At 60.2% G+C, this 57671-nt stretch carries 52 protein-coding genes (2 of these 52 running past the window's edge); 29 read left to right on the forward strand and 23 right to left on the reverse strand.

Going from position 1 to position 57671, the window contains the following annotated elements:
- A protein-coding gene (gene sbcB, locus BVK86_RS05505) for an exodeoxyribonuclease I (protein ID WP_075945468.1) crosses the window boundary here: on the reverse strand, positions 1–496 show its beginning. It extends 935 nt beyond the left edge of the window; 496 of the gene's 1431 nt are visible here — the first part of the coding sequence; the start codon lies at positions 494–496; its stop codon lies off the left edge, out of view.
- A 185-nt stretch (positions 497–681) separates the two neighbouring features.
- Here sbcB and BVK86_RS05510 point away from each other — a divergent pair, with 185 nt between their 5' ends.
- From BVK86_RS05510 to BVK86_RS05535, 6 genes are read left to right on the forward strand one after another with little or no spacing between them, the layout of a single operon-like run.
- Positions 682–1407 carry an RDD family protein gene (locus BVK86_RS05510; protein ID WP_075945469.1) on the forward strand — a complete coding sequence of 242 codons (726 nt, stop codon included), beginning with the start codon at positions 682–684 and terminating at the stop codon, positions 1405–1407.
- The gene (locus tag BVK86_RS05515) at positions 1404–2381 is read left to right on the forward strand and encodes a stage II sporulation protein M (RefSeq protein WP_075945725.1); all 978 of its coding nucleotides are present in this window, start codon (positions 1404–1406) and stop codon (positions 2379–2381) included. Before BVK86_RS05510 ends, BVK86_RS05515 begins: the two co-directional genes overlap by 4 nt.
- On the forward strand, positions 2368–3912 hold the full coding sequence (locus BVK86_RS05520; RefSeq protein WP_075945470.1) for a DUF4129 domain-containing protein: 1545 nt from the start codon (positions 2368–2370) through the stop codon (positions 3910–3912). Before BVK86_RS05515 ends, BVK86_RS05520 begins: the two co-directional genes overlap by 14 nt.
- Positions 3913–3932: 20 nt before the next feature.
- Complete coding sequence (locus BVK86_RS05525) at positions 3933–5075, forward strand: DUF4350 domain-containing protein (protein WP_408002987.1); 1143 nt, start codon at positions 3933–3935, stop codon at positions 5073–5075.
- Positions 5072–6073 (forward strand): AAA family ATPase, encoded by a 1002-nt coding sequence (locus BVK86_RS05530; protein ID WP_075945472.1) that lies wholly within the window; start codon positions 5072–5074, stop codon positions 6071–6073. Before BVK86_RS05525 ends, BVK86_RS05530 begins: the two co-directional genes overlap by 4 nt.
- A 43-nt stretch (positions 6074–6116) precedes the next feature.
- Positions 6117–7448: a DUF58 domain-containing protein gene (locus tag BVK86_RS05535; protein WP_075945473.1), complete on the forward strand. Its 1332-nt coding sequence runs from the start codon at positions 6117–6119 to the stop codon at positions 7446–7448.
- A 293-nt stretch (positions 7449–7741) separates the two neighbouring features.
- Here the strand turns inward: BVK86_RS05535 and BVK86_RS29230 are convergent, their stop codons facing one another.
- The 3 genes from BVK86_RS29230 to BVK86_RS05545 all read right to left on the reverse strand — a co-directional run bounded on the left by BVK86_RS29230 (position 7742) and on the right by BVK86_RS05545 (position 9473).
- Entirely contained in the window at positions 7742–8254 is a 513-nt protein-coding gene (locus BVK86_RS29230) for a hypothetical protein (protein ID WP_139315752.1), read from the reverse strand.
- A 237-nt stretch (positions 8255–8491) separates the two neighbouring features.
- A complete protein-coding gene (locus BVK86_RS05540; protein WP_075945474.1) occupies positions 8492–8851 on the reverse strand; it encodes a PilZ domain-containing protein in 360 nt (119 codons plus the stop codon).
- Between the two features lie 247 nt (positions 8852–9098).
- Complete coding sequence (locus BVK86_RS05545; RefSeq protein WP_075945475.1) at positions 9099–9473, reverse strand: tetratricopeptide repeat protein; 375 nt, start codon at positions 9471–9473, stop codon at positions 9099–9101.
- A gap of 180 nt (positions 9474–9653) precedes the next feature.
- Between BVK86_RS05545 and pyk the strand changes: the two genes are divergently transcribed.
- On the forward strand, positions 9654–11105 hold the full coding sequence (pyk, locus tag BVK86_RS05550) for a pyruvate kinase (RefSeq protein WP_075945476.1): 1452 nt from the start codon (positions 9654–9656) through the stop codon (positions 11103–11105).
- Positions 11106–11296: 191 nt separating this feature from the next.
- Here the strand turns inward: pyk and BVK86_RS05555 are convergent, their stop codons facing one another.
- Both BVK86_RS05555 and BVK86_RS05560 read right to left on the reverse strand, forming a co-directional pair.
- Positions 11297–12232, reverse strand: coding sequence for an iron-sulfur-binding ferredoxin reductase (locus BVK86_RS05555; protein WP_075945477.1), 936 nt, complete (start codon positions 12230–12232; stop codon positions 11297–11299).
- A complete protein-coding gene (locus tag BVK86_RS05560; RefSeq protein WP_075945478.1) occupies positions 12225–13331 on the reverse strand; it encodes a GGDEF domain-containing protein in 1107 nt (368 codons plus the stop codon). Before BVK86_RS05560 ends, BVK86_RS05555 begins: the two co-directional genes overlap by 8 nt.
- A gap of 362 nt (positions 13332–13693) precedes the next feature.
- Between BVK86_RS05560 and BVK86_RS05565 the strand changes: the two genes are divergently transcribed.
- From BVK86_RS05565 to BVK86_RS05590, 6 genes are all read left to right on the forward strand, one after another.
- Positions 13694–15217, forward strand: a complete 1524-nt coding sequence (locus BVK86_RS05565; RefSeq protein WP_008061943.1) for a fumarate hydratase — start codon at positions 13694–13696, stop codon at positions 15215–15217.
- Between the two features lie 155 nt (positions 15218–15372).
- Positions 15373–17139 carry a sensor histidine kinase gene (locus tag BVK86_RS05570; protein WP_075945726.1) on the forward strand — a complete coding sequence of 589 codons (1767 nt, stop codon included), beginning with the start codon at positions 15373–15375 and terminating at the stop codon, positions 17137–17139.
- On the forward strand, positions 17133–18458 hold the full coding sequence (locus BVK86_RS05575; RefSeq protein ID WP_075945479.1) for a sigma-54-dependent transcriptional regulator: 1326 nt from the start codon (positions 17133–17135) through the stop codon (positions 18456–18458). Before BVK86_RS05570 ends, BVK86_RS05575 begins: the two co-directional genes overlap by 7 nt.
- Before the next feature lie 182 nt (positions 18459–18640).
- Positions 18641–19960 carry an MFS transporter gene (locus BVK86_RS05580; RefSeq protein WP_075945480.1) on the forward strand — a complete coding sequence of 440 codons (1320 nt, stop codon included), beginning with the start codon at positions 18641–18643 and terminating at the stop codon, positions 19958–19960.
- A 317-nt stretch (positions 19961–20277) separates the two neighbouring features.
- Positions 20278–20571 carry a hypothetical protein gene (locus BVK86_RS05585; protein WP_075945481.1) on the forward strand — a complete coding sequence of 98 codons (294 nt, stop codon included), beginning with the start codon at positions 20278–20280 and terminating at the stop codon, positions 20569–20571.
- 198 nt (positions 20572–20769) lie between these two features.
- Positions 20770–21399 (forward strand): flavin reductase family protein, encoded by a 630-nt coding sequence (locus BVK86_RS05590; protein ID WP_075945482.1) that lies wholly within the window; start codon positions 20770–20772, stop codon positions 21397–21399.
- Here the strand turns inward: BVK86_RS05590 and BVK86_RS05595 are convergent, their stop codons facing one another.
- Both BVK86_RS05595 and BVK86_RS05600 read right to left on the reverse strand, forming a co-directional pair.
- The gene (locus tag BVK86_RS05595) at positions 21400–21630 is read right to left on the reverse strand and encodes a hypothetical protein (RefSeq protein ID WP_075945483.1); all 231 of its coding nucleotides are present in this window, start codon (positions 21628–21630) and stop codon (positions 21400–21402) included. It abuts the gene before it with no gap.
- Between the two features lie 41 nt (positions 21631–21671).
- Positions 21672–22025 (reverse strand): putative quinol monooxygenase, encoded by a 354-nt coding sequence (locus tag BVK86_RS05600; protein WP_075945484.1) that lies wholly within the window; start codon positions 22023–22025, stop codon positions 21672–21674.
- 339 nt (positions 22026–22364) lie between these two features.
- Between BVK86_RS05600 and BVK86_RS05605 the strand changes: the two genes are divergently transcribed.
- Positions 22365–23294 (forward strand): AraC family transcriptional regulator, encoded by a 930-nt coding sequence (locus BVK86_RS05605; RefSeq protein WP_075945485.1) that lies wholly within the window; start codon positions 22365–22367, stop codon positions 23292–23294.
- A 151-nt stretch (positions 23295–23445) separates the two neighbouring features.
- On the opposite strand, the gene BVK86_RS05610 is transcribed toward BVK86_RS05605, so the two are convergent.
- The 6 genes from BVK86_RS05610 to BVK86_RS05635 form a co-directional block, all read right to left on the reverse strand.
- A complete protein-coding gene (locus tag BVK86_RS05610; protein ID WP_075945486.1) occupies positions 23446–24501 on the reverse strand; it encodes an ABC transporter ATP-binding protein in 1056 nt (351 codons plus the stop codon).
- Positions 24502–24516: 15 nt separating this feature from the next.
- Positions 24517–25365, reverse strand: coding sequence for an ABC transporter permease (locus tag BVK86_RS05615; RefSeq protein ID WP_075945487.1), 849 nt, complete (start codon positions 25363–25365; stop codon positions 24517–24519).
- A complete protein-coding gene (locus BVK86_RS05620) occupies positions 25362–26270 on the reverse strand; it encodes an ABC transporter permease (protein ID WP_075945488.1) in 909 nt (302 codons plus the stop codon). Before BVK86_RS05620 ends, BVK86_RS05615 begins: the two co-directional genes overlap by 4 nt.
- 194 nt (positions 26271–26464) lie before the next feature.
- Entirely contained in the window at positions 26465–27568 is a 1104-nt protein-coding gene (locus tag BVK86_RS05625; RefSeq protein ID WP_075945489.1) for an extracellular solute-binding protein, read from the reverse strand.
- 217 nt (positions 27569–27785) lie between these two features.
- Positions 27786–29234 (reverse strand): aldehyde dehydrogenase family protein, encoded by a 1449-nt coding sequence (locus BVK86_RS05630; RefSeq protein ID WP_075945490.1) that lies wholly within the window; start codon positions 29232–29234, stop codon positions 27786–27788.
- The gene (locus BVK86_RS05635; protein ID WP_075945491.1) at positions 29231–30868 is read right to left on the reverse strand and encodes a 5-guanidino-2-oxopentanoate decarboxylase; all 1638 of its coding nucleotides are present in this window, start codon (positions 30866–30868) and stop codon (positions 29231–29233) included. Before BVK86_RS05635 ends, BVK86_RS05630 begins: the two co-directional genes overlap by 4 nt.
- Before the next feature lie 161 nt (positions 30869–31029).
- Between BVK86_RS05635 and BVK86_RS05640 the strand changes: the two genes are divergently transcribed.
- Positions 31030–31911 carry a LysR substrate-binding domain-containing protein gene (locus tag BVK86_RS05640; protein WP_075945492.1) on the forward strand — a complete coding sequence of 294 codons (882 nt, stop codon included), beginning with the start codon at positions 31030–31032 and terminating at the stop codon, positions 31909–31911.
- A 37-nt stretch (positions 31912–31948) separates the two neighbouring features.
- Here the strand turns inward: BVK86_RS05640 and BVK86_RS05645 are convergent, their stop codons facing one another.
- A complete protein-coding gene (locus BVK86_RS05645; RefSeq protein ID WP_075945493.1) occupies positions 31949–32824 on the reverse strand; it encodes an MBL fold metallo-hydrolase in 876 nt (291 codons plus the stop codon).
- A gap of 138 nt (positions 32825–32962) precedes the next feature.
- Here BVK86_RS05645 and BVK86_RS05650 point away from each other — a divergent pair, with 138 nt between their 5' ends.
- Both BVK86_RS05650 and BVK86_RS29775 read left to right on the forward strand, forming a co-directional pair.
- On the forward strand, positions 32963–33868 hold the full coding sequence (locus BVK86_RS05650; RefSeq protein ID WP_208609343.1) for a LysR family transcriptional regulator: 906 nt from the start codon (positions 32963–32965) through the stop codon (positions 33866–33868).
- A 139-nt stretch (positions 33869–34007) separates the two neighbouring features.
- Positions 34008–34184 carry a hypothetical protein gene (locus BVK86_RS29775; RefSeq protein WP_167371496.1) on the forward strand — a complete coding sequence of 59 codons (177 nt, stop codon included), beginning with the start codon at positions 34008–34010 and terminating at the stop codon, positions 34182–34184.
- An 8-nt stretch (positions 34185–34192) separates the two neighbouring features.
- Here the strand turns inward: BVK86_RS29775 and BVK86_RS05655 are convergent, their stop codons facing one another.
- A complete protein-coding gene (locus BVK86_RS05655; RefSeq protein ID WP_075945495.1) occupies positions 34193–35089 on the reverse strand; it encodes a helix-turn-helix domain-containing protein in 897 nt (298 codons plus the stop codon).
- Positions 35090–35279: 190 nt separating this feature from the next.
- Here BVK86_RS05655 and pobA point away from each other — a divergent pair, with 190 nt between their 5' ends.
- Positions 35280–36464, forward strand: a complete 1185-nt coding sequence (gene pobA, locus BVK86_RS05660) for a 4-hydroxybenzoate 3-monooxygenase (protein ID WP_408002986.1) — start codon at positions 35280–35282, stop codon at positions 36462–36464.
- Positions 36465–36543: 79 nt separating this feature from the next.
- Positions 36544–38061 carry an MDR family MFS transporter gene (locus BVK86_RS05665; protein ID WP_075945497.1) on the forward strand — a complete coding sequence of 506 codons (1518 nt, stop codon included), beginning with the start codon at positions 36544–36546 and terminating at the stop codon, positions 38059–38061.
- Between the two features lie 134 nt (positions 38062–38195).
- Here the strand turns inward: BVK86_RS05665 and BVK86_RS05670 are convergent, their stop codons facing one another.
- The 4 genes from BVK86_RS05670 to BVK86_RS05685 all read right to left on the reverse strand — a co-directional run bounded on the left by BVK86_RS05670 (position 38196) and on the right by BVK86_RS05685 (position 42135).
- Positions 38196–39044, reverse strand: coding sequence for a cache domain-containing protein (locus BVK86_RS05670; RefSeq protein ID WP_075945498.1), 849 nt, complete (start codon positions 39042–39044; stop codon positions 38196–38198).
- Between the two features lie 123 nt (positions 39045–39167).
- The gene (locus tag BVK86_RS05675; protein ID WP_075945499.1) at positions 39168–40040 is read right to left on the reverse strand and encodes an ATPase; all 873 of its coding nucleotides are present in this window, start codon (positions 40038–40040) and stop codon (positions 39168–39170) included.
- 106 nt (positions 40041–40146) lie between these two features.
- Positions 40147–41139 carry an NAD-dependent epimerase/dehydratase family protein gene (locus BVK86_RS05680; RefSeq protein WP_075945500.1) on the reverse strand — a complete coding sequence of 331 codons (993 nt, stop codon included), beginning with the start codon at positions 41137–41139 and terminating at the stop codon, positions 40147–40149.
- Between the two features lie 96 nt (positions 41140–41235).
- Complete coding sequence (locus tag BVK86_RS05685) at positions 41236–42135, reverse strand: LysR family transcriptional regulator ArgP (protein WP_075945501.1); 900 nt, start codon at positions 42133–42135, stop codon at positions 41236–41238.
- Positions 42136–42231: 96 nt separating this feature from the next.
- On the opposite strand from BVK86_RS05685, the gene BVK86_RS05690 reads away from it, so the two are divergent.
- The 10 genes from BVK86_RS05690 to BVK86_RS05735 all read left to right on the forward strand — a co-directional run bounded on the left by BVK86_RS05690 (position 42232) and on the right by BVK86_RS05735 (position 56184).
- Complete coding sequence (locus BVK86_RS05690) at positions 42232–42633, forward strand: ACT domain-containing protein (protein WP_075945502.1); 402 nt, start codon at positions 42232–42234, stop codon at positions 42631–42633.
- A 5-nt stretch (positions 42634–42638) separates the two neighbouring features.
- On the forward strand, positions 42639–43241 hold the full coding sequence (locus BVK86_RS05695; protein ID WP_075945503.1) for a LysE/ArgO family amino acid transporter: 603 nt from the start codon (positions 42639–42641) through the stop codon (positions 43239–43241).
- Positions 43242–43418: 177 nt separating this feature from the next.
- Complete coding sequence (locus tag BVK86_RS05700; protein WP_007918933.1) at positions 43419–44015, forward strand: superoxide dismutase; 597 nt, start codon at positions 43419–43421, stop codon at positions 44013–44015.
- Between the two features lie 374 nt (positions 44016–44389).
- Positions 44390–46441 (forward strand): putative bifunctional diguanylate cyclase/phosphodiesterase, encoded by a 2052-nt coding sequence (locus BVK86_RS05705; protein ID WP_075945504.1) that lies wholly within the window; start codon positions 44390–44392, stop codon positions 46439–46441.
- Positions 46442–46608: 167 nt separating this feature from the next.
- Entirely contained in the window at positions 46609–47961 is a 1353-nt protein-coding gene (locus BVK86_RS05710; protein WP_075945505.1) for an imelysin family protein, read from the forward strand.
- A 268-nt stretch (positions 47962–48229) separates the two neighbouring features.
- Positions 48230–49657, forward strand: a complete 1428-nt coding sequence (locus BVK86_RS05715) for a di-heme oxidoreductase family protein (RefSeq protein WP_075945506.1) — start codon at positions 48230–48232, stop codon at positions 49655–49657.
- A gap of 27 nt (positions 49658–49684) precedes the next feature.
- Positions 49685–50749: an imelysin family protein gene (locus tag BVK86_RS05720; RefSeq protein ID WP_075945507.1), complete on the forward strand. Its 1065-nt coding sequence runs from the start codon at positions 49685–49687 to the stop codon at positions 50747–50749.
- Positions 50750–50763: 14 nt separating this feature from the next.
- A complete protein-coding gene (locus tag BVK86_RS05725; protein WP_075945508.1) occupies positions 50764–51861 on the forward strand; it encodes a DUF1513 domain-containing protein in 1098 nt (365 codons plus the stop codon).
- A 120-nt stretch (positions 51862–51981) separates the two neighbouring features.
- A complete protein-coding gene (locus BVK86_RS05730; RefSeq protein WP_075945509.1) occupies positions 51982–53130 on the forward strand; it encodes an efflux RND transporter periplasmic adaptor subunit in 1149 nt (382 codons plus the stop codon).
- 15 nt (positions 53131–53145) lie between these two features.
- Positions 53146–56184 carry a multidrug efflux RND transporter permease subunit gene (locus BVK86_RS05735; protein WP_075945510.1) on the forward strand — a complete coding sequence of 1013 codons (3039 nt, stop codon included), beginning with the start codon at positions 53146–53148 and terminating at the stop codon, positions 56182–56184.
- Positions 56185–56333: 149 nt separating this feature from the next.
- Here the strand turns inward: BVK86_RS05735 and BVK86_RS05740 are convergent, their stop codons facing one another.
- The 3 genes in view from BVK86_RS05740 to BVK86_RS05750 are tightly spaced (at most 4 nt apart) and all read right to left on the reverse strand, a layout consistent with a single transcriptional unit that may run on beyond the window.
- Entirely contained in the window at positions 56334–56558 is a 225-nt protein-coding gene (locus tag BVK86_RS05740) for a hypothetical protein (protein WP_075945511.1), read from the reverse strand.
- A gap of 2 nt (positions 56559–56560) precedes the next feature.
- Positions 56561–57274: a lipopolysaccharide kinase InaA family protein gene (locus tag BVK86_RS05745; RefSeq protein WP_075945512.1), complete on the reverse strand. Its 714-nt coding sequence runs from the start codon at positions 57272–57274 to the stop codon at positions 56561–56563.
- 4 nt (positions 57275–57278) lie between these two features.
- Positions 57279–57671, reverse strand: the 3' portion of a protein-coding gene (locus tag BVK86_RS05750; RefSeq protein ID WP_075945513.1) for a class I SAM-dependent methyltransferase. 276 nt of this gene lie beyond the right edge of the window; only the last 393 of its 669 coding nucleotides appear in the window; its start codon lies beyond the right edge, outside the window; the stop codon is at positions 57279–57281.

A 57671-nucleotide genomic window follows, 5' to 3' on the forward strand; every position in this document is an offset into this window, starting at 1 on the left:
TGGCGGCGGTCAGGCGTTCAAGCTTGAGCGTCACCCGCCCCTCGTCGTCTGTCGGCCAAACGATACCGTCGGGACGCAAGGCATACGCGGCACGGACCACGTCGATCAGATCCCAGCGGCTGTTGCCGCCCTGCCACTCCCGCGCGTACGGGTCGAAAAAATTGCGGTACAGGCTGTAGCGGGTCATCTCGTCGTCAAAACGCAAGGTGTTGTACCCCGCGCCACATGTGCCCGGCGCTGCCAGTTGGGCATGCACCCGGGTCATGAAGTCGGCTTCGCTCAAACCTCGCTCGGCCAGATCCGCAGGGGTAATGCCGGTGATCGCACAGGCTGCCGGATGCGGCAGGATGTCGTCACTGGGCTGGCAATAGAGGTTGACCGGCTCGTCTATTTCATTGAGATCGAAGTCAGTACGCAGCCCCGCCATTTGCAGGGGGCGGTCGCAACGGGGGTTGATGCCCGTCGTTTCATAGTCGTACCAGAAGATGGAGGTCACAGGCGTTTCCTGAACTGAAGATCGACGAAGTCTAGGCGCTCACGTCCCGCTCCGGCCAGCAATCTTGTGATTCAAACATCTGCGGTTACTCAAACCGCACGACATAGTTATGTCGTTTTCCCCGGTGAGGCTGCTAGCATCGGGGAACGAGACAATCCCGATCAGGCCACATCATCAGGTTGCCCATGCTCGAGACCACAGCACTGCCAAGGAAAGCGACGCTGTCCCCGCCACTGGATACGCGGTATCAAGTTGAAACGCCTGAAGGCATCGACTTGCCTCTGCGACCCGCCGGGCTGATGGTGCGTGCGCTGGCGTTCTCCATCGACCTGGCTTTGCGCGGGTTGATCCTCGGCCTGCTGTTCATTGTCCTGGCGATGCTCGGAAAACTCGGCGCCGGATTGGGCTCGCTGCTGATCTTCGGCGTGAGCTGGTGGTACATGGTGCTGTTCGAAGTCCTCAACCAGGGTCGCTCACCGGGCAAGCAATGGATGGGCCTGCAAGTGGTGCAGGACGATGGCACACCGGTTGGCTGGTCCGCGTCGCTGTTGCGTAACCTGCTGCGGTTTGTCGATTTGCTGCCTTTCGGCTACTTCCTCGGGGCCATCAGTTGCCTTCAGCATCCCGGCTTCAAACGCCTCGGCGATGTGGCGGCCGGCACGCTGGTGATCTACCGCGAACAGCCGCTCACTCGCCCACAACTGCCGCCCGCCGAACCCCGTCGCCCGGCATTTGCCCTGAGCCTGAGTGAACAACGCGCCATCCTCGGATTCGCCGAACGCCAGGGCGAACTCTCCGCGGCCAGGGTCAATGAACTCGCCTCGATTCTTGCGCAACCGCTGCAGGTTCCAGCGCCACACGCCGTGGCCGAGCTCAATGGCATCGCCCGCGGCTTGTTGGGTCCGGCATGAAGCAAAGCCTTTTCGAACATCGGCACATGGCCGAATGGGAGCAGTTTTCCCTCACCCTGCAACGACTGGAGCGGGACCGCAAGGCCACCGGCGTCGGTGAATTCCCGGCGGACTATCGTCGTCTCTGCCAGCATCTGGCGCTGGCTCGGGAGCGCGGCTACAGCAGTTTCCTGATCGATTCGTTGCAGCAACAGGTCCTGCGCGGGCATCAACAACTGTATCGCCATCGCAGCCGGCTGGGCGCCAATGTGCTGGCTTTCATCCTCGCCGGCTTCCCCCGTCTGGTGCGCGAACAGTGGCGCTTCGTGCTCGCCGCCAGCCTGATGTTTTTCGCCAGCCTGATCGGCATGGCGCTGCTGGTGTATCTGTTCCCGGACCTGGTCTACAACCTGATCCCGGCCGAGCAGGTCAGCGAGATACAAAGCATGTACGACCCAAACGCCGGACACCTGGGGCGCTCGGCGGAACGCGCGGCCAGTGAAGACTGGGTGATGTTCGGCTACTACATCATGCACAACATCGGCATCGCCTTTCAGACCTTTGCCAGCGGTTTGCTGTTTGGCTTGGGCAGCGCGTTTTTCCTGTTCTTCAACGGCCTGATGATCGGTGCCGTGGCCGGGCATCTGACGCACATCGGTTTTGGCCAGACCTTCTGGTCATTCGTGATTGGCCACGGTGCCTTCGAATTGACCGCCATTGCCCTCGCCGGGGCGGCCGGCCTGCAGCTGGGTTGGGCATTGATCGCGCCGGGGCGCCTGCCCCGCTCTGAAGCCCTGCGCCTGGCCGCTCGCAAGAGCGTGCAGTTGATTTGCGGGGTCATGCTGCTCCTGCTGATTGCAGCCTTCATCGAGGCCTACTGGTCGTCGATGACGGCTCCAGCGCCCATGATCAAATACCTGGTCGGCGCCGCGCTGTGGCTGTTGGTCGCGGGTTACTTGCTGTTTGCCGGACGGGTCCGCCATGCGCCTGAGTGACGCCAGTGTGGTGATCCGCCCACGCCCGACCTGGGAAGCCATGGACCTCGGCGTCCTGTTGAGCCAGCGCCATCGACGCTTGCTGATGACCAGTTGGGCAATCATCACCTTGCCGGTTTTTGTCCTGTTGAGCGGGTTGCTGTGGGAGTCGCCATCCGTTGCCGTGTTCATTTTCTGGTGGCTGAAACCGGCCTTCGAACGCTTGCCGCTGTACATCCTGTCCAAAGCCCTGTTTGGCGAAACCCCCACACTGAAACAGGCCCTTTGCCAATGGCCGCGGCTGCTCAAGCCGCAATTGCTGGCCAGCCTGACCTGGCGACGCTTGAGCATGAGCCGCAGCTTCCTGCTGCCGGTGGTGCAACTCGAAGGCCTGGGCGGCGAGGCGCGTCAACAGCGCATACAGGTATTGTTGCAGCGCGATTCCGGCGCGGCGCGGTGGCTGACATTGATTGGCGCGCACCTGGAAACTGCGCTGTGGATCGGTTTGATGGTGCTGTTCTATCTGCTGTTGCCACAACAGGTCGCGCTGGACTGGAGCTGGCAATCGCTGGTCGCGGCAGCCACCCAGGACTGGATCTGGCTGGAGCATCTGACCAATGCCTTCTACGTCCTGGTGTTGGTGCTGTGGGAACCGATTTATGTGGCGTGCGGCTTCAGCCTCTATCTCAACCGCCGCACCGTGCTCGAAGCCTGGGACATCGAGCTGGTGTTCCGCCGCATGCGCCAGCGCTTGAGCGGCAGCGCCGTTGCGGTCTTGCTGGCCGCGACCCTGTTGATACCGAGCGGACACGATGCCTGGGCCGCCGATGTGGTGGCCAGCCCCGACAGCCCGCGTTTGCTGGAACAACCACTGACCAGCCAGGCGTCCCGGGACAGCATCAAGGCAATCCTTGACCAGCCACCCTTCAAGAACAAGGAAACGGTGGTCCGTTATCGATTTGGCGAGGGCAAGGACACAGCCGAAAACCCGGATGACGACAACACGCCACAGTGGCTCAAGGCGTTGTTCCGGCTGTTCGACAGCCAGCGTTTTGGCGCACTGGCCACGCTGATCGAAGCCTTGCTGTGGGGCGTCGTGATCGTCGCCATCGGCTTGTTGACCTGGTACTACCGCGACCTGTTGCAGGCGTTTGTCAGCCGCCGCCCGAGCCCTGGCAAAAAGGCCTTGCGATCGCTGCCGCAACAGGCGTTCGGCCTGGATCTGGGCCCCGAGACCTTGCCCGCCGACATCGCCACCAGCGTCGAAAGCCTTTGGCAGAGCCATCCGCGAGAAGCGTTGGGCTTGCTCTATCGCGCCCTGCTGAGCCACCTCCTGCACGATTTCGACATCGATCTGAAAGCCGCCGACACCGAGGGCCAGGTGCTGGAGCGCGTCGAACAACTTCAACAACCAGCCCTGCTGGCCTTCAGTAAAAAACTGACCGGGCATTGGCAGAACATGGCCTACGGGCATCGCCTGCCCGCCGCGCATTTGCAGCGTGAGTTGTGTGACGGCTGGCGTGCGCTGTTCGGCCCTGGAGCGCCGCATTGAATCGGCGCAACGGGCTGATCATGCTCGGCATGCTCGTCACCGTGTTGCTGGTCGCGCTGGGCGTGTACCTGTATTTCAAGGCAACGCCCTACCCGGCAGAAATCGATCACGGCCCTTCGCCCGAGGCGCAGGCCAATCCTTACCTCGCCGCCGAGCACTACCTGCGCAAACAGGGCCTGATTGTCAGCCACGCCAACGGCATCGATGTTCTACCGAGCCTGGAGCCGCATCAGCACAGCCTGTTGCTGCTGGGCGATCGCTACACCATGAGCCCACGGCAGATTGATCAATTGATGAACTGGACCCGGGCCGGAGGACGCCTGTTGTTCGTCGCCCAATCGCTGTGGGATGAGAGGGCCGGGCAAAGCAATGACTTGTTGCTCGACCGGGTCCAACTGCACCAGTCGCTGAGCAAAGACCTCAAGGATCCGCCGCCCGATAGCGACCAAGATCCCTATCCACAACTGACCAAGCTGTACCTGGAAAACGAAGACGCCCCGGCCTATGCCAGCTTCGACACTGCATTCCATCTCGAAGACCCGAAGAATCTCGCCCAGGCCTGGGCCAACAGTGGCAAGGCCACGCACATGATGCAGCTCAACCACGGACTCGGCTCGATCATTGTGGTGACCGATGCCGACCTGTGGAAAACCCCGGCGATCGATCAATATGACAACGCGTGGCTGCTTTGGTACCTGACCGCCGATACCGAGGTGACGTTGCTGTTCAACACTGCTCACGACAGTCTGTGGACATTGTTGCTGCGCTATTTCCCCCAGGCGCTGGTTGCCTTGCTGGCGCTGATTGGCCTGGGTCTCTGGCATGCCGGTGTGCGCCACGGTCCAATGCTGGAACCGCTGCCCAAGGCCCGCCGACAATTGCTCGAACATCTTCGCGCCAGTGCCGATTTCATGCTGCGGCGCAATGGGCAGCAGAGCCTGTTGCAAGCGCTGCAACAAGACATTCTGCGCCGTGTTCGACGGCGCCATCCCGGCTATGACCAACTCGGTGTTGCCGAACAATGGCTGGTGCTGTCACGCCTGACCGGCCAGCCTACGCGCGCGATCAGCCAGGCCATGAGCCCACGGACGAAGCAGCGACTGTCCAGCGCTGAATTCAGCCGCCAGGTCGCCCACCTGCAAACCTTGAGGAATGCGTTATGAGTGAACCGATCGAACCCGATGCACCCAGCCACGCCGAGCAACAACGGCAACGCGCCAGCCAGTTGGCTCAGGCCATACGCGTCGAACTGCAAAAAGCCGTGATCGGCCAGGACAGCGTCATCGACGATGTGCTCACGGCATTGATTGCCGGTGGGCATGTGTTGCTCGAAGGTGTACCGGGGCTGGGCAAGACTTTGCTGGTGCGCGCGTTGGCACGCTGCTTCGCTGGCGAATTCGCGCGCATCCAGTTCACCCCGGACCTGATGCCCAGCGACGTCACCGGGCACGCGGTGTACGACCTGCAGACCGAGCAATTCAAACTGCGCAAAGGGCCGCTGTTCACCAACCTGCTGCTGGCCGACGAGATCAACCGCGCCCCGGCGAAAACCCAGGCGGCCTTGCTCGAAGCCATGCAGGAACGGCAAGTCACCCTTGAAGGTCGCGCCCTGCCGATCGCGCAGCCATTCATGGTGTTGGCCACGCAAAACCCGATCGAACAGGAAGGCACTTATCCGTTGCCGGAAGCCGAACTGGATCGCTTCATGCTCAAGGTGCGCATGGACTACCCCGACGCCGAGCAGGAGCTGGACATGGTCCGCCAGGTCAGCCGCTCGACCCGCGCCGACATGCTCGATGTGCAACCGTTGCGCACGGTGTTGCAGGCCAAGGACATGCTGGCCTTGCAACGCATCGCCAGCGACCTGCCACTGGACGATCAGGTGCTCGATTACGCCGTGCGCCTGGCCCGCACCACCCGCAGCTGGCCGGGCCTGACCCTCGGTGCCGGGCCCAGGGCCTCGATTGCCCTGGTGCGCTGCGCCAGGGCACGGGCTTTGTTGCGCGGTGGTGAGTTCGTGATTCCGGATGACATTAAAGGCTGCGCACTGGCGGTGCTGCGCCATCGCGTGCGCATTGCGGCGGAGCTGGATATCGAAGGGCTGGAGGTTGATCAGGTGCTGCGGCAATTGCTCGATCAAGTTCCGGCGCCGCGCTTGTGAATACCATTCGCGATCTCTTGATCAGGCAACCTGGTGCAACGTCATGAAACCGACGCGCCTGCTGTTGCTCTGGCTCACCCTGCTGCTGGCCATCGGCATCGTGCTGGGCGCCTTGCAGGCAATGGGCATCGACGTTGCACCGAGCCTGTTGCGAATCAACTGGGGTTTGCTCCTGGCGCTGTTGGCATTGGCTGCGCTCGACATCGTGCGGCTCAAACGCCTGCCGTCACCAAGCATCACCCGGCGCCTTTCCGGTAGCCTGGCACTGGGCCGGTGGAGCGAGGCCACGCTGGAGGTCGAGCATGATTTTTCTCAACCATTGCACATCCAGCTCTTTGATCATGTGCCGGACGGCTTGAGCTTCGAAAACCTGCCACTGACGGTGGAAATGCAGCCGGGCCAGCGCAGCGTGATCAACTATCGCCTGCGCCCGCTCAATCGCGGTCACTTCAGTTTCGAACGCTGCGAAGTCAACCTGCCCGGTCCATTGCGCTTGTGGACTGACAAACGCCTGTTGAATGTGACTGACCACATCCGCGTCTACCCCGACTTCGCCCGCCTGTACGGCGGTGAGTTGCAGGCTGTGGATAACTGGCTCAGCCAGCTTGGCGTGCGCCAACACCAACGACGCGGCCAGGGGCTGGAGTTTCATCAGCTACGGGAGTTTCGCGAGGGTGACAGCCTGCGGCAGATCGACTGGAAAGCCACCGCCCGTCAACGTACGCCGATTGCCCGGGAGTATCAGGACGAACGCGACCAGCAGATCATCTTCATGCTCGACTGCGGCCGACGCATGCGCAGTCAGGACGACGAACTGGCGCACTTCGATCATGCACTCAATGCCTGTCTGCTGCTGAGCTACGTCGCGTTGCGCCAGGGCGATGCGGTCGGTCTGTGCACCTTTGCCAGCGATCAACCGCGCTACCTCGCGCCGGTGAAAGGCGCCGGGCAACTCAATGCCTTGCTCAATACGGTCTACGACCTCGACAGCAGCCAACGCAGCGCCGATTATCAGGCCGCCGTCACCGAACTACTGACCCGACAGAAACGTCGGGCACTGGTGGTGCTGGTGACCAACCTGCGCGATGAGGACGATGAAGAACTGCTCACAGCGGTCAAGCGCCTGGGCAAGCAACATCGAGTGCTGGTCGCCAGTTTGAGGGAAGGAATACTCGACAACCTGAGAACGGCTCCGGTGCAAACCTTGCCCGAAGCCCTGGCCTACTGCGGCACGGTGGCTTACCTGAATGCCCGGGCTGCACTCCATGAGCGGTTGAGCGCGCATGGCGTCTTGATGCTGGATACTCTTCCCAGTGAAATGGGCGTGGAATTATTGTCGCATTATCTGAAATGGAAAAAAACGGATCACTTTTAGGGATTATATTATTTTCACCGACTAATCTTTCTCGAATAACAGCCGCACCACGACACCCGAGTAACGCTAAATATACGCACCAACATTAATAAAAAATTCAGACACCTTTAAAAAATTCAAAAAGCAATCAACAACAAAGACGGCAGCACATATCGACTGGAAACGCGATGAATACAACCGCATTCCACAATAGAAATTGCTGCCATCGACATCAAGATCGCAAATCAATCATCAAGAGGGCCAAACCTAATGGATAGAACTTATAGATAAGCTATCGACAAACTGCGGTTGCGTCATCCCCGACGAATGATTTCCTCCCATTGCCCCCAGTGATCAGCCTCGCTGGTGTCATTATTAGTGCCATCATAATGAACGCCAATTCGAAAGCTCGCGCCTAGCGATACCGAATAACCGACACTTGCCTCCCTTTGATAAGGGTACCACCCACCATTCTGTATCAATGAATCGGGTGAGTTCACACGAACGGTGCTACCGCTACGAACTTCAAAATTTATATTTGCCCTATTCCATTCCTTCCCTACCGGCCGTGTAGTCAACATATACTGCATGGTTCTGATGTATAGTCGAGTTCCATTCAACTTGAACTGATATTCAATTTCCCCAGTCAACTCTGGAACACGAATATGCCGATGATAGTAAATGGAAGTCGGCACACCATCCCAAAAAGCATCATCCACTGTGCTATCACCTGCGACAACAATGACTTCTCCATTTTCGATATTAGCATCCACACTCATTTCACCACCTCCACAAAAAATGCCCGATAAATACTGCGAATCAAACATAACTGAACCAATCAACGAATGACCACTGTCATAAATGACAGGTAGCAATATCAAAACGAAATAAAAAAACTAATTTATTGCTCATGTTACTCAACAGCACCACCCTCCAGACTCTCCGCAGATTGGAGCTCTACAGGGCGTAATGGGCGAAATGCTAGGATATCCGGCAATATCAATTGGGTGAGTGCATTGGAGTATTCGGGCGGAGAGGCCGCTCGATGAGCGACCCCTTACCTTTCATGCAGACGCCGGCAACGGCTGAAAGCTGAAGTATCGCCTCAACGCTTCCACCAGGTGCCCATACTCCGGCGGGGGACGCTGCAGGCTGAAACCGGCGTCGTAGTGGTGTGGCGTTGCGTCTTCGTGGCACCACAGACAACACGCCCGCAGGTCAATGACCTGTTGGCAGCGGTCACCGACGGGAATCTTCAGGCGCAAATCGAAGTCAGCACCGATCATCATCGGCAACTGACTGATAAGCATCAGCCCGTCTTCGGAGACATTGCCCAGAAATCCAATGGGCTTGTCTGTAATACTGTTGAACACTTTTAGAAAATACGGCAGTTGATGCCGTTCGATCCGGCGGTCAGTGAACATGCTGAATTCGCTACGCAAGGCCCTTAAGCAAGGCCGCACTAATGTTTCGGAACAGGTCTGATTGCTGTTGCCAGCAAGGCAAAGCGACCTGCTCTCCCCGATCCCGGTGCGACAGTCCGCGAAACCGCTGCCGCTTACTCCTGCCGATCACAGGTGTTACGTCGGTTTAGAGGCAGGACTCTAAAACCGGTTTATTCGACTATAGCTCACCGCCGCCGGTCGGCCAGCTATTGGATGACGGCTGCAATCAGAACTGAGTCGGACGTACTGCCGCTGCACTGCGTGTCGGGTAGTGGCCCAGGCTCTGCAAGGTTTCCAGACGGGCGCGGGCGCGGTAGGCGTATTCGCTCTGCGGATACGAAGCGATGATGAACTGGTAAGTCTGGGCGGCGTCGATGAACATCTTCTGCCGTTCCAGGCACTGGCCGCGCATCATCGAGACTTCCGGCCACACGTAAGGGCGCGCCCGGCTATCGCGCTCGACCTTGGACAATTCGAGCATCACCTGCTCGCAATTGCCCCGGTCATAGGCGCTGTAGGCATTGTTCAAATGATGGTTCATCGCAAAACGAACGCACCCCGTGGCACTGAGGGCAAGGGCGGCAATGAGCATGAATCGCATGGGGGATCTCCTGTCTTGAACGCTGTATCGACCCCCGGGCGGAAATCTTCAGGCTCAGGTGCAAAGTTGTCAGGTTCGATATAGGTTCAATAAAGAAAGCATTAAGTAGTGCAAACGAACAATGACTACAACTTCGGACCATAGTAGCCTCACTCAGCGCTTGAACTCAGGAGTCTTTGCATGTCCGTCCGTCGTACCAAAATCGTCGCTACCCTAGGCCCGGCCAGTAACTCGCCGGAAGTTCTCGAACAGCTGATTCTGGCTGGCCTGGACGTCGCCCGCCTGAACTTCTCCCACGGCACCCCCGACGAGCACAAGGCTCGCGCGAAGCTGGTGCGTGACCTGGCCGCCAAGCACGGTCGCTTCGTCGCCCTGCTGGGTGACCTGCAAGGCCCGAAAATCCGTATCGCCAAATTCGCCAACAAGAAAATCGAGCTGAAGATCGGTGATCAATTCACCTTCTCCACCAGCCATCCTCTGACCGAGGGCAACCAGCAAGTGGTCGGCATCGACTACCCGGACCTGGTCAAGGACTGCGGCGTGGGCGACGAACTGCTGCTCGACGATGGCCGCGTGGTCATGCGCGTCGATACCGCCACGGCTACCGAGCTGAACTGCACCGTGACCATCGGCGGTCCGCTGTCCGATCACAAAGGCATCAACCGTCGCGGTGGCGGCCTGACCGCTCCGGCCCTGACTGAAAAAGACAAGGCCGACATCAAGCTTGCTGCGGAAATGGAAGTCGACTACCTCGCGGTGTCTTTCCCGCGTGACGCCGCCGACATGGAATACGCCCGTCAACTGCGCGACGAAGCCGGCGGTACGGCCTGGCTGGTGGCGAAGATCGAACGCGCCGAAGCGGTGGCCGACGACGAAACCCTCGACGGCCTGATCAAGGCATCCGACGCCGTGATGGTGGCCCGCGGTGACCTGGGCGTGGAAATCGGCGACGCCGAACTGGTGGGCATTCAGAAGAAAATCATTCTGCACGCACGCCGACACAACAAGGCTGTGATCGTCGCGACCCAGATGATGGAGTCGATGATCCAGAACCCGATGCCGACTCGCGCTGAAGTGTCCGACGTGGCCAACGCCGTGCTCGACTACACCGACGCCGTGATGCTTTCTGCGGAAAGTGCTGCCGGCCTGTACCCACTGGAAGCCGTGCAGGCCATGGCGCGCATCTGCGTCGGCGCCGAAAAGCACCCGACCAGCAAGACCTCCAGCCACCGCATCGGCAAGGAATTCACTCGTTGCGACGAGAGCATTGCCCTGGCGACCATGTACACCGCCAACCACTTCCCCGGTGTGAAGGCGATCATCGCCCTGACCGAAAGTGGCTACACGCCGTTGATCATGTCGCGTATCCGTTCGTCGGTGCCGATCTACGCATTCACGCCACACCGCGAAGCCCAGGCCCGGGCGGCGATGTTCCGTGGCGTGTACACCATCCCGTTCGACCCGGCTTCGCTGGCGGCGAATGAAGTCAGCCAGAAGGCGATCGACGAGTTGGTCAAACGCGGCGTCGTGGAAAAAGGCGACTGGGTTATCCTGACCAAGGGCGACAGCTACCACACCACCGGTGGCACCAATGGCATGAAAATCCTGCACGTTGGCGATCCGATGGTCTGATTGAACGACCGCTGAAAAACAAAAGCCCCGCCATGTGAATGGCGGGGCTTTTTGTTTTCTGATCCAGTAGAGGCCTGGCCTGATCCGGCCAGGCGGCTGTACATGGCGCGGGTCAGGGCGCTTCTCTTGTCGGTGAGCGCTGTGCACTCAAGCGCGAGCAGGTTCGCTCGCCACAACAGCAGCTTGAGCGCTCAACCACGGGGCAGGAACACATCGGCCAGCAGTTGATTGCGGGGCAGTCCAGCCAGGTAAAGACGCCGGGCAAAGGCGTCGACGCTGTCAGGGGCTCCGCAGAGTAAGGCCAGGGTTTGCCGGGAAATCAGCCGCAGTTGCGCCAAAGCCGCGGGCAGCTCGGCGGGGGTCCAGAGCTCGATGCTCAGGTTCGCACGGCTGGCCGCCATGGCTTGCAAGGGTTTGGCCAGATAATGCTCGTCGTCATCATGGGCCAGGTGAATGACGCGGATCTGGCCTTGGTGATCCTGACGCAAAGCCTCACGCAACACACCGAACAACGGCGCCAGTCCGGTGCCGGCGGCCATCAGCCACAACGGTCGAGCGTGCCAGTCGGGATCGTAATGCAACGCCCCGCCACGCAACTCGCCGAGACGCAGCGGATCGCCGATCTTCAACTGGCGGGCCGCATCACTGAACTCACCCGGCTGGCGACAATCTAGGTGGAACTCGAGAAAACGGTCATCCTCGGGCAGGCTGGCCAGGGAATAAGGCCGCGCCACGTTCCCCGCCCACAACACCAGGTGCTGGCCGGCGCCATAGCGCAACGGCCGTTGGGGGGTCAAGCGCAAGCGCAACACACTGGGGCTCAACCAGTCGACCGCCGCGACCTCGGCGGGCCGGCCATCCTGCTGCGGGTCGAAAGTGTGCACCTGCAAGTCTTCGACCACCTGACACTGGCACGCCAGACGCCAGCCTTGCTGGCGTTGCTCCGCGCTCAAGGCATCGGGGCGGCTGTCGCTCGGCAGTCCTTGCACGCACTGCACCAGGCACGCATGACAACTGCCGGCGCGACAGCTATAGGGCACTGCCACGCCGTTCTGATTCAGTGCATCCAGCAGATTGCTGCCTGTAACAACCGGCCATTGGCGGTCACCGACGCGTAAGTCAGGCATCGACGTTTTCCCACGCCGCCGCGCAACGGTTACGACCGTCGCGTTTGGCCCGATAAAGCGCCTGATCGGCTCGCTGCAAGGCGTCGTCGAGGTCGTCGCCGAGCTCCAGCAACGTCATGCCAGCCGACAGGCTGAGACCACCAACATTCAGGCCAAGCAATTGGACATCGGTAAACGCAACGCGCAGCCGTTCACAGCAAGCGGTCAAACTGTCGGCATCGCAATCGGGCAACAGCACCACGAACTCTTCGCCGCCATAGCGGGCCAGAACGTCGCCGTCGCGCAAGCAGGCGGTGGCCACGCCGGCAAAGGCTTGCAGCACCTGATCGCCCGCGGCATGGCCATGCAGATCGTTGATCCGTTTGAAGTGATCCAGGTCGATCAGTGCCAGGCCATGCATGACGCCGGCGTCCAAGGTGTTGAGTTCACGGGAGGCCAGGCGCAGGAAATGCCGGCGGTTGAACAGGCCGGTCAGTTCATCGGTGGCAACGAGGTCTTCGAGCTGGCGCATCATCCCGCGCAGCGTGTCCTGATGCGCCTGCAAGGCGAAGCGTCGCTGGCGCATACGGTGTCGCGAAGCCTGGACATAACCGGCATACAGCACCAGCCAGACGAGCACGATCAACAGCACGCACACCTGCAACGCCGACAACGCCGGGTTGGCCAGCCGGAAGTGGTAGCCCTCCCACAGCGTGATGGCGCTGAAACTGAAGAACACCAGCATGGCACAGCGCAGAAATGAGCGACGGGACAAGTGAAACAGTCCGAACAGCAGGATCAGCACATAAAAAACCAGGAACGCGCCACGGGCGTCGTCCAGATGGGCGATCAACCAGGTTTGCCAGCCCAGCCCCAACAGCACTTGAACCTCAGTGAGGCTGGGATCGGCGAAACGCAGGTTGCAGCCGCTATAAAACACCGCGAACAACGTGGCCTGGCTGATCACCACCAATGCGCTGCCGATGGCGACGCTGGTCAGCGATTGCTGATAGTGACCGGTAAAAAACGCCAGCCACAACAACAGCAAAGCCAAGGCATAGGTGCCGGCTGCGAGGGCAAAACGTTTGAGCAACAGTCGCTGGATGGCGTTATGGGTCAATCGTTGACTCACCGAATGAAGGAGACTGACAGAGCGTCCTACTCTACAGGCCGTGTGCCACTTTAGTGGCGTGGCCGATAAATGACCATTCAATTTTCGGACCGGATAACTGGCGTCAAATACATGACTGGCCTCTCACTGCAGGTGCAACCTTCGGCAACGCCTGCAAGGAAGCGTTCGATATGCGACCAACGATTGACCGCCGACGCGTGTGCCCTTGAACGAGGCGCGGTATACTGCCGCGCCTTTTTAGCGTCGCGCCAGCAGCCCCGGCGTGCCTTGAAAGGTGCTTGCAACCGACCGATGCACCCAAGCTGCAGGCACCTTATTGAATGTTCCCGTCTTTTAGAGGAGCGCGACTCATGACCGTGATCAAGCAAGACGACCTGATTCAGAGCGTTGCCGACGCCCTGCAGTTCATTTCTTATTACCACCCCGTGGATTTCATCCAGGCGATGCACGAGGCCTACCTGCGCGAAGAATCGCCAGCGGCCCGCGATTCGATGGCTCAGATCCTGATCAACTCGCGCATGTGCGCTACCGGCCACCGCCCGATCTGCCAGGACACCGGCATCGTGACCGTGTTTGTCCGCGTGGGCATGGACGTGCGCTGGGATGGCGCCACCATGGGCCTGGACGACATGATCAACGAAGGCGTTCGTCGCGCCTACAACCTGCCGGAAAACGTCCTGCGTGCTTCGATCCTCGCCGACCCGGCGGGTGCTCGTAAAAACACCAAAGACAACACCCCGGCCGTGATCCACTACTCCATCGTTCCGGGTAACACCGTGGAAGTGGATGTGGCGGCCAAAGGCGGCGGTTCCGAGAACAAGTCGAAAATGGCCATGCTCAACCCGTCCGACTCGATCGTCGACTGGGTGCTCAAGACCGTTCCGACCATGGGCGCCGGCTGGTGCCCACCGGGCATGCTCGGCATCGGCATCGGCGGCACCGCCGAGAAAGCCGCCGTGATGGCCAAGGAAGTGTTGATGGAATCCATCGACATCCACGAACTGAAAGCCCGTGGCCCACAGAACCGCATCGAAGAAATGCGTCTGGAGCTGTTCGAGAAGGTCAACCAGTTGGGTATCGGCGCCCAGGGCCTCGGTGGCCTGACCACCGTGCTCGACGTGAAGATCATGGATTACCCGACCCACGCCGCTTCGCTGCCGGTGTGCATGATCCCGAACTGCGCCGCCACCCGTCACGCGCACTTCGTGCTCGACGGTTCCGGCCCGGCCTCGCTGGAAGCGCCACCGCTGGATGCCTACCCGGAAATCGTCTGGGAAGCAGGCCCATCGGCCCGCCGCGTCAACCTCGACACCCTGACCCCGGAAGAAGTGCAGAGCTGGAAGCCCGGCGAAACCGTCCTGCTCAACGGCAAGATGCTCACCGGTCGCGACGCTGCGCACAAACGCATGGTCGAGATGCTGAACAAGGGCGAAACCCTGCCGGTGGACCTCAAGGGCCGCTTCATCTATTACGTCGGCCCGGTTGATCCGGTGCGCGAAGAAGTGGTTGGCCCGGCGGGCCCGACCACCGCGACGCGGATGGACAAATTCACCCGTCAGATCCTCGAGCAAACCGGCCTGTTGGGCATGATCGGCAAATCCGAGCGCGGCCCGACCGCCATCGACGCGATCAAGGACCACAAAGCCGTTTACCTGATGGCAGTTGGCGGCGCGGCTTATCTGGTGGCGCAAGCGATCAAGAAATCCCGCGTGGTGGCTTTCGCCGAACTGGGGATGGAAGCGATCTACGAGTTCGACGTGAAAGACATGCCTGTGACCGTTGCGGTCGACAGCAAGGGCGAGTCGGTACACATCACCGGTCCTGCCATCTGGCAGCAAAAGATCAGTGAAAGCCTGGCGGTGGAAGTGCAGTAAGCGCTTCGACTGACCGAAAAAGGCGACGGGGATTACCCTCTGTCGCCTTTTTTATTGCCTACGCACGCCCCTCTTGCAAAGTGAGCCGGCTCGCGCCTGCAAGGGGCGACCCATGTTAATGTGCGCCCCCACCGTTTCCTTGTGTAATGCCCAGCATGTTCGAGTTATCCCGCCCCTTGCGCCTGACGGTCTATACCGTTGTCATCATTGCTGGCGCCACGCTCGTTGCCACCTTGGCCATGCGCCACACCGTGCGCCAATCCATGGTCGAAGACGCGGCCCGGGCCAATCAGCAACTGGCGCTGTACGCCACCTCCCTGCACACCCTGATCGAGCGCTACCGCGCCCTGCCCTCGGTGCTGGCGCTGGACCCGCAATTGCGCGACGCGCTCAAAGGCCCGGTAGGCCCCGAGCAACAGGATCTGCTGAACCGCAAACTGGAAAAGATCAACGGCGCCGCCGATTCATCGACCCTGGAACTGCTCGACCGCACCGGCCTCGCCGTGGCAGCCAGCAACTGGCGTTTGCCCAGCAGTTACGTTGGCCACAATTACGGTTTCCGCCCCTACTTCAGCCAGACCCGCACCCAAGGCACCGGGCGTTTTTATGCCGTGGGCGTGACCAGTGGCATACCGGGCTACTTCCTCTCCAGTGCCGTGACCAACGACGACGGCCAGTTTCTCGGCGCCATGGTGGTGAAACTGGAGTTTCCCGAGCTGGAACGCGAATGGCGTCAGGGCAGCGACACGCTGCTGGTCAGCGACGCCCGCGGGATTATCTTCATCGCCAACCAACCGGGCTGGCGCTATCGTCATTTGCAGCCGCTGAGCGCCAGCGATCACGCCGAACTCAAGGCGACCCGGCAGTACGACAAGCAGCCGCTGACGCCGCTGGAACACCAACCGCTGCGCCATTTCGACGACAACAGCGCCCTGACCCGGGTCAATGGCCCGGACGGCCGTGCCGATTACCTGTGGGAATCGCTGCCGCTCGCCGCCGAAGGCTGGACATTGCACCTGCTGCGCCGTCCGCAGGTCGCCTTCGAAGACAGCCGCAACGCCGCACTCGCCGCTGCCGGGCTGTGGTTGACGCTGGTGTTCCTGTTGCTGTTTCTCAACCAGCGCTGGCGCCTGGCAAAGATTCGCCAACGCAGTCGCGAAGAACTTGAGCAACTGGTGGAAGAGCGCACCCGCGACTTGCGCACTGCTCAGGAAGGCCTGGTGCAATCCGCCAAGCTCGCCGCCCTCGGTCAGATGTCGGCCGCATTGGCCCATGAAATCAATCAGCCGTTGACGGCACAGCGCATGCAACTGGCCACCCTGCGTCTGCTGCTTGATCATGGTCGCGTCGATGAAGCGTATCAGGCGCTCAAACCGGTGGACGACATGCTGACGCGCATGGCCGCCCTCACCGGGCACCTGAAAACCTTCGCCCGCAAAAGCCCTGGGGGCCTGCGCGAACGCCTGGACCTGGCGGCGGTGGTTGACCAGTCTTTGCAACTGCTCGACACCCGTCTGCGCGACGAGCAAGTCAGTACTGTGTTGCACATGACGCGCCCGGCATGGGTGCGTGGGGATGCCATTCGCCTCGAGCAAGTGTTGATCAACCTGCTGCGCAACGCCCTGGATGCGATGCAGGATAAACCCTGCAAACGCCTGGAAATCCGTCTGCAGGCTGATGAACAATTGTGGAGACTGAGCGTCATAGACAACGGCAGCGGCATCGCCGAAGAAAACCTGTCCAAGGTGTTCGACCCGTTTTTCACCACCAAGCCGGTGGGCGACGGGCTGGGCATCGGCCTGGCAGTTTCATTCGCCATCGTCCACGAATCGGGCGGGCGCTTGAGCGCGGATAATCACGGCAATGGCGCGGTGTTCACGATGACCCTGCCGATCGACCTGGAGGCCCATGGCTCATGCTGAATTCTGTGATGGTGGTCGACGACGAAAGCAGTATTCGCAGCGCCGTCGAGCAATGGCTGAGCCTCTCAGGTTTTGAGGTGCAGCTGTTCAGCCGCGCCGATGAATGCCTGGCGCAGTTGCCGAGGCATTTCGCCGGAGTGATTCTCAGCGACGTGCGCATGCCCGGAATGAGCGGGCTGGAACTGCTGGCCGAAGTGCAACGCCGCGACGCCGACTTGCCGGTGATCCTGCTGACCGGCCACGGTGATGTGCCGATGGCCGTCGATGCCATGCGCGATGGCGCCTACGACTTTCTCGAAAAACCCTTCAGCCCGGAAACCTTGCTCGGCAGCCTGCGCCGGGCACTGGACAAGCGCCGGCTGGTCCTGGAAAACCGCGCCCTGCACGAGCAAGCGGACAACCGCGCCAGACTCGATACCACGCTGCTGGGGGTGTCCCGTGGTTTGCAAACCCTGCGGCGACAGGTACTGGACCTGGCGGCATTGCCGGTCAATGTGCTGATCCGTGGCGAAACCGGCAGCGGCAAGGAACTGGTTGCCCGCTGCCTGCACGACTTCGGGCCACGCGCCGACAAACCTTTTGTCGCGCTTAACTGCGCCGCCATCCCCGAGCAACTGTTCGAGGCCGAACTCTTCGGCCATGAAAGCGGCGCGTTCACCGGCGCCCAGGGCAAGCGTATCGGCAAGCTCGAATACGCCGACGGCGGCACGCTGTTTCTCGACGAAATCGAAAGCATGCCGCTGGCGCAGCAGGTGAAACTACTGCGCGTGTTGCAGGAGCAGAAGCTTGAGCGCCTGGGTTCCAATCAAAGCATTCGCGTGGATTTGCGCATCATCGCAGCGACCAAACCGGACCTGCTCGACGAAGCGCGGGCCGGGCGTTTTCGCGAGGACCTGGCCTATCGTTTGAACGTCGCCGAGTTGCGCCTGCCCCCGTTGCGCGAACGCCGTGAAGACATTCCGTTGCTGTTCGAATTCTTTGCCCAGAACGCCGCCGAACGCCTGGGACGTAAATTTCAGCCGCTGAGCGGCGCGCAATTGAGTCACCTGCTGAGCCACGACTGGCCGGGCAATGTGCGTGAACTGGCGAACGTCGCCGAGCGTCAGGTGCTGGGATTAGGAGAACCGGAACCGCTGGGCATCGAACCCGGCCAGTCACTGGCGGCGCAGCAGGAGGCGTTTGAAGCGCAATGCTTGCGTGCGGCGCTGACCCGGCATAAAGGTGACGTGAAAGCGGTACTTGAAGAACTGCAACTGCCGCGACGCACGTTCAATGAAAAGATGCAGCGCCATGGGTTGAGCAGAGAGATGTTCCTGTAGCGTCAGGAGCCCAATCAGCAATTTTCCGCTCACCCCCAACAGAAAATAAGCGGATTTCCGCTCACCAATCCGCCCTACCCCCTCTAAACCGCCACTCTCCCCGTTGGCACAGCTCCTGCTATAGCCCCCGCAGGCTGCGTTTAATCGCGCTCCACAAAAACAATTAAACGAAGGATCCTTCAATGGATAACTCCAACGCCCTGCCCCGTGGGTCGGTTGCCTCGCCGACAAAAGTACGTACTACTTCCAGCCGCATCAAATCGATCTTCAGCGGTTCCGTTGGCAACATGGTCGAGTGGTATGACTGGTACGTCTATGCCGCTTTCTCGCTGTACTTCGCCAAGACCTTTTTCCCCAAAGGCGACACCACCGCACAACTGCTGAACACCGCCGCGATTTTCGCCGTGGGCTTCCTGATGCGTCCGATCGGCGGCTGGCTGATGGGCCTGTACGCCGACAAAGTCGGGCGTAAAAAAGCCTTGATGGCCTCGGTTTACCTGATGTGCTTCGGCTCGCTGCTGATCGCCCTGAGCCCCGGCTACGAAGTCATCGGTATCGGCGCGCCGATCCTGCTGGTGTTCGCGCGTTTGCTGCAAGGCCTGTCGGTCGGTGGCGAGTACGGCACCTCTGCCACTTACCTCAGCGAGATGGCCACCAAGGAACGCCGTGGCTTCTTCTCCAGCTTCCAGTACGTGACCCTGATTTCCGGCCAGCTCATAGCGCTGGGCGTGCTGATCGTCCTCCAGAACCTGCTGACCACCGAAGAGCTGTACGCCTGGGGCTGGCGTATTCCGTTCGCCATCGGCGCGCTGTGTGCAGTCGTTGCGCTGTACCTGCGTCGCGGCATGGAAGAAACCGAGTCGTTCACCAAGAAAGAAAAGGCCAAGGAAAGCGCGATGCGCACCTTGATGCGCCATCCGAAGGAACTGATGACCGTGGTCGGCCTGACCATGGGTGGCACCCTGGCGTTCTACACCTACACCACCTACATGCAGAAATACCTGGTGAACACCGTCGGCATGAGCATCTCCGACTCCACCACCATTTCCGCCGCCACGCTGTTCCTGTTCATGTGCCTGCAGCCGATCATCGGTGGGCTGTCGGATAAAATCGGTCGCCGGCCAATCCTGATCGCCTTCGGCATTCTGGGCACGCTGTTCACCGTGCCGATCCTCACCACCCTGCACACCATCACCAGCTGGTGGGGCGCGTTCTTCCTGATCATGGCGGCGCTGATCATCGTCAGCGGCTACACCTCGATCAACGCAGTGGTGAAAGCCGAACTGTTCCCGACCGAAATCCGCGCCCTGGGCGTTGGCCTGCCGTACGCCCTGACCGTTTCGATCTTCGGCGGCACCGCTGAATACATCGCACTGTGGTTCAAGAGCATCGGCATGGAAACCGGTTATTACTGGTACGTCACCGCATGCATCGCCGTGTCGTTGCTGGTGTACATCACCATGAAAGACACCCGCAAGCATTCGCGGATCGTCACGGACTAAGCCCGGACGCGCAACAACCAAGGGGCAGACCGTAGGGGTCTGCCCCTTTTTTTGGCTCGAACGTTGTGTGAAAAATCCTTCACTCCCGACGAAGGCAGATTAATCACGAGTTAATGCTCGCCCTCCATCCTGTGCATGTCCGATCGATTAACTGCGATGCGCGCGCTCAGACCTTGAACGTGATCACGTTTGACGGCCTTAATATCAACTTAATCGATTGTTACTAGCATTATTTTGCGCTTTTTAATCAGTTTAATTGGCGTAGCATGAAACCCATGCCCAAGACACAAAACGCCAAAAAATCTGGAGAAATGAAAATGAAAACCAAACTGTTCCTCGCCATCGCCCTGTCCGTACTGGCCGCCAACACCTTCGCCGCCGACGGTTTCGATCGCACCGGCTCCGCTGTTGCAGCGGACGGTTATGACCGTACCGGTTCCGCCACCGTCGCCGCTGATGGCTACGACCGCACCGGTTCCGCCACTGTCGCTGAAGACGGCTACGACCGCACCGGCGGCGCCACTGTCGCTGAAGATGGCTACGACCGCACCGGCGGCGCCACTGTCGCTGAAGATGGCTACGACCGTACTGGCGGCGCTTCCATCAGCTGATCCATTCAAGCGGCACCACAGCCCGGCTTCGGCCGGGCTTAGTCATTGCTGGAGCACCACAAATCTCCGTGCACACCAGATAACCCTGTGGAAGCAAGCCTGCTCGCGCCGACATGGGCGCTTACTCTGACTGGCAATCAGCGACGCGGCCTTGCACTATTGTCGGTATTCACAAGCAGCCTTCAGGAAAATTGGCCCATGCCCGACGACATCCACTATTACGAACCCGCCAACGGCCACGGCCTGCCCCACGATCCGTTCAATGCGATCGTTGGCCCGCGCCCCATCGGATGGATATCTTCGCAGGATGCCCACGGGCGCTTGAATCTGGCGCCGTACAGTTTTTTTAACGCCTTCAACTACATTCCGCCGATCATTGGGTTTTCCAGCGTCGGGCGCAAAGACAGCCTGAACAACATCGAACAGACCGGCGAGTTCGCCTGGAACCTGGCCACCCGGCCATTGGCCGAACAGATGAACCAGAGCTGCGCCATGGTCGAGCCGCACGTCGATGAATTCGAGTTGTCCGGCCTGACGCCCGTGGCGTCGAAGATCATTCAGGTGCCGCGGGTTGCCGAAAGCCCGGTGTCCTTCGAATGCAAGGTCACGCAGATCATTCAGTTGCAGCGCGCGGACGGAAATGTGGTGCCGAGCTGGCTGATCCTCGGCGAAGTGGTCGCCGTGCATATCGCCAAATGGCTGTTGAAGGATGGGGTGTACGACACCGCCGCGGCAGAACCGATCCTGCGCGGCGGCGGGCCAGCGGATTACTTTCAGCTGGGACCAGAGGCATTGTTCAAAATGTACCGCCCGGGAGCGGTGAAGTAACTACCAGATCAGCTCGCCGTCTTCGCCAACACCCTTGAGATGGGTCAGTTGCAGGGCGGCGGCTTCGTCCGCTTCCTTGGCGGTCTTGAAGGTCTGCTCTTCCAGCAGTTTGTTGAAACGTGGTGCACCGGCGCCGCCAATGGCTTTGGTGGCGATTGCCGCGTAATAGCCGCCTTCGCGGGGAATAACGGCCGATACTGCTTCAAAGGTTTCAAAGGCTTTGCGTGCCATGTCGCGCATCCTGGCTGGTTGAGAATGCAGCCATTAAACCCTCAACCGACCAGTTTGTGTACCACTGCTCCGGACTGACGCAGGGCCTGCGCCTCCGACACATCCTTGAAGGTGTGAAAATCCAGACTGTTGACCACCAGTTCCTGCACCAGCTCGGCAAAAATCTCCATGGCCGGGCTACTGAAGTACGCGGTCATCGCCTGTTGATTGCTCCAGAAACCGGACACCAGCCACAGCTCTGGATCGCATTGCGAGTGTTGCAAGGCAAAGTTCAGGCAGCCTGGCGCTGCGCGAGACGGTTCGATCAACGCGCTCAGGCGCAAACCCAGTTCTTGTGAACGCCCGACGCGCGCTCGTACGAAAGCCATATGACTGACGGGGATTTGCTTGGACATGGTTCAACCCTCCCAGGGAGTCGAGTGGCAGCCGTGGGACGGGCTGCGACAGGATCAAAGGTTAAGGGCCATGGCGCGTATGTCGTTAGTCGATTTCTGCCGCCGCGTTGCACAATCCTGCGAGAGTGCGTGGGCTGCCTGTAACAATGTGTAAATCCCGGGCACCGTACTGCCAGACGAGTTTCAAGCAAGTTTGGCGCGCTACGTTCTGATTTACCGGGGCGACAGAACACCCCCGTGCAGAATCAGGCAAGCATTCGACAGGATGTGTCTACCGCTCAAGCTTGCACAAACATATGCTTTGCCCCATCACTCCTGCCCCTGCCGAGGATGCCTTGCATGTCGTCACTCGATCACTTTCAAGCGCCGCTGGACACCGATATGGAGAAGCAGCGCGCGGAGCTGGCGGCGATCATTCGTCGCAACACCGCCGAGGATGGCAGTTATGCCACCGCTGTCGATTCGCTATTCATGTCGCGCCACAGCCAGAACCACGAGTTCGCCCCGGTGCTTGCGCAACCGGCGCTGTGCATCATGGCCCAGGGCCGCAAGGAAGTACGGCTGGCTGACGAGTACTTCAATTACGACCCGCTCAATTACCTGGTGGTCTCGGTCTCGATGCCGCTCAGCGGTCGAGTGGTCAATGTCTCGGCCGAGGAGCCGATCCTGGCCGTACGGCTGGACATCGACCCCGCGGAAATCACTGCGCTGATTGCCGACGCCGGCCCCCTTGGCGTGCCCAGCCGCCCGACCGGACGTGGGTTATATGTCGAGCGACTCGACACCGCGATGCTCGATGCAGTGCTGCGTCTGGCACGGTTGCTCGACACACCGAAAGACATCGCCATGCTCGCGCCGCTGATTCGTCGGGAAATTCTCTATCGGCTGTTGCGCAGCAAGCAGGGCTATCGGCTGTACGAAATTGCCATTGCCAACAGTCAGAGCCACCGCATCAGCCAGGCGATCAAGTGGCTCAATGGCAACTATGAACAGCCCTTGCGCATCGATGACCTGGCCAAAGAAGTGAATTTGAGCGTGTCGACGCTGCATCACCGCTTCAAGGCGATGACCGCGATGAGCCCGTTGCAGTATCAAAAGCAACTGCGCCTGCAAGAAGCGCGGCGCTTGATGTTGGCCGAAGGGCTGGAGGCTTCGGCGGCGGGGTATCGCGTCGGTTATGAAAGCCCTTCGCAGTTCAGCCGTGAGTACAGCCGGTTGTTCGGGGCACCGCCGTCAAGGGATTTGGCGCGGTTGCGGTTGAGTGTCTAGCTCGGATTGCGTGGGCTGTGCCGGCCCTTTCGCGAGCAGTCTCGCTCCCACATTTGATCGTTGCTGTTAACACATGCTGTGTTCACAGAAGATCCACTGTGGGAGCGAGCCTGCTCGCGAAGAGGCCAGCAAGGCCAACATCAAATCCGGATCACGCCCCCAGCACGCGGCAAGCCTCTGCTGGCAAGGTCACCGACACCGGATGCCCGACGTTCAAACCAAACCCCTGACACGGCGTGCTCAGCGCCGTAAACGTCACCCCGGAACACTCCACCGTCGTCTCGATCGTCGCGCCGATGTCCCGCACAAATGTCACCTTGCCCAGCAAGCGATTGCCCGCCGTTGCCTGCGGCGCCGACAGTTGCAGGTCTTCCGGGCGAATCAGCATTTTCACCTTCTCGCCAACCACAACGCTGCTGCAGATCGGCACTTGCAGCGCGTCCCCGCCCGGCAAACTCACCTGGCCGTTGCCCAGCACCGTGGCCGGAAAAATGTTGCCGGAGCCGATGAAATCCGCGACAAACTCGTTGGCCGGATGGCGGTAAATCTCGATCGGCGTACCCACCTGCTGCACCTTGTGCTCACCTAGCACCACGACGATATCGGCCATGGTCATGGCCTCGCGCTGGTCGTGGGTGACCATGATGGTGGTGATGTTCAGACGCTGCTGCAGTTGACGGATTTCCACCTGCATCGACTCACGCAGCTTGGCATCCAGCGCCGACAGCGGCTCGTCGAGCAAGAGGATTTTCGGGTGCGAAGCAATCGCCCGGGCGATCGCCACGCGCTGGCGTTGGCCACCCGAGAGTTTGGCCACAGGACGATTGATCATCGGTTGCAACTGGATCAGTTCCAGCAACTCCACCACCCGCGCCTGCTGATCAGCCTTGCTCACACCGCGCAGTTTCAGCGGATAGGCGATGTTCTCCCCCACCGTCATGTGCGGGAACAACGCCAGCGACTGGAACACCATGCCGAAATTACGCAGATGCGCCGGGGTGTGGCCGATGTCCTCGCCATCCAGGCGAATTTCGCCGCCGCTCAGGGTTTCCAGGCCCGCGATCATCCGCAACAAGGTGGTTTTGCCACAGCCCGACGGGCCGAGGAAACACACCAGTTTGCCCTCGGGCAAATGCAGGTTTACATCTTTTACCGCGCAGGCCGAGCCGTAATGTTTCTCGACGTTTTCCAGAATCAGACCAGACATAAATCACCTCAAGAATCAGAACGAAACGCCACCTTCACCGACCAGCTTCTCCAGCGCCCAGATCAGGACGAAGTCGATCAGCACGATCAGCACGGCAAACGAAAATACGGTTGGGTCGAGCGAAGACACGGTGCGGCTGTACATCCAGATCGGCACGGTCATGACGTCGATGGTGTAGAGGAAATAGGTCACGGTGAACTCGTTGAACGAGACGATGAACGCCAGCAGCATCCCCGCCAGAATCCCCGACTTCATCAACGGCACCACCACATCGACAATCGCCCGCAGCGGTGAAGCGCCGAGCATTTGCGCGGCCTCTTCGACTTCACTGCCGATGGAGAGCATCGCCGCCGTGCAATTTTTCACCACGAACGGCAACGCCAGGATGACGTGGGCAATGACCAGCCGCGAGGTGGTCATGTGGAACGGCAGGCTGTCGAACACCAGCAGCAGCGCCAGGCCCAGCACCACCATCGGGAACACCAGCGGCAACGACATCAGTTGCAGCGCCACGGCCTTGCCGCGGAACTCGCAACGAGTCAACGCGTAAGCGGCCGGTACCGCGATGAGGGTGGCGAAGATCATGGTCAGGCACGCCACCATCAGGCTGGTGGTCATGGCCTGGCCGAGGCTCAACACGTCGCTGGCGTCCGGCGAAACGAAGGTGTGCCAGGCGGCCTTGTACCATTGCAGGCTGTAGCTGCTCGGCGGGAAATCAAGGTTCGATGCGCCACTGAACGACATGACGATCATGGTCAGGATCGGCAGCACCGCCAGCAGCAGAATGAAACCGGAAAGGATGCCGGCAAACTTGCCCGTCTCGCCGGGCAACAGCCCATAGCGCTTCTTGCTCAGGGTACTCATTGCGAAGCCTCCAGCATGCGCCGACGACGGCCAGTGATGTATTCGGACAGGGTCATGATCGCCAGCGTGGTAACGATCAGCACCACACCGGCGGCGGACGCGGCGGGCCAGTTCATCAGCGGGGCGATCTGGTCATGCACCATCACCGCGAGCATCGGTACGCGGCGGCCGCCGAGCAGCAAGGGCACGACGAAGCTGCTGGCGTTGTAAGCGAATACCAACGTGGCACCGGTAATGATCCCCGGCAGGCTCATCGGCAACACCACCTGGCGGAACACCTGGAAGCGACTGGCGCCGAGGGTGGCGGCGGCCTCTTCGTAGCTGCGCGCAACGCCGCGCATGGCGCTGGCAATCGGCAGCACGGCCAACGGGAAAGCAGTTTGCACCAGGCCCATCAATACGCCGTTCTGGTTGTACAACAGCATGATCGGACGCTTGATCAGGCCCAGCCCCATCAGCGCCTGATTGAGCATGCCGCCCGGGCCGAGAATTACCAGCCAGCCGTAGCTTTGCAGCAGCAGGTTGACCAGCAGCGGCAGCAGCACCGCCGCGAGGAAGATCCGTCGCACGAACGGCGAAGTCAATCGCGACATGGTGTACGCCACCGGTATCGCCAGAATCACGGCGATCACCGCACTGATCAGCGCCAGCCGCAGGGTCAGCATCAGCGATTTGAGGTAATAGGGTTCCAGCAACTGGGCGTAACTGGCCAGGCTGAACCCGGACCATTCCGCGCCCTTGGTGCCGACACTCATGCGCAGAACCAGCAGACTGGCAGCGATCAGCACGCCCAGGAACAGCATCGACGGCGTGAGGAAAAACCAGGCGCGGGTGGTCGGCGAAACACCGAGGCGTGGACGCGACTCAGCAGCACTGACCGAATGGGTCAAAGGTTGGTGTTCCATAGCAAAGGTCTCGTCAATGGAAAGCAGCTGACGAACACAAGACTTGCGGACGCGTCAGCCCCCCTTGTGGGAGCGAGCCTGCTCGCGAAAGCGGTGTGTCAGTCACATCAATACTGAATGTGCTGACGCATCGCGAGCAGGCTCGCTTCCACAGCGGATCTTCCGTGTTTGAAGTTCCTGTGTACGTCACTCGATCAGGAAGAAAAGATTTCCGTGTAACGACGAATCCATTGGTCATGCACGGAGGCCAGGAAGGCGTTGTCGTGCATGATCGCCTTCTCGGCAATCTGTTCCGGCGTGAGGATGTACGGGCTCTTGCGTGCTTCGGCGGAGATGATCGCCTTGGCGTTGACCGGGCCGTTGTAGATGTCCTCGGCCATCTTGCCCTGCACCAGCGGGTCCAGAGAATGGTTGATGAAGGCGTAGGCCATGTCGGTATCGCCCGGACGATTCTTCGGCATCACCGAGAGCATCAGGTCGGTGTAAAAACCTTCCTTCATGCCGAACGTGGCGCCCAGGCCGTAGTTCGAATCGCGGATCTGTTTCGGGAAGAACGCCGGAGCGTACAGGCCGCCCATGTCCAGCGAGCCGGTGCGGAACAGTTCGGCGATCTGGTTCGGGTTTTCGCCCAGGGTCACCACGCGATCCTTCAGCTCAGCGAGTTTCTTGAAGCCAGGCTCGATGTTGTGCTCGTCACCACCGGCCAGTTTGGCGGCGATGATGATCAGGTCCATGGCCTCGGTCCAGTTCGGCGGCGGCAGGAAAATGTTCGGCGCCGCGTCGGCGTCCCACAAGGACGCGTAACTGGTCGGGGCTTCTGTCTGCGTGCGGGTGCTGTAGACCAGGCTGTTGCACCACAGCAGGTAACCGATGCCGTGACCGTTGGCGCCAGTGCGGTATTTTTCCGGCACATCGACAATGTTGGGAATGCGGTTGAGGTCAGGCTTTTCCAGCAAGTTGGCGGCGGCCAGGCCTTCAGCGCCGACGCCGGCCAGGGTGATGATGTCGTACTGCGGCCGATCACCGCCGGCCTTGAGCTTGGCGACCATTTCCGAGGTACTGCCAGTGCGGTCGGCGATGACCTTGCAGCCGTACTTGTCTTCGAATGTCGCGGCGATATTGCGCAGGGCAGCCAGCCCGGTGTCATCGGACCAGGTCAGCAGACGCAGGGTCTTGCCGGTGAAGCGTGTATCGCTGGCATTGGCCTTGACGAACGGCAGGCTCATCGCCGCCGCTGCCACCGAGGCTACGCCCACGGTCTTGATGAATTGACGTCTGTTCAGATCATGCTCGCCCATTACGGACTCCCTTTGTTTTTGTAGGTATAAGGCAGGTCGAAACTGTTGCATCCGCGCGGCTGGATCAGCGTTGTCCCTCGTATTTTCGGGGGTTTTACCGGGCCAGCGAGTTCATCCTGAGGTCATGCAAAACACCTGACTATCGATAAAAACTCATCGAAGCCATGACGCTGACGCATGCCTCTTCGAGAGGCATGCGCTCACCTTTTTCGTGCCTTCAGACAGCTCGAATCACGTGCTTGATTTCCTGAAAAGCCTGCAAGCCCCACGGCCCCAATTCGCGGCCGATGCTGCTCTGCTTGTAGCCGCCCCAGGCGGTCTGCGGGAAGATCACTTGTGGCGCATTGATCCATACAAGGCCCGCCTGCAAGGCGTTGGCGACACGGTCAGCGGCTTCGGCGTTGCGCGTGACCACACTGGCCACCAGACCGAACTGACTGTCGTTGGCCAGGGCAATCGCCTCGGCTTCGCTGGCAAAACTGCGCACGCAGATCACCGGGCCGAAAATCTCTTCACACCACAGCGCACTGTCGAGGGGCACGTGGGTGAAAACCGTCGGCTGCAAAAAATAGCCACGGGGCAAATCCGCCGGACGATTGCCGCCGCACACCAGCTTGGCGCCGGCACTCAAACCGCGGTCGATATGGCCGAGCACCCGTTGGTATTGCGCCTGATTGACCAGCGCACCCATCTCCACATTCGGGTCGAACGGGTCAGCTACGCGAATCGCTTCGGCACGGGCCTTCACCCGCGTCAGGAATTCATCGGCCAGCTCATCGGCGACCAGCACACGACTGGTGGCGGAGCACATCTGCCCGGCGTTGAAGAACCCCCCGCCACAAGCCACTTCCACCGCCAGGTCAAGATCGGCATCGGCGAGTACCAGCAGCGAAGATTTACCACCCAGTTCCAGGCTCACGCCTTTGACCGATTCGGCTGCGCGTTGCATGACTTGCACGCCCACCGCATTGCTGCCGGTGAAGGAAATTTTTGCGATACGCGGGTCTGCCGACAAGGGCGCGCCGACCGCCAGCCCCGTGCCGCAGACCAGGTTGAACACCCCCGATGGCAACCCGGCTTCAGCGATGATTGCCGCCAGTTCCAGCTCCGGCAGCGGCGTCACTTCCGAAGGCTTGAGCACCACGCAGCAGCCAGCGGCCAGGGCCGGGGCAAGCTTCCACGCAGTGGTGACCATCGGGAAATTCCACGGCACGATCAGGCCGACCACACCGCAGGGTTCGCGGCGCAAGCGGGCGTTGAAATCGTCGGTCGGCAACTCGATAGTGCTGTCCTGTTTCGCCTCCAGGCCTTCGGCGAGACCGGCGTAATACTCGAAGGTGGCGATCACGTCATCGACGTCAATCGCCGCTTCGAACAGTGGCTTGCCGTTGTTGCTCGACTGCAAATACATCAGCTGTTCGCGCCCGGCCTGCACGCCCGCAGCGATGTTGCGCAGGATCGCGCCACGCTCGGCACCGGTGGTTTTCGACCAGTCGGCGAAAGCCCGGGTCGCCGCACTGACGGCGTGATCGACGGCACGTTCGTCACCACCATTTACGGTGGTCAGCAGGGCTTCGGTCGCCGGGTTGATCACCCGCAGGTGTTCGTGACCGGCTGACCATTGGCCATCGATGTACAGGCCATCCAGGGTCGTCGGGAACGTCATTTCGACACCGCCTTCATCCACTCGGTCTGATCGATTTCAATCAGGGTCGGGCCCTGGCGATCGGTCGCGGTACGCAGCGCTGAGCGCAGTTGTTCGACACCGCTGACGGCCTGCGCCGCGCACCCCAGGGCCTTGGCCACGCCGATGAAATCCGGGGTGTAGATGTCGACGCCAACCGGCTCGATGGCGCGGTTGACCATGTATTTCTTGATCTCTTCGTAGCCTTGGTTATTCCACAGCAGCACAATCACCGGCGTGCGCGCTTCCACGGCACTGGCCAGTTCCGGCAGGGTGAATTGCAGACCGCCGTCACCGATCAGGCACACCACCGGAGGACGCGCGCCGCGTTCAACGCGGCCACCGAGCCAGGCGCCAATCGCTGCCGGCAAGGCATAGCCGAGGGTGCCGTAGCCGGTGGACGAATTGAACCAGCGGCGCGGGCGCTCCGGGTTGAAAGTCAGGTTGCCGGTGTACACCGGTTGGGTCGAATCGCCGACGAATACCGCGTCCGGCAATTCATGCAAAACGGTTTCGAGGAAGCGGGTCTGGGCCAGGGTCGGTGCATCCCAGGACGCGGCCAGCTCTTCACGCAAACGGGCGGCGCGAACCTGGCCCCAATCGTTGCGGCGCTCGCCGAGGGGTTTGTGCGAAAGCGCGCTCAACAAGGCTTGCGCAGCGTTGCGCGAGTCGGACACCAGCGCCACGTGCGGCGGGTAATTGCGCACGGTCTGGTCCGGGTCGATGTCGATACGCAGCAGTTTGCCCGGAATCTCAAAACCACCGGCAAAGGTCACGTCATAGTCGGTTTCGGCCAGTTCAGTGCCAATGGCCAGCACCACGTCAGCCTCGGCGACCAGCGCGCGGGTGGCGACCAGGCTCTGGGTCGAGCCGATCAGCAGCGGGTGAGCGGACTCGAGCATGCCTTTGGCGTTGATGGTCAGGGCCACCGGCGCATCCAGCAACTCGGCCAGTTCAGTCAGCTCGGCAGCGGCATCGATGGCACCGCCACCGGCGAGGATCAGCGGACGCTTGGCGGCGGCCAGCAGGTCGGTCATGCGCGACACGGCGCTCGGCGAAGCACCGGCGCGGTCGATATTGACCGGCAGGCTGCCGAGCAGGTCGTCGGCCTCTTCCACCAACACATCCAGCGGAATTTCAATGTGCACCGGGCGCGGACGACCCGCCTGGAACAGCGAGAATGCGCGGGCCAGCACGCCCGGCAACTCCGACGCCGACATCAGGGTGTGGGAGAACGCCGCGACGCCGGCGCACAGCGCGCCCTGGTTCGGCAGTTCGTGCAGCTTGCCGCGACCGCCGCCCAACTGGCTGCGGGATTGCACGCTGGAGATCACCAGCATCGGGATCGAATCGGCATACGCCTGGCCCATCGCCGTTGTGATGTTGGTCATGCCAGGGCCGGTGATGATGAAGCACACACCCGGTTTGCCACTGGTGCGCGCGTAGCCGTCGGCCATGAAACCGGCGCCCTGTTCGTGACGTGGCGTGACGTGGTTGATGCTCGAACGGGCCAGCCCGCGATACAGCTCCACGGTATGAACGCCGGGAATGCCGAACACCTGCTCGACACCATAATTCTCGAGTAGCTTGACCAATACTTCGCCGCACGTCGCCATGTGAATTGCCCTTCTTGTTCGATTTGAGACGCCGGGCCTGCGCTGTGTTTATGATGGATTCGCAGGTCCAGGGATGGCCTCATTGGAACGGGCGACACGTAGCCGCAACAATGGATAAAAAGTCATACTAGCCATGTCCTCACGTCATACCTTGGATCCCAATGAAACGACTGCCTCCCCTGCCGGCGCTGCACACTTTTCTGATTACCGCGCAGTGCTGCAACTTCACCCGGGCCGCCGAGCAACTGCACATCACCCAGGGCGCAGTGAGCCGGCAGATCGCCGGGCTGGAAGATCATCTGGGTTATGAGCTGTTCATTCGTCAGGCCCGGGGTCTCGATCTGACGGCCGAGGGACGGGAATGGCTGCCACGGGTGCAGCAGATTTTCGGTTTGATCGACGAGGCCGTTGAGCAGATCGGCGAGAAGCGCGAAACCCTGCAACTCAAAGCGCCCACCTGCGTCATGCGCTGGTTGCTGCCGCGCCTGCTGCAATGGCAAAAGGAGCGCCCGGACGTGCCGGTGCAACTGACCACCACGGTCAAGCACGGCGTGGATTTTCATCGCGAGCAATTCGATGCGGCGGTGATGTATGGCGCACCGCCGGACACCGCACTGGTGTCGCAAAAACTGTTCGACGAGCAACTGACGCCGGTCTGTTCCCGGCCGATGCTCGAAGGGCCGATCACCCTGCAAACGCCGAGCGATCTGCAACAGCATCTACTGCTGCATCCCACCCGCGATGAGCGCGACTGGAAGGCCTGGCTGAAAGCGGCGGATGTGCAGTTGAGCAACGTCAGCAAGGGTCAGCATTTCGAAACGCTCGATCTGGCGATGTCGATGGCATCGCAAGGAACGGGGGTGGCGATTGGTGACTGGTCGTTGATCGGCGATGACCTGGATGCCGGGCGGCTGGTCATGCCATTCGAATTGAAAGTGAAAACCGGGCTGGCCTACTACCTGGTATCCCCGGAAAAACCCGGGACTTCACCGAAGCTGCGCGAGTTGATGGGGTGGTTGGTGGAGCAGGCGCAGAGTCGCTGAAAGCCAAAACCTGGGGGAAATTACTCCCCCAAATCCGTTACCACTTCATCTCACCCTTGGCGACCTTGGCGCTCAACTCCAGGGAGCTTTCTTCACCCAGTGCCGGGTAGCGTTTTTTCATCGCGGCAATCAGGGCCGCCGAATCCTTGGCCTTGGCGGTTTCTTCATCGAAAGCCCTGATGTAATCGGCAGTGAACTGCACGGCGACCAACGACCGGGCACTGTCGCCGAGGTAATGCCCCGGAATCACGGTTTTCGGTTTCAGGCTTTCAATGGCATGCAGCGTGGTGAACCAATCGGCATGGGACTGTGGCGTCTGGGTATCGGCCATCCACACATGGATGTTCTCTGCCACGACCACCCCACCGACCACCGCCTTGATCGACGGAATCCACACGAAGCTGCGCTCCGGCTGTTTGCCATCGAGGCCCACCACCTGCAGTTTCTGTCCTTCGAGCATCAGGCTGTCGCCCTTGAGCACGTCCGGCACGATGGTTTTGGCCGGTACGTCGGCGCCCATTTTTGGCCCCCAGAACGCCAGTTTGCCGTCCACCGTTCGCTTGATGTGCTCGACCGTTGGCTGCGAAGCAAGCACCTTGGCATTGGGGAACGCGGCGGTCAGGGTATCGAGGCCGAAGTAGTAATCCGGGTCACCGTGACTGATGTAAATGGTGGTCAATCGCTTGCCACTGGTGCGAATTTTTTCCACCAGCTGTTCGGCCTGGGACTTGCCGAACTGCGCGTCTACCAGAATCGCGTCTTTCTCACCGCTGACCAACACCGTGGTCACCGGAAAAATCGCATTTTCGCCGGGATTGTAGACATCCAGGGTCAAAGTCGATGCGCTGGCGTGGGCGGCGAAGCCGAGGGTGGTCGCCAGCAAAACCCGCTTGAGTGAGGTGAAACCGATCATCTGTCGCTCCTTGGTTGAAATACGCTTGTGTGGGAGCCGGCTTGCTGGCTCCTGCACAATGGAGCAGAGCTTAGTTGTCTCGATCAGTACAAAAAATGCGATGCTGGAACATAGTTTGTTTCTGAAATCGGGCAAATCATGGATCGTCTACAAGCAATGCGAGTGTTCGTCACGGTGGTTGACCTCGGTAGCCAGTCGGCGGCCGCCGATCATCTGGAGTTATCAAGACCCGTGGTTTCGCGCTATCTGGCGGAGCTGGAGGATTGGGTCGGCGCGCGCCTGATGCACCGCACCACGCGCAAGTTGAGCCTGACCGCTGCCGGCAGCGAAGTGCTACCGCGCTGTCGGCAAATGCTCGACTTGTCTTGCGACATGCAAGCCGCTGTCAGCGTCCCGGAGGATGCCCCGCGCGGCCTTCTGCGAATCAGTGTCAGCACCTCGTTCGGCCAGGCACAACTGGCCGATGCCATGGCGGCCTTCGTCAAACGCTATCCCGGCGTCAGCATCGACCTGCAGATGCTCGACCGCACGGTGAATCTGGTGGATGAGCGCATCGACCTGGCGATCCGTACCAGCAACGATCTGGACCCGAACCTGATCGCCCGTCGGTTGACGGTCTGCCGTTCGCTGATCTGCGCCTCCCCCGCCTACCTGCGCGAGCATCCGACACCGCAGCGGGTCGAGGATTTGAGCCAGCACAATTGCCTGACCCATTCCTACTTCGGCAAGAGCCTGTGGCATTTCGAGCAGGAGGGTGAACAGGTATCGGTGCCGGTGCAGGGCAATATCAGCGCTAACGAAACCAGCACGCTGCTACGCGCGGCGATGGCCGGTGCCGGCGTGGCGATGCTGCCCACTTATCAGGCTGGCATATACATTCACAGCGGTGAGTTGATTCGCCTGCTACCACACGCCGAACCGCGGCAGATGAACGTGTACGCGGTGTATGCATCGCGCAAGCACATGCCGGCGGCATTGCGCAGTCTGCTGGATTTCCTGGTGGAGAGATTTCCGGAGGAACCGGCGTGGGATACCGGCCTGTAAGCCGATTGAAACTGTGGGAGCGAGCCCGCTCCCACAGTGGCTTATCAGTGTTTTGAATACCGCGTTATTGCTGGCAACTCACCCGGGCTGACCTATGCTCAAAGTAATACCGAAGGGTATTCGTTCAGAGGTCAACACCATGAACATCAAAACAAGAAGGTACCTCGCCATTTTCGTCACCTGTGCGGCCACGCTCGGGTTGTATGGCGCCGCAGCCTGGCGCGTGGAACAGCTGCGCAACCTGCCCCGTGATTACGCCAGCTGCAATTTCGAGCGTTGCATTCCCCACAACGCGACCCTTAACGCCCTGCGCTAACGAAGGTGTCAGGCCTCGTTGTCCTGATCGGCCTTCAAGCGGTCGCGGAAAGCTTTTGGCGAGATGCCCACCCGGCGTCGGAACAGGCGCGTGAAGTTAGTCGGATCCGAGAACCCCAACACGTCGGACATTTCATAGATGGTCATGCTGGTGTAGGTCAGCAAGCGCTTGGCCTCCAGCAATTGCCGCTCATGCATGATCTGCAATGCCGGCTGCCCCGCCAACTCACGGCAAGTGCCATTGAGGTGGGAAACGGAAATCCCCAGGCGATGGGCCAGGTCCTCGACCTTGACGTGCTGACGATAGGTCTCTTCCACCAGCTGAATGTAGCCGTTGAGATATTCCCGGGCACGCTGCGGTCGTTGGCTGGCCGAGTGGCGCTGGATCACCTGACGGCTGACCCACACCATGATCACACTGACCAACGAATGCATGAGCATTTCCCGCGCCGGTTGATGGCTGGTGTACTCGTTCTGCAACGCACTGAACAGGCTGTTGAGGTACTCGCCGTCCGCACCCGCCGGGTAGCTTTCGGCTTGGGCCAGGGCGTTCACCGAATGCCCCAGTTGCTGCTGCAAATGGGCGATCAACGGCGCGGCGAGGGTCACGACAAACCCTTGGACATCCTCGGAAAAACGAAACCCGTGCACCGACAGCGGCGGCAGGATCTGGATCGCCGGTTGCGTCAGTTGCGTACGTTTGCCTTCGATTTCAAGCTCTGCCTGACCTTTGAATACGAAGAGCAACTGGCATAAATCGGCATGGCGATGCGGTTTGATTTCCCATTGATGTTCGCGGCTGCGTTTGGAAATGGTTTCACAGTGCAGCAAGTCCGGGGTCGGCCAATCCAGGCTTTCACCATAGAGCTTGAACACCGGAATCGACGGCAGGTCAGGCTTGTTCATCACTTCAATCCAGGCCTCGGAATAGATGACGGGCGATAATCGCACCGATTGGCAAAATGTACAGGTATCGGCTCAGTTTTCACCTTCAATTGACAGACTCGCGGGGGAAAAATGCAAGCACTCGATCCATAAAAATCTTTCACCGGCCATGGTCGCGTGAAGCTTGCGAGTCATAAAAACAATGAAAACGCTGAAAACCCAAGTTGCCATTATCGGTGGTGGCCCTTCCGGCCTGCTGCTCGGCCAGTTGCTGCACAACGCCGGGATCGACACCCTTATCCTCGAACGTCAGACCCCGGACTATGTACTCGGTCGCATCCGCGCCGGTGTTCTCGAACAAGGCATGGTAGAGCTGTTGCGCCAGGCCGGCGTGAGCCAGCGCATGGATGCCGAAGGGTTGGTTCATGGCGGCTTCGAACTGGCCCTCGACGGGCGTCAGGTACACATTGACCTGCAAGCCCTCACTGGCGGGAAAACCGTGATGATCTACGGTCAGACCGAGGTCACCCGCGACCTGATGGCCGCTCGTCAGGTCGCCGGAGCGCAGACAATCTACGAGGTGAGCAACGTCGTTCCCCACGGCATGAAAACCGATGAACCGTTCGTGACCTTCGAAAAGGATGGCGAGCAGTATCGTCTCGATTGCGATTACATCGCCGGGTGCGATGGCTTCCATGGCGTCGCCCGACAATCGATTCCCGCCGAGTGCCTGAAGATCTTCGAACGGGTTTATCCGTTTGGCTGGTTGGGGATACTGGCGGACACCCCACCGGTCCACCAAGAACTGGTCTACGCCCGCCACGAACGGGGCTTCGCCCTGTGCAGCATGCGTTCAGAAACCCGCACCCGCTATTACGTACAAGTGCCGGCTGACGAAAAGGTCGAAAACTGGTCCGATCAACGTTTCTGGGATGAACTCAAATCCCGGCTGCCACAGGCGCTGGCGCAGAAGCTGGTAACCGGACCGTCCATCGAAAAAAGCATCGCGCCGCTGCGCAGCTTTGTGGTCGAGCCGATGCAATACGGCCGGATGTTTCTGGTCGGCGATGCCGCGCACATCGTCCCGCCCACCGGCGCCAAGGGTCTGAACCTGGCGGCCAGCGACGTCAGTACGCTGTTCAACATCCTGCTCAAGGTTTACCGCGAAAATCGCCTCGATTTGCTGGAAAAATATTCGGAAGTCTGCCTGCGCAGGGTGTGGAAAGCCGAACGGTTTTCCTGGTGGATGACCTCGATGCTGCACCGTTTCGACGACCACGATGCCTTCAGCCAGCGCATCGCCGAGTCGGAGCTGGACTACTTTGTAGATTCAGAGGCCGGTCGCAAAACCATCGCAGAAAACTATGTCGGCCTTCCATACGAGGCTATCGAATAGCCTGCTACCGATTTACACTGGCGAGCACTTACCCGCTCGCCATGCCTTTGCGGGTCAAACACTGCCCGCAGGTTTTCCCGTGACCAATCTTCACCAGCCTGAAACGCCCAAACCGGCCATCCGCAGCGTGCTGATCGCGCTGATGCTGGCGATTTTCCTCGGTGCGCTGGACCAGACCATCGTCGCCGTGTCGATGCCGGCCATTTCCGCGCAATTCAAGGATGTCAGCCTGCTGGCCTGGGTGATTTCCGGCTACATGGTGGCGATGACCGTGGCCGTGCCGATCTACGGCAAACTCGGAGATCTCTACGGGCGGCGCAAACTGATGCTGTTCGGCATGGGCCTGTTCACCCTGGCATCGTTGTTCTGCGGCATGGCCCAGAGCATGGAACAACTGGTGCTGGCGCGAATTTTCCAGGGCATCGGCGCCGGCGGGATGATCTCGGTCAGCCAGGCGATCATCGGCGACATCGTGCCGCCGCGCGAACGCGGTCGCTATCAGGGTTACTTCAGCAGCATGTACGCGGTGGCCAGCGTCGCCGGCCCCGTGCTCGGCGGTTACATGACCGAATACCTGTCCTGGCGCTGGGTGTTCCTGATCAATCTGCCCTTGGGCCTCGGCGCCTGGCTGGTGGCCAATCGCACGCTGGTCGGCCTGCCGATTCCGCAACGTAAACCCATCATCGACTACCTCGGTACCGTGCTGATGATCATCGGCCTGACGGCATTGTTGCTGGGCATCACCCAGGTCGGCCAGGGGCATTCGTGGCGCAGCGCCGACGTCTTGGGGTTGCTGGCTTGCGCGGTGGCAGTACTGGGGTTGTTTGTGCTGCATGAACGACGGGCGCGAGAGCCGTTGCTGCCCATGCACCTGTTCACCAATCGCAATACGATCCTGTGCTGGTGCACGATTTTCTTCACCAGTTTCCAGGCGATCTCGTTGATCGTGCTGATGCCACTGCGCTTCCAGAGCGTCACCGGCGCAGGGGCCGACAGCGCCGCGCTGCACCTGCTGCCACTGGCCATGGGCTTGCCGATTGGTGCGTATTTCGCCGGTCGTCTGACGTCGGTGACCGGGCGCTACAAACCGATGATTCTCACCGGTGCCGCGTTGATGCCGATCTCGATCCTGGGCATGGCCTTCAGTCCGCCTCAGGCGTTTGTGCTGAGCAGCCTGTTCATGCTGCTGAGCGGGATCGCCTCGGGCATGCAGTTCCCGACCTCGCTGGTGGGCACGCAAAATTCGGTGGAACAACGAGACATCGGTGTGGCAACCAGCACCACCAACCTGTTTCGCTCGTTGGGGGGTGCCGTGGGCGTGGCGTTGATGTCGGCACTGCTGCTGGCGTTGCTGCAGGATTCAAGCTTTGCGCACCTGGCTGGCTCGACGCTGATTGCCGAAGGTCATTCCGGCAACGTACTGCTGGACGGGTTGAACGCGGCACCGGGAGAGGCGAAGGATATCTTGCGCGCAGAACTGCTGCTGACCTTCCGCCATTTGCTGATGGTCAGTGCAGCGGTGTCGCTGCTGGGGCTGGCGGCGGCGATTGCCATGCCGAACATGTTGTTGCGTGGGCGGGAAGACAAGGTTCGTTAAGGAGACCGGGTCGCCTTCAATCACGAGCAGGCTCGCTCCCGCAATGATCTCTGGTGTACACAAAATCTTCATTCGCTGGAGATCCGGTGCAGGAGCGAGCCTGCTCGCGATAGCGGTTCAACAGTCAAAAAGATTCAAGGGCTGTAATACCCCACCGCCACCAGAAAATGCCCGACCTTCTTCAGATAGGCATGCTTGTCCTCAACTTTGCTGGTCACCGGGTTCTTCCAGCGATACTCGTACTCGCCATAATCCTGTTTAGCGATCAGCGCCAGAATCGGCTCGCCCACCGGTTTGCCTTCCGGGTCGTTGACCTTGCTGAAATCGGTGTTGATCAAACGCAGGTTAGTGCCGTGGGCGACATACCGCTTCGTATCCAGATCGACGACAAACACATACAAATCATCCTGCAGATAACCGCCCTTGAGGGAATTGATCGCCGTCAGCGTGCCCTTCTCGTCCTTGGTCAGGTCGGTCGCCGCTTTGTTCAGCAAGGCCATGGCCTGTTCCGCTGACGCCCGCGGCAAGTAGTAACCCACCGCGAGAATCCGCTGGCCGACACGCTGGTAGTACACGTGCTTGCGCTCGACCTTTCCGTCGGACCAGTTCTGCCAGCGATACTCCGCCTGTTGAATGCCATTGCCTTCCGGCACCTTGAGCGCGTCCTTGAACGCTTTTTGCAATGACGGCTCAAGGGTTTGCGAGACATCCCGGCCAATCAAGGCCGAAGACGGCCCGCCGCTGGCGAGCATCACGCCCTTGGTGTCGACGACGAAGACATAGCGGTCTTTATCAACGAATTCGCCCTGACGGCTAAAGGCCGCGAAGGCTTTGTCACCATTGTCGTGGTAATAGGCCAAGGCTTTTTCCAGCAAGGCGATCGCGGCCTTGCTGTCGTCCTTTTCAGTTCCGGCCGCTTGCGCCTGGGTGAGGCCCAGCACAAGCATGAAGCACAGCACAGCGAACCTTTGCACAAACCCCATTGCGCGTCCCTCGTTCTTGTTGATGTTTCAAGAGCGTAGACGGCAATGGGGCATGTACGAATATTCAGCGGATCGCAGTGTGTAAGGAAATCATTCCCGGCCGGTCCGGGAATGAATCCGGGCTTACTGCCGGGCGCGCAATTGCTGTTGCAGGTTCTGGATCTGCGCTTGCAGGGTGTTGATGTTGCGGGTGACCTGACTGCGGAAAGCATCGAACTCTGCGGTATTGGTCGCACCTTGAGCCGCCGCCGGACGATTGTCCTGCTCGCTCTTGAGCACGACGATGTCCTGCTCCAGGCGCTCGATGGCGGCACTCGGGTTGCCTTGTTTCTTCAAGGCCACGATGTCGGCACCCAGGCTTTTGAGCTGGGCGTCGAATTTTTCCGTGTCTGGCGGAGCACTCTTCAGCGCGGCCACGTCGCCGATCAGGACTTTGACCTGAGCCTGCAACTGCGTGTTGACGGTTTGATGCTCAGTGCTTTGAGTGGTGACCTGCGCCAGGCGCTTGTCCAGATCCGTGGTTTGCGCGGTCATCTGCGCCAGACGCTTATCCAGATCAGATGTCTGACCGACCACACCTTGTTGCTGTTTGCTCTGATCCTGCAGCTTGCTTTCCAGCTGTTTGATCTGCAGCTTCAAGGCTTCGCTGTCGCTGGTGACGTTGGTCTGGCTGGCGACCACCTTGCCGGAAATGTCCTGCAGGCGCCCCGCCGCTTCCTCACTGATTCGCGCGAAACTTTCCTGGGTGGCCACCAATTGCTGCTCCATCAGCGAAATCTGCTGAAAGCTCCACCAGGCCAGGCCCGCGAAAGCAAAGAACAAGGCGCCCACCAGTGCCCACAACGGGCCGGTGCTCGCCGACTTGACCTTGACCACCGGCGGCGTGCGCGAATGCACGGCGGTGCGGGTGGTCGGCGGAAAATCGTCATCGAGGACGTCTGCACGCAGGCTCGGTACATCATCGAAGTCGTCGTTGGCATCGTTACGCATGGACATTGAGTCAACCTTTGTGAAACGCGGTGATGGCTTGATGCGGCGAGTATAACCTCCGTCGCCGCACCGATTGACCCTCAACCCGGGACCGGGTTCAGTGGGCAGCTTTTCAGTGAAAGTCCTGAGCCTTCCACCAGCCGCAGAACTCATCCAGAGCCGTCCACAGACTGACCTTCGGGTCGTAATCCAGATAATGCCGCGCGCGACTGATGTCCAGGGTGAAATTTTTCTTCATCACTTGCATGCCCAGGCGCGACAGGGTCGGCTCGGGACGCCCGGGCCACAACTTGCACACGCCTTCGTTCAGCGCCGCAACGCTGTAGGCCAAACCGTAGGAACGGTAGCGCGTAACCTGTGGGACTTCCATTTTGCGCATGACGTAATTGACCACGTCCCATAACGGCACCGGCGCGCCATTGCTGATGTTGTACACCTTGCCCAAGGCCGAGCCCCCGGCCAGCAAACTGCTGAGTAGCGCTTCATTGAGGTTCTGCACGCTGGTGAAGTCGGCCACGTTGAGACCATTGCCAATAATCGCCAGACGGCCCTTGCGTTGCATTTTCAGCAGGCGCGGGAAGATGCTCATGTCCCCGGCACCGGTCACGAAACGCGGGCGCAGGGCCACGGTTTCGAGGCCGAATTCCTGAGCGCCGAAAACCTTTTGTTCAGCCAGGTATTTGGTGGCGGCATACGGATGCTTGAAGCGCTTGGGCACCTGTTCTTCGGTCAGGCCCAAGTGATCACGGCCATCAAAGTAGATAGACGGTGACGACAAATGCACCAGACGCCGCACTCGTTGTTTCAGGCAGGCTTCGACCACATTCTCGGTGACCTGGACATTGCCTTGGTGAAAGTCCTGATAGCGTCCCCACACACCGACGGCGCCGGCGCAATGGACCACGGCCTCCACGTCGGAGCACAGCGCCCGGGTCAGTTCCGGGTCGCTCAAATCCCCCTGGATGAACTCGGCGCCACGGCGCACCAGATGTTCCACACCTTCGGCCCGGCGACCGTTGACCCGCACGTCCAGCCCCTGCTCCAGGGCGAAACGCGCAAAGCGCCCGCCAATGAAGCCGCTTGCGCCGGTGACCAGAATCTTCATGTATTGCTCCAGCAAATGCAGAGGCGAGCTTCAAGCCGCAAGCTGCAAGTTAAAAACGGTCCGCAAGCGTTTCACCTGCGGCTTGCAGCTTGACGCTTACGGTTGCTCCAAGGGCACCAGCCATTGCTTCGATGCCAGCACCAACTGATCAGTCAGCAACCCCAGCAACTGACCGCCATTACGCCAATGATGCCAGTACAGCGGCACATCGATCGGCTTATCTGGCAAAAGTTCGAGCAAAACACCACGCTCCAGTTGTTCGCGGACCTGCAGTTCCGGCACCAGCCCCCAACCGAGCCCGGCTTCGGTCAGGCGGATAAAGCCTTCAGACGATGGGCATAAATGGTGTTCAAATCCACCATCGACGCCAAGGGACGCCAGATACCGGTGCTGCAGGAAGTCGTCAGGACCAAACACCAGGGCCGGGGTGCGAGCCAACTGATCGGCCCGTACGCCCTGCGGAAAATGCCGGGCTATGAACGCCGGGCTGGCCAGGGCGCGGTAACGCATCGCACCCAGCAAAACACTGCGCGCGCCGGCCACCGGCCGCTCGCTGGCACACAGGCATCCCGCCACTTCACCGGCACGCATGCGCTTGAGGCCGACGGTCTGGTCTTCGACGATCAGGTCCAGCAACACGTGTTGTTGCGCGCAAAAATCCCCCACCGCCTGCGCCCACCAGGTGGCCAGACTGTCGGCATTGAGGGCAATGCGCAAACGCTCCGGCAAACCTTCTTCGTCCAGCGCCGGCACCAGGCTTTGCAAATCCCGCTCAAGCAGGCGCACCTGCTGCACATGGTTGAGCAAGCGTCGACCGATCTCGGTCGGGGACGGCGGCGTGGCCCGCACCAGCACCGGTTGGCCGACTCGAGCTTCGAGCAGTTTGATCCGCTGTGAGATGGCCGATTGCGACAATCCCAGGACCTGCGCAGCCCGCTCAAAACCAGCCTGCTCGACCACCGCTGCCAAAGCGGAAAGCAATTTATAGTCGAACATCAGTTCTCCTAATGAGTGATCAGCAATATTGGTTTTTCTTATACAGCGTCAAGCCCGAGAATGACCAGCAAGATTTCTTGAACAGGAACCCTCCACATGGCTGGCGAAACTTCATTGGCCACGCTGCTGCGCAGCATGAGCCCGCAACTCAACGCCGGCGAATACGTCTTCTGCACCTTGCGCGACAGGCGGTTGCCCACAGGACTGGAGATCATCGGCAGCTTCCGTGAACAGGAAGGTCTGACCGTCATTCTCGAACGTTCCCACGCCGAGCAGGCCGGTTTCAGCTTCGACTATGTCGCGGCCTGGATCACCCTGAACGTGCACTCGGCCCTCGAAGCCGTCGGCCTGACGGCCGCGTTTGCCACCACGTTGGGCAAGGCCGGCATCAGTTGCAACGTCGTCGCCGGTTACTACCACGACCACTTGTTCGTCGGCCAGGCCGACGCCGACCGCGCCATGCAAGTGCTGCGGGACCTGGCTGCCAACGGGGAGTAATCGATATGTGGCAAAGCTATATGAATGGCTTGCTGGTGGCCTTCGGCCTGATCATGGCAATCGGGACGCAGAACGCGTTTGTCCTGGCGCAAAGCCTGCGCCGGGAACATCACTTGCCGGTCGCCGCGCTGTGCGTGGCCTGCGACGCATTACTGGTGGCGGCCGGGGTTTTCGGGCTGGCGACGGTACTGGCGCAGAACCCGACTTTGCTGGCGATTGCCCGTTGGGGCGGCGCGGTGTTTTTGTTGTGGTACGGCAGTCAGGCACTGCGCCGGGCTTTCTCGAAGCAGAGCCTGCAACAAGGCGAAAACCAGACCGTGCGCTCGCTGCGCGCGGTGATGCTCAGCGCCCTGGCGGTCACGTTGCTCAACCCGCACGTTTATCTGGACACCGTCTTGCTGATCGGCTCCCTCGGCGCGCAACAAACCGAGCCCGGCGCCTATGTGGTGGGCGCGGCGAGTGCTTCATTGCTATGGTTTTTCACATTGGCACTGGGTGCCGCGTGGCTCGCTCCGTGGCTGGCCAGACCGGGCACCTGGCGAATTCTCGACCTGTTGGTGGCGGTGATGATGTTCGCGGTAGCGCTACAACTGATCATGGCCGGTTGATTTATTCCAAACTGCTCTGGAACCTCTATTCCACACAGTTGTTGCGTGGTTATGCCGCACCCCCGGTGCTATGATCCGACACCTGCGCCGCAAAGAGTACAAACTCCCCGGCGCTTGTCTGGCCGCCCCGTGATCGGCCTTGCGCTCACCGCACCTGACCTGATTAGGAGATTCACCATGGCTTTCGAATTGCCGCCACTGCCTTACGCACACGATGCCCTGCAGCCGCACATTTCCAAGGAAACTCTGGAATATCACCACGACAAGCACCACAACACCTACGTCGTGAACCTGAACAACCTGGTGCCAGGCACCGAGTTCGAAGGCAAGACTCTGGAAGAAATCGTCAAGACTTCCTCGGGCGGTATCTTCAACAACGCCGCTCAAGTGTGGAACCACACGTTTTACTGGAACTGCCTGGCGCCAAACGCCGGCGGCCAACCAACCGGCGCACTGGCTGAAGCCATCAACGCAGCGTTCGGTTCGTTCGACAAGTTCAAGGAAGAGTTCAGCAAGACGTCCATCGGCACCTTCGGTTCCGGTTGGGGCTGGCTGGTGAAAAAGGCTGACGGTTCCCTGGCCCTGGCCAGCACCATCGGCGCCGGCAACCCGCTGACCAGCGGCGACACCCCGCTGCTGACCTGCGACGTCTGGGAACACGCTTACTACATCGACTACCGCAACGTTCGTCCCAAGTATGTCGAAGCGTTCTGGAACCTGGTCAACTGGAAATTCGTGGCTGAGCAGTTCGAAGGCAAAACCTTCACCGCTTAAGCTAGACGCCAGTCAAAAAACCCGGCTTATGCCGGGTTTTTTTATGGGTGAGTCGGTGGTGGGGCGAGGTGTCGGCCAAAAACGGATATGCACGCTGACAACAACAGCTAAGCCCCAGATGAAACCAGGCCCAACGCCTTGCCCCGGAGCCACAGCCGTCTAACATCAAACAAAAGGAAAAAATCTCCTTATCCCCTCAAGTTGAAGGACCCGACTACCGACACAGTACCTATCGGATAAATAATCCACGCACAGCCGATTGGCCAAGCTGCAGGCAAAATTCCTCACGGATGATTGTCCCTTTGACTGCCATCACGGGATTGCCAATACTCATGGCAACTTGATGCTACCCGCACGGAACAAGGAATAACCCTTTGAAGCTGGAACTCAAGAACAGCTTGTCGGTGAAGTTGCTCCGGGTCGTGCTCCTGTCGGCATTGATCGTCGGTGTGGTCTTGAGCTGCGCGCAGATCGTGTTCGATGCCTATAAGACCCGCCAGGCCGTTGCCGGTGATGCCGAACGCATCCTCGACATGTTCCGCGACCCTTCGACCCAGGCCGTCTACAGCCTGGACCGGGAAATGGGCATGCAGGTGATCGAAGGCCTGTTTCAGGACGCTGCCGTACGCCAGGCGTCCATCGGTCATCCCAACGAAGCCATGCTCGCGCAAAAATCCCGCGAACTGCAGCATTCCAACAGCCGCTGGCTGACCGACCTGATACTCGGCAAGGAACGCACCTTCACCACCCAACTGGTCGGTCGTGGTCCCTACAGCGAGTATTACGGTGACCTGAGCATCACCCTCGACACGGCCACTTATGGCCAGGGCTTTATCGTCAGCTCGGTGATCATTTTCATTTCCGGCGTATTGCGCGCCCTGGCGATGGGGCTGGTGCTGTACCTGGTGTATCACTGGCTGTTGACCAAACCTTTGTCGCGGATCATCGAGCACCTGACCGAAATCAATCCCGATCGCCCCAGCGAACACAAGATTCCGCAGCTCAAGGGCCACGAGAAAAACGAACTGGGGATCTGGATCAACACCGCCAACCAGTTGCTGGAGTCCATCGAGCGCAACACCCATTTGCGCCATGAAGCGGAAAACAGCCTGCTGCGCATGGCTCAGTACGATTTCCTCACCGGCCTGCCGAATCGCCAGCAATTGCAAACGCAACTGGACAAGATCCTCGTCGACGCGGGCAAGCTGCAACGACGGGTCGCAGTGTTGTGTGTCGGGCTGGATGACTTCAAAGGCATCAACGAACAATTCAGCTACCAGACCGGCGACCAGTTGCTGCTGGCCCTGGCCGACCGCCTGCGGGCGCACAGCGGACGCCTCGGCGCCCTCGCCCGCCTTGGCGGCGATCAGTTCGCCCTGGTGCAGGCCGATATCGAACAACCCTACGAAGCCGCGGAATTGGCGCAAAGCATTCTTGATGACCTGGAAGCGGCGTTTGCCCTCGATCATCAGGAGATTCGCCTGCGCGCCACCATTGGCATCACGTTGTTCCCCGAGGATGGCGACAGCACCGAGAAGCTGCTACAAAAAGCCGAGCAGACCATGACCCTGGCCAAGACCCGCTCGCGCAATCGCTATCAGTTTTATATCGCCAGCGTCGACACCGAGATGCGCCGCCGTCGCGAGCTGGAAAAAGACCTGCGCGATGCCTTGGCCCGCGAACAGTTCTACCTGGTCTATCAGCCGCAGATCAGCTATCGCGATCACCGCGTGGTGGGCGTTGAAGCGTTGATTCGCTGGCAACATCCGGAACACGGACTGGTTCCGCCGGACCTGTTCATCCCGCTGGCCGAGCAGAACGGCACCATCATTGCCATCGGCGAGTGGGTGCTGGACCAGGCCTGCAAGCAATTGCGCGACTGGCATGACCAGGGCTTCAGTGACCTGCGCATGGCCGTCAACCTGTCCACCGTGCAGTTGCACCACGCCGAGTTGCCAAGGGTGGTGAACAATTTGCTGCAGATGTATCGCCTGCCACCGCGCAGCCTTGAGCTGGAAGTCACCGAAACCGGCCTGATGGAAGACATCAGCACCGCCGCCCAGCATTTGCTCAGCCTGCGCCGCTCCGGTGCACTGATCGCGATCGACGACTTCGGTACGGGCTACTCATCGCTGAGCTATCTGAAAAGCCTGCCGCTGGACAAGATCAAGATCGACAAGAGCTTCGTCCAGGACCTGCTCGATGACGATGACGACGCGACCATCGTTCGCGCCATCATCCAGCTGGGCAAGAGCCTGGGCATGCAGGTGATTGCCGAAGGCGTGGAAACCGCCGAGCAAGAGGCTTACATCATTTCCGAAGGCTGCCATGAAGGTCAGGGTTACCACTACAGCAAGCCTCTACCGGCGCGGGAATTGGGTGCCTACCTCAAGCAGGCCCAGCGCAGTAATGCCGCCATTTTGTAATCCCTGCAGGAGCAAGCTCGCTCCTGCAAGGTGAAGCGCACCCCCTCAGTGAATAAGAAATATTTCCAAGCACAACCCTTTACAGATAATGCGAAAGATTTGCATTATGTCGCAGTTTTGCGCGCTGGACGCGTTATACCACCCCCTCTCGAAGCAGGATGTTCGCCATGATTCGTATGCCTCTGGCTACCGCCAGTCTGTTGGCCATCGCAATTTCCCTCGCCGGTTGCGGTGAAGGCAAAGACAAAGAGAAAGCTGCCGCTCCTGCGCCGGCTGCCAGCACCGCCGCTGCCCCGGCTGCTCCAGCCGCTGCACCTGTTGCCGGTAAAGTCGACGAAGCCGCCGCCAAAGCCGTTGTCGCCCATTACGCCGACATGGTTTTCGCCGTTTACAGCGATGCCGAATCCACCGCCAAGACCCTGCAAACCGCCATCGACGCCTTCCTCGCCAAACCGAACGCCGACACCCTGAAAGCCGCCAAGGCTGCCTGGATCGCTGCCCGTGTTCCTTACCTGCAAAGCGAAGTGTTCCGTTTCGGCAACACCATCATCGACGACTGGGAAGGTCAGGTGAACGCCTGGCCGCTGGACGAAGGCCTGATCGACTACGTCGACAAATCCTACGAACACGCACTGGGTAACCCGGGTGCCACCGCCAACATCATCGCCAATACTGAGGTTCAGGTCGGCGAAGACAAAATCGACGTGAAGGACATCACTGCGGAAAAACTGGCCAGCCTGAACGAGCTGGGCGGTTCCGAAGCAAACGTAGCCACCGGCTACCACGCTATCGAATTCCTGCTCTGGGGCCAGGACCTGAACGGCACCGGCCCTGGCGCCGGCAACCGTCCGGCTTCGGACTACCTGGAAGGTACCGGCGCCACTGGCGGTCATAACGATCGTCGCCGCGCTTACCTGAAAGCCGTGACCCAACTGCTGGTCAGCGACCTCGAAGAAATGGTCGGAAACTGGAAGCCGAACGTGGCCGACAACTACCGCGCCACCCTGGAAGCGGAACCTGCTGAAAGCGGACTGCGCAAAATGCTGTTCGGCATGGGCAGCCTGTCCCTCGGCGAACTGGCGGGCGAGCGCATGAAGGTATCCCTGGAAGCCAACTCCCCGGAAGACGAACACGACTGCTTCAGCGACAACACCCACAATTCGCAGTTCTACGATGCCAAAGGCATTCGTAACGTGTACCTGGGCGAATACACCCGCGTCGATGGCACCAAAATGACCGGCGCCAGTCTGTCGTCGCTGGTCGCCAAAGCTGACCCGGCTGCCGACACCGCGCTGAAAGCCGACCTGGCTGCCACCGAAGCCAAGATGCAGATCATCGTCGACCACGCCAACAAGGGTGAGCACTACGATCAGTTGATCGCTGCCGGCAACACCGCTGGCAACCAGATCGTCCGCGACGCCATCGCTTCGCTGGTCAAGCAGACCGGTTCGATCGAAGCGGCTGCCGGCAAACTGGGCATCGGCGACCTGAACCCGGACAACGCTGATCACGAATTCTGATCAACGCTGGCTGAGTGAACACAAGGCGACCTTCGGGTCGCCTTTTTTCATATCGGTCGTTTGCGATGATGCTCATGGCCTCATCGCTGGCAAGCCAGCGCTCACAGGTCAGGTAATTCTTGTGGGAGCTGGCTTGCCAGCGATGGCGGCACAGAGGGCTAAGTGAAAACCCTGCCCTGCCTCAAAGTAAACGATAATTCCTCTTATTCAAAATCCACTGCCCTGTTAGACTTTGCGCCTTTATTTGGCTCGTCTTGCAGGATCTCTGATGCCCTCGTTGCCTCTTCGCTTGTCCGCACTGTTTCTGGCCCTGGGCCTGAGTGCCTGCGATGACGCCCCGCGGTTTACCGAAGCCGAACCCGGTGAGGCCCGCTCCGGCGGCGGCGCCACCGTGCGCAAGACCGATCAAAACGCATTTTCCCTGCCCTCCGCCAACCTGCCGCCTTCACGGCGCGTGGACTTCAGCGTCGGCAACAGTTTCTTCCGCAATCCCTGGGTGATCGCGCCGTCGACGACCACGGCCCGCGATGGCCTTGGCCCCCTGTTCAACACCAACGCCTGCCAGGGCTGCCACATCAAGGACGGTCGCGGCCACCCGCCCGAGCCCGACGACACCAATGCCGTATCGATGCTGGTGCGCCTGTCGATTCCCGATGCCCCGGCTTATGCCAAGGTCATCGAGCAACTGGGCGTCGTGCCGGAACCCGTCTACGGCGGGCAGTTTCAGGACATGGCCGTGCCCGGCGTCGCGCCCGAGGGCAAGGTGCGGGTCGATTACACACCGGTGAAGGTGAGTTTCAAGGACGGCACCGAAGTCGAGCTGCGCAAGCCGAGCCTGGCCATCACCCAGCTGAATTACGGGCCGATGCACCCCGATACCAGTTTCTCGGCACGGGTCGCGCCGCCGATGATCGGTTTGGGCTTGCTCGAAGCGATTCCCGAAGAGGCGATCCTGGCCAATGCCGAGGCCCAGGCCAAAGCAAAGGAGGGTATCGCCGGACGCCCGAACCGGGTCTGGGATGACGTTCAGCAAAAAACCGTTCTCGGGCGGTTTGGCTGGAAGGCCGGGCAACCGAATCTGAATCAACAAAATGTCCACGCGTTTTCAGGCGATATGGGCCTCACCACCCGCCTGAGACCGTTTGATGACTGCACCGACGCACAAGTCGCCTGCAAACAGGCGCCTAATGGCAACGGCGCCGATGGCGAACCGGAAGTCAGCGACAATATCCTGCGTCTGGTGCTGTTCTACTCACGCAACCTCGCCGTACCGGCGCGGCGCGACGTCAGCGCGCCTGAAGTGCTGGCCGGCAAGAACTTGTTCTACCAGGCGGGTTGTCAGTCCTGCCACACACCGAAGTACACCACCGCCGCCAACGCCGCTGAACCTGAACTGGCCAATCAAGTGATTCGCCCGTACAGCGATCTGCTGCTGCATGACATGGGCGACGGCCTGGCCGACAACCGCAGCGAGTTCCAGGCCAGTGGCCGCGACTGGCGCACGCCGCCGTTGTGGGGCATCGGTTTGACTCAAGCGGTCAGTGGCCACACCCAGTTCCTGCACGACGGCCGCGCACGCAACCTGCTCGAAGCCGTGCTCTGGCACGGCGGCGAAGCGTCCGCCGCGCGGCAACAGGTTCTGTCTTTCAATGCCGAGCAGCGCGCTGCGTTGCTGGCGTTTTTGAATTCCCTTTAATACCCATTCCACCCGCGGGAGCCCGACATGTTTCGTCCCAAATTGTTGTTCACCAGCCTTGCCGCGCTAGCGTTGGGCGCCTGTTCGCCTCAAGACCCGCAAGCGGTCACGTCGGCAGCCATCGCCAAATCGGTGATCCTGCCGACGTACACCCGCTGGGTAGAAGCCGACCGCCAACTGGCCGTCAGCGCGCTGGCCTACTGCGAAGGCAAGGAGACACTGGACACCGCCCGTGCCGACTTCCTGCACGCACAAAAGGCCTGGGCAGAGCTGCAACCCCTGCTGATCGGGCCGCTGGCCGAAGGCAATCGCGCATGGCAGGTGCAATTCTGGCCAGACAAAAAAAACCTGGTCGGTCGCCAGGTCGAGCAACTGATCACCGCACAACCGCAAATCGATGCGGCGGCACTGGCCAAGTCCAGCGTCGTGGTACAAGGCCTGTCGGCCTACGAATACATCCTGTTCGATAGCAAGCCTGACGTGGCCAACGCCGAGCAGAAGGCCAAGTATTGCCCGCTGCTGATCGCCATCGGCGAGCGTCAGAAACAACTGGCCGAAGAGATTCTCAAAAGCTGGAACAACACCGACGGCATGCTCGCGCAAATGAGCAAGTTCCCGAACCAGCGCTACGCCGACTCCCACGAAGCCATTGCCGATCTGCTGCGCGTGCAAGTCACGGCACTCGATAGCCTGAAGAAAAAGCTCGGCACGCCGATGGGCCGTCAGAGCAAGGGTGTTGCGCAGCCGTTCCAGGCCGATGCATGGCGCAGCCAGTCTTCCCTGGCCGGCCTTGAGGCAAGCCTCGCGGCGGCGAAAACGGTTTGGGAAGGTGTCGACAACAAAGGCCTGCGCAACCTGCTGCCAAGCGATCAGAAGCCATTGGCCGACAAGATCGACGCCGCCTATGCCGCTTCCTTGAAACTGTTCGCCAGCAACCAGCGCTCGCTGACCGAAATGCTCAACGATGACGCCGGTCGCCAGCAACTCAACGATATCTACGACAGCCTCAACGTTGTCCATCGCCTGCACGAAGGCGAACTGGCCAAGGCGCTGGGCATCCAACTGGGCTTCAACGCCAACGACGGTGACTGATGAGGGCGAGTGCCATGCTGCGACGCCAGGCTCTGACTTTAGGGAGTTTGCTGCTGGGTGCGGTGACGCTGGGCGGCTGGAAGCTGTTCAAGCAGAAGGACGCCAGCCCGCTGCTGCTTTCGGCGCGGGACGATACTGACGGCAAGCACTACGCCGTCGGTTATCGGCTGGACGGCACCCGGGTGTTTGCCACCCAGGTCGGCCAGCGCTGCCACGACATTATCAACCACCCGACGTTGGCGATCGCGCTGTTTGTCGCTCGTCGCCCGGGTACTGAGAGTTACCTGATCGATCTGCGCGACGGCGCGCTGCTGCAAACGCTGACCTCACAACCGGACCGGCATTTCTACGGTCACGCGGTGATCCACCAGAGCGGTGACTGGCTGTACGCCACCGAAAACGACACCACCGACCCGGGTCGCGGCCTGCTGGGTGTGTATAAGTTCGAAGGCGAACGACTGGTGCACAGCGGCGAGATCTCCACCCATGGCATCGGTCCGCATCAAGTGTCATGGATGCCCGACGGCGAAACCCTGGTCGTGGCCAACGGCGGGATTCGCACCGAAGCGGAAAGCCGGGTCGAGATGAATCTCGATGCGATGGAGCCGAGCCTGGTCCTGATGCAACGCGACGGCACCCTGCTGAGCAAGGAAACCCTCGCCCAACAGATGAACAGCGTGCGCCACCTCGGTATTGCCAGCGACGGCACCATCGTTGCCGGTCAGCAATTCATGGGAGCTTCGCATGAAAAATCCGAACTGTTGGCGATCAAGCGTCCCGGCCAACCGTTCGTGGCGTTCCCGGTACCGGAACATCAGTTGCAGGCCATGGGGCATTACACCGCCAGTGTCGCCGTGCACAGTGACCTGCGCCTGGTGGCCTTGACCGCTCCACGGGGCAATCGCTTTTTCATCTGGGACCTGGACAACGGCGAAGTGCGCCTGGATGCGCCACTTCCCGATTGCGCCGGCGTTGGCGCGGTCGCCGACGGTTTTGTCGTGACCTCGGGCCAAGGGCGTTGCCGCTACTACGATTGCCGCCAGACAAATCTGGTCGCAAAACCGTTGGAGCTGCCTGCGGGTCTCTGGGACAACCATCTGCATTTGATCTGAGAACGCTCGCTCCCACAGAGCGATCGCGGCCTGCCTGTTAACGTTGCGAGTTGGATTCACGCTCCCACTCGCGGTAATGTGCTGCACTGTCTCGCCTGATTTTCTCCAAGGAACTGGAATATGCTGCGTCGCCGCATGCTGATCATGTTGGGTGTTGTTTTGCTGATCGTGCTGGTCCTGGCCGGGTACAAAGCCTTCTCCGTCTACACGATGATTCAAGGCTTTTCCGCGCCGAAACCAGCGATCAGCGTCGCCGTGGCCAAGGCCACCGAACGGCCATGGCAAGTTCGCCTGCCTACGGTTGGCACGCTCACGGCACTACAAGGCGTGGACCTGAGCCTTGAGAGCGACGGCACCGTCGTCGATTTACAGTTCGAGTCAGGACAGAAGGTCAAGGCCGGCCAACCCCTCCTGCGCCTCGACAGCGCCGTGGAAACGGCCTTGCTCGAAACCGCCCTCACCGACCTCGGGCTGGCCCAGCTTGATTACGGTCGAGGTAGCCAACTCGTCGGCAGCCAGGCCATTTCCAAAGGTGAGTTCGACCGACTGTCGGCGGTGCTGAAAAAGAGCAAGGCGACGGTCAATCAGCTCAAGGCCGCACTCGGCAAAAAAAGCATTCTGGCGCCCTTCAGCGGAACCATCGGCATACGTCAGGTGGACATTGGCGACTATCTGGCCACCGGGACCATGATTGCCACGCTTCAAGACCTCAGCAGTCTGTACGTCGACTTTTTCGTACCCGAGCAGTCGGTGCCGAAAATCGCCCTTGGCCAACCGGTTGAAATCATCGTCGCCGCTTACCCGACCCTGACCTTTCCCGGCACCATCAGCGCAATCAATCCGAAACTCGAGAACAGCACGCGCAACATGCAAGTCCGCGCCACCCTGGCCAATCCCGATGGCAAGCTGCTGCCGGGGATGTTCGCCAACCTGCAGGTCATGCTGCCGAACCCGCAGCCACGCATCGTCGTGCCGGAAAGCGCGATCACCTACACGCTCTATGGCAACTCGGTCTATGTCGCCACACAGAAAAAGGCCGAAGACGGCAGCGTGGAAAAGGACGACAAGGGCCAGCCGGTCCTGATCGCCGAGCGCCGTTTTGTCGAAACCGGCGAGCGGCGCGATGGCATGGTGATCATCACCAAAGGCGTACAGAACGGTGAAACGGTTGTCACGGCTGGCCAGATCAAACTGGACAATGGCGCCCACATCGCCATCAGCGACGACAAGACCCTGGTCGAAAAGAACAGTCAGCCTCGCGCTGACTGATCAAGGAACCCCCCAATGGCTTTTACTGATCCGTTCATCCGCCGCCCGGTGCTCGCCACCGTGGTCAGTCTGCTGATCGTGCTGCTGGGCTTCCAGGCCTGGAGCAAGTTGCCGCTGCGCCAATACCCGCAAATGGAAAACGCCCTGATCACCGTCACCACGGCGTACCCCGGGGCCAACGCCGAAACCATCCAGGGCTATATCACGCAGCCGATGCAGCAAAGCCTGGCCAGCGCCGAGGGTATCGACTACATGACCTCGGTCAGTCGCCAGAACTTTTCGGTGATCTCGATCTATGCGCGTATTGGCGCCAACAGCGACCGGCTGTTCACCGAACTGCTGGCCAAGGCCAACGAGGTGAAAAACCAATTGCCCCAGGACGCCGAAGACCCGGTCCTGAGCAAGGAAGCCGCTGACGCCTCGGCGCTGATGTACATCAGTTTTTTCAGTAAGGAATTGAGCAACCCGCAGATCACCGACTACCTGTCACGGGTGATCCAGCCGAAACTCGCGACCCTGCCCGGCATGGCCGAAGCCGAAATTCTCGGCAACCAGGTGTTCGCCATGCGCCTGTGGCTCGACCCGGTAAAACTCGCCGGCTTCGGTCTCGCTGCCAGCGACGTAACCAACGCCGTGCGCCAGTACAACTTCCTGTCCGCCGCCGGCGAGGTGAAGGGCGAGTACGTGGTCACCAGCATCAACGCCAGCACCGAACTCAAGTCCGCCGAAGCTTTTGCCGCGATTCCGCTCAAGGTCGAGGGTGACAGTCGCGTTCTGCTACGTGATGTCGCCCGGGTCGAGATGGGCGCAGAGAATTACGACACCATCAGTTCCTTCGGCGGCACGCCCTCGGTGTATATCGGCATCAAGGCAACGCCCGGTGCCAATCCGCTGGATGTGATCAAGGAAGTACGCAAGATCATGCCGGACCTTGAGGCTCAACTGCCGCCGAACCTCAAGGGAGAAATCGCCTACGACGCCACGCTGTTCATCCAGGCCTCGATCGACGAAGTGGTGAAGACCCTGTTCGAAGCCGTGCTGATCGTGATCGTCGTGGTGTTCCTGTTTCTCGGTGCACTGCGTTCGGTGGTGATCCCGGTGGTCACCATCCCGCTGTCGATGATCGGCGTGATGTTCTTCATGCAGATGATGGGTTACTCGATCAACCTGCTGACCCTGTTGGCCATGGTGCTGGCCATCGGCCTGGTGGTGGACGACGCCATCGTCGTGGTGGAAAACATCCACCGCCACATCGAGGAAGGCAAGGCACCACTGGACGCCGCCATCGAGGGCGCCCGGGAAATCGCCATGCCGGTGGTCTCGATGACCATCACCCTGGCGGCAGTGTATGCGCCGATCGGTTTCCTGACGGGACTTACCGGCGCATTGTTCAAGGAATTTGCCCTGACCCTGGCCGGCGCCGTGGTGATCTCCGGCGTCGTTGCCCTGACCCTGTCACCGATGATGTGTGCCTTTTTACTGCGCCATGAAGAAAACCCCACCGGTCTGGCCCACCGCCTCGACCGGATCTTCGAAAGCCTCAAGCGCCGGTACCAGCGCATGCTCCACGGCACGCTCAACACCCGCCCGGTGGTGCTGGTATTTGCGGTCATTGTGCTGTGCCTGATCCCGGTGCTGCTCAAGTTCACCAAGTCAGAACTGGCACCGGACGAGGATCAGGGCATCATTTTCATGATTGCCAGCGCCCCGCAACCAACCAACCTCGATTACCTGAACACCTACACCGACGAATTCATCTCGATCTTCAAGGCGTTCCCCGAGTACTACTCGTCATTCCAGATCAACGGTTTCAATGGCGTGCAATCGGGTATTGGTGGCTTCTTGCTCAAACCGTGGAACGAGCGCAGCCGCACGCAAATGCAGATCCTGCCCGAGGTTCAGGCAAAACTCGAAAGCATCCCCGGACTGCAGATTTTCGGCTTCAACCTGCCCTCGCTGCCGGGCACTGGCGAGGGACTGCCTTTCCAGTTCGTCATTAACACCGCCAACGACTACGAGTTGCTGCTGCAAGTGATGGACCGGGTGAAAAAGCGCGCCATGGAATCCGGCAAGTTCGCGTTCGTTGATGTCGACCTGGCCTTCGACAAACCGGAAGTCGTGGTGGATATCGATCGTGCGAAGGCGGCCCAGATGGGAGTGTCGATGCAGGATCTGGGGGGAACACTGGCGACCTTGCTCGGTGAAGCGGAGATCAACCGGTTCACCATCGAGGGGCGCAGCTACAAAGTCATCGCTCAGGTCGAGCGACCGTTTCGCGACAACCCCGACTGGCTGAACAACTATTACGTGAAAAACACCCAGGGCGAGTTGCTGGCCCTGTCGACCCTGATCACCGTGACCGACCGCGCGCGACCGCGGCAGTTGAACCAGTTTCAGCAACTCAACTCGGCCATTCTGTCCGGCGTGCCGCTGGTGAGCATGGGCGAGGCTATCGAGGTCGTACGCCAGATCGCCCGAGAGGAAGCGCCAGCGGGGTTCGCCATCGACTATGCCGGTGCATCACGGCAATACGTGCAAGAGGGCAGCGCGTTGTGGGTGACCTTTGCCCTGGCACTGGCGATCATTTTCCTGGTGCTGGCCGCTCAATTCGAAAGCTTCCGCGATCCGCTGGTGATTCTGGTGACCGTGCCGCTGTCGATCTGCGGTGCGTTGATTCCGCTGTTCCTCGGCTGGTCGAGCATGAACATCTACACCCAGGTCGGCCTGGTGACGCTGATCGGACTGATCAGCAAGCACGGGATCCTGATCGTCGAATTCGCCAACCAGTTGCGCAAAGACAAAGGCCTGTCAGCGCGCGAGGCCGTGGAGGAAGCAGCGGCCATTCGTCTGCGGCCGGTGTTGATGACGACGGCTGCCATGGTGTTCGGCATGGTGCCGTTGATCATTGCCACCGGCGCCGGCGCGGTGAGCCGGTTCGACATCGGGACGGTGATTGCCACGGGTATGTCGATCGGGACGCTGTTTACCCTGTTCGTGCTGCCGTGCGTGTACACACTCTTGGCCAAACCCGATATGCCGAAGGCGATCTTGTAGGGGCGTAATGCTGCTCATTTGAAAAACGGAACGAATAATTAGCATCCTGTGGCGAGCAGGCTCAATTAAACATTGAGAGGCATCACAACCGACAGCGCAATAAAAAAGGCCTCGCAGATGCGAGGCCTTTCATTTGGGTTTCAGACTCTTCAACTTTGCGGCCTCAATCCTTGAGAAAGGCCGAACATGAACAGCAACAAATCATGGTCGGGCTGGGTGGCCACGGAGGCCTTGGCGACTCGTGGCAAGGGGCAATATTCGCCGTTCGCTGAACTGAGAACTTGCGTACGTGGCTGCTCCCAGGCAGCCACTGCGAGCGAAGCGACTGCCAAGGCTCCTATCAAAAACAAACCTCGCGCAACTTCGAGCTTCATTGCTATAAACCCTTGATAGCGCTGCCAAACGCCGTCTCATAAAAATAGACCAGTTTCTTCCAGTCCGTAGGGTTGAACGACGAGTGGCGGCGCAATTGCTTCATATCGTGGGCAGCCGCCTGATGGGCAGTGAGGCGCTGCCGGCACTTCTCCAGATCAATCAAAGCCACCTCGACCGTGGAAGACTCGCCTTCACCCGTCACTCGCACGAAAACGTGCTTGATATAGAGGCAACTGTGCTGCCAGCGCCCCTTGTGCATGCGCGCGAGGTTTTCTGCCAAGGCCTGCAGCACGCGGTCATGCACGGCTTCACCATGACGTTCGCGGCCACCACCGGCGTACCAGTGTTCTATTTCCTCGAACCCATCCAGTGACTTTGTCACCAGCAAGGCGCGCCATTTGTGCACGGGGTCGCGTTGTGCGCCGCAGAACACGATTTGCGGAACATGGACGCCGAGCTGACTCACACCGATGAGAGCGTCGCGCTCACGCAGCACGGTCGGCCGTCCAAAGGGGTGCAACAGGGTGCGATAGATATGCCCGGTCTGGCGCTTGAAGTAGAGCAGTTGATCATCACTGCCCATGATCCGCTGCACACCACTTTCTCCACCACGGCGAACATTGGGCTCTTCTACCCATTCACCGCGTTGATTCCAGAAATAGTCGAAGCGGTCTTGGGAGACAACATCCGATTCTGCTGCACACTGCACTGCCATCCTGTTACCTCTTGCGTAATACGTAAACTCGCCACATGGCATAGAGCGGTAAAAAGTCCAGACGTTCCTGAATTCGGAACCCCGCTTGTTCAAATTCTTTTTCTACCGTAGCAGCCGGTAACACAAATCGGTTTTGGTAACTTTCCTGCTCACGTTTGCGCTCCGCGCGCTTGCGTTTCCAGGCCTTGAAATTGCCGTCCACCCAGAGTGAAAGGATGACGCTGTCCCGGGTGACGCGCTCGAATTCGCGCAGAATGGCCAGTCGATGCTCGGCCTCACCGATGTGGTGGAGCAAACGCATGCAGAAAATGCTGTCGACGGCGTTATCAGGCAAGGCGATGTCGAATGCAGAAGTGTGCAAGGGTTGTACCCGACTCACCACATCCGGCGGTTGAGC

Source organism: Pseudomonas reinekei (assembly GCF_001945365.1).
GTDB classification, from domain to species: domain Bacteria; phylum Pseudomonadota; class Gammaproteobacteria; order Pseudomonadales; family Pseudomonadaceae; genus Aquipseudomonas; species Aquipseudomonas reinekei.

Bases quoted from the DNA above. Each gene is read 5' to 3' on its own strand.
- BVK86_RS05585 (WP_075945481.1), top strand. From the start codon at position 20,278: ATGAAAACCAAACTGTTCCTCGCCATCGCCCTGTCCGTACTGGCCGCC.
- BVK86_RS05620 (WP_075945488.1), bottom strand. From the start codon at position 26,270: ATGGAACACCAACCTTTGACCCATTCGGTCAGTGCTGCTGAGTCGCGT.
- BVK86_RS05675 (WP_075945499.1), bottom strand. From the start codon at position 40,040: ATGTCCATGCGTAACGATGCCAACGACGACTTCGATGATGTACCGAGC.
- BVK86_RS05595 (WP_075945483.1), bottom strand. From the start codon at position 21,630: ATGGCACGCAAAGCCTTTGAAACCTTTGAAGCAGTATCGGCCGTTATT.
- BVK86_RS05530 (WP_075945472.1), top strand. From the start codon at position 5,072: ATGAGTGAACCGATCGAACCCGATGCACCCAGCCACGCCGAGCAACAA.
- BVK86_RS05695 (WP_075945503.1), top strand. From the start codon at position 42,639: ATGTGGCAAAGCTATATGAATGGCTTGCTGGTGGCCTTCGGCCTGATC.
- BVK86_RS05720 (WP_075945507.1), top strand. From the start codon at position 49,685: ATGTTTCGTCCCAAATTGTTGTTCACCAGCCTTGCCGCGCTAGCGTTG.
- BVK86_RS05520 (WP_075945470.1), top strand. From the start codon at position 2,368: ATGCGCCTGAGTGACGCCAGTGTGGTGATCCGCCCACGCCCGACCTGG.
- BVK86_RS05680 (WP_075945500.1), bottom strand. From the start codon at position 41,139: ATGAAGATTCTGGTCACCGGCGCAAGCGGCTTCATTGGCGGGCGCTTT.
- BVK86_RS05740 (WP_075945511.1), bottom strand. From the start codon at position 56,558: ATGAAGCTCGAAGTTGCGCGAGGTTTGTTTTTGATAGGAGCCTTGGCA.
- BVK86_RS05725 (WP_075945508.1), top strand. From the start codon at position 50,764: ATGCTGCGACGCCAGGCTCTGACTTTAGGGAGTTTGCTGCTGGGTGCG.
- BVK86_RS05745 (WP_075945512.1), bottom strand. From the start codon at position 57,274: ATGGCAGTGCAGTGTGCAGCAGAATCGGATGTTGTCTCCCAAGACCGC.
- BVK86_RS05590 (WP_075945482.1), top strand. From the start codon at position 20,770: ATGCCCGACGACATCCACTATTACGAACCCGCCAACGGCCACGGCCTG.
- BVK86_RS05580 (WP_075945480.1), top strand. From the start codon at position 18,641: ATGGATAACTCCAACGCCCTGCCCCGTGGGTCGGTTGCCTCGCCGACA.
- BVK86_RS05600 (WP_075945484.1), bottom strand. From the start codon at position 22,025: ATGTCCAAGCAAATCCCCGTCAGTCATATGGCTTTCGTACGAGCGCGC.
- BVK86_RS05715 (WP_075945506.1), top strand. From the start codon at position 48,230: ATGCCCTCGTTGCCTCTTCGCTTGTCCGCACTGTTTCTGGCCCTGGGC.
- BVK86_RS05735 (WP_075945510.1), top strand. From the start codon at position 53,146: ATGGCTTTTACTGATCCGTTCATCCGCCGCCCGGTGCTCGCCACCGTG.
- BVK86_RS05510 (WP_075945469.1), top strand. From the start codon at position 682: ATGCTCGAGACCACAGCACTGCCAAGGAAAGCGACGCTGTCCCCGCCA.
- BVK86_RS05575 (WP_075945479.1), top strand. From the start codon at position 17,133: ATGCTGAATTCTGTGATGGTGGTCGACGACGAAAGCAGTATTCGCAGC.
- BVK86_RS05565 (WP_008061943.1), top strand. From the start codon at position 13,694: ATGACCGTGATCAAGCAAGACGACCTGATTCAGAGCGTTGCCGACGCC.
- BVK86_RS05650 (WP_208609343.1), top strand. From the start codon at position 32,963: ATGGATCGTCTACAAGCAATGCGAGTGTTCGTCACGGTGGTTGACCTC.
- BVK86_RS05535 (WP_075945473.1), top strand. From the start codon at position 6,117: ATGAAACCGACGCGCCTGCTGTTGCTCTGGCTCACCCTGCTGCTGGCC.
- BVK86_RS29230 (WP_139315752.1), bottom strand. From the start codon at position 8,254: ATGTTTGATTCGCAGTATTTATCGGGCATTTTTTGTGGAGGTGGTGAA.
- pyk (WP_075945476.1), top strand. From the start codon at position 9,654: ATGTCCGTCCGTCGTACCAAAATCGTCGCTACCCTAGGCCCGGCCAGT.
- BVK86_RS05630 (WP_075945490.1), bottom strand. From the start codon at position 29,234: ATGACGTTCCCGACGACCCTGGATGGCCTGTACATCGATGGCCAATGG.
- BVK86_RS05555 (WP_075945477.1), bottom strand. From the start codon at position 12,232: ATGCCTGACTTACGCGTCGGTGACCGCCAATGGCCGGTTGTTACAGGC.
- BVK86_RS05570 (WP_075945726.1), top strand. From the start codon at position 15,373: ATGTTCGAGTTATCCCGCCCCTTGCGCCTGACGGTCTATACCGTTGTC.
- BVK86_RS05640 (WP_075945492.1), top strand. From the start codon at position 31,030: ATGAAACGACTGCCTCCCCTGCCGGCGCTGCACACTTTTCTGATTACC.
- BVK86_RS05670 (WP_075945498.1), bottom strand. From the start codon at position 39,044: ATGGGGTTTGTGCAAAGGTTCGCTGTGCTGTGCTTCATGCTTGTGCTG.
- BVK86_RS05700 (WP_007918933.1), top strand. From the start codon at position 43,419: ATGGCTTTCGAATTGCCGCCACTGCCTTACGCACACGATGCCCTGCAG.
- BVK86_RS29775 (WP_167371496.1), top strand. From the start codon at position 34,008: ATGAACATCAAAACAAGAAGGTACCTCGCCATTTTCGTCACCTGTGCG.
- BVK86_RS05635 (WP_075945491.1), bottom strand. From the start codon at position 30,868: ATGGCGACGTGCGGCGAAGTATTGGTCAAGCTACTCGAGAATTATGGT.
- BVK86_RS05525 (WP_408002987.1), top strand. From the start codon at position 3,933: ATGCTCGGCATGCTCGTCACCGTGTTGCTGGTCGCGCTGGGCGTGTAC.
- BVK86_RS05540 (WP_075945474.1), bottom strand. From the start codon at position 8,851: ATGTTCACTGACCGCCGGATCGAACGGCATCAACTGCCGTATTTTCTA.
- BVK86_RS05605 (WP_075945485.1), top strand. From the start codon at position 22,365: ATGTCGTCACTCGATCACTTTCAAGCGCCGCTGGACACCGATATGGAG.
- BVK86_RS05625 (WP_075945489.1), bottom strand. From the start codon at position 27,568: ATGGGCGAGCATGATCTGAACAGACGTCAATTCATCAAGACCGTGGGC.
- BVK86_RS05655 (WP_075945495.1), bottom strand. From the start codon at position 35,089: ATGAACAAGCCTGACCTGCCGTCGATTCCGGTGTTCAAGCTCTATGGT.
- BVK86_RS05690 (WP_075945502.1), top strand. From the start codon at position 42,232: ATGGCTGGCGAAACTTCATTGGCCACGCTGCTGCGCAGCATGAGCCCG.
- BVK86_RS05710 (WP_075945505.1), top strand. From the start codon at position 46,609: ATGATTCGTATGCCTCTGGCTACCGCCAGTCTGTTGGCCATCGCAATT.
- BVK86_RS05545 (WP_075945475.1), bottom strand. From the start codon at position 9,473: ATGCGATTCATGCTCATTGCCGCCCTTGCCCTCAGTGCCACGGGGTGC.
- BVK86_RS05645 (WP_075945493.1), bottom strand. From the start codon at position 32,824: ATGATCGGTTTCACCTCACTCAAGCGGGTTTTGCTGGCGACCACCCTC.
- BVK86_RS05515 (WP_075945725.1), top strand. From the start codon at position 1,404: ATGAAGCAAAGCCTTTTCGAACATCGGCACATGGCCGAATGGGAGCAG.
- BVK86_RS05730 (WP_075945509.1), top strand. From the start codon at position 51,982: ATGCTGCGTCGCCGCATGCTGATCATGTTGGGTGTTGTTTTGCTGATC.
- BVK86_RS05685 (WP_075945501.1), bottom strand. From the start codon at position 42,135: ATGTTCGACTATAAATTGCTTTCCGCTTTGGCAGCGGTGGTCGAGCAG.
- BVK86_RS05610 (WP_075945486.1), bottom strand. From the start codon at position 24,501: ATGTCTGGTCTGATTCTGGAAAACGTCGAGAAACATTACGGCTCGGCC.
- BVK86_RS05615 (WP_075945487.1), bottom strand. From the start codon at position 25,365: ATGAGTACCCTGAGCAAGAAGCGCTATGGGCTGTTGCCCGGCGAGACG.